Origin of the sequence: Mesorhizobium sp. 113-1-2 (assembly GCF_016756475.1) — a bacterium.
GTDB lineage: Bacteria > Pseudomonadota > Alphaproteobacteria > Rhizobiales > Rhizobiaceae > Mesorhizobium > Mesorhizobium loti_C.
Genome location: NZ_AP023242.1, coordinates 6311051 through 6367422, shown reverse-complemented (window position 1 = coordinate 6367422; position 56372 = coordinate 6311051). Strand labels below are relative to the sequence as shown.

Sequence of the window (56372 nt, the reverse complement as noted above, 5' to 3'; positions counted from 1 at the left end):
GTGTTGACCTCGTCGAAATCCCTGACGTCATCCAGCCACATCTGCACATGCAGGATGCGGGTCTTGTCCGTGCCTGCCTTGGCCAGCAGCGCATCGATCTTGCCGAGCACCTCGCGCATCTGGTCGGCGGCGGACTGGCCGGGTCTCGCGACCTGGCCGGTAAGGTAGAGCGTGCCATTGTGGATGACGCCGTGATGGATGCGGGTATCGAAGTCGAAACGCTGGATGTCGCTCACGGATTTTTCCCTCGTCACATTGCCGACGTTTGCCGGATGGGATTGCCTTGCAGGTACTGCGCATAAGGGGCCTGAACGAGCCAGCCGGCGTCGACAGGTAAGGTAACGCCGGTGATCGACGCCGCGCGGTCCGAGCAGAGGAACAGGGCCGCCTCGGCAACGTCACGCGGCTCGACGAAGCGGCGCAAGGCCGTGGTCGCCTGGATCGCCTCGGGGTTGCGCTCGCCCTTGGCGATCCTGGCCTTCAACCCGTCGGACAGCGTGTAGCCGGGCGCCACCGCATTGACGCGCACGCCGTGCGGGCCAAGCTCGGCTGCGAGGATTTGGGTGAGCGCCAGGACAGCGTGCTTTCCGGGCGTGTAGGCCGGCAGCGACAGCGGTGCGAAGGAGGCGAGCGAGCCGACATTCAGGATGGCGCCGCGCCCTGCCGCCGACATCAGCCGGCCGAACACCTGGCAGCCCAGCAGCGTGCCGCGATAGTTCACCCGCCACATCTTCTCGTCCTCGTCCAGGTCCTGGTCGAGCACATGCTTCCCGCCCTGCAGGATGCCGGCGCAGTTGACGACGATTTCAGGCGTGCCGAACGTATCGCTGACAGCTTCGGCCAGTTCCGCCACCGAGGCGGCCTCGGCGACATCGGTCTGGACAAACACAGCACGCGGCGCGCCCGCCACCTCGCAGGCGCTGGCCGCCTCCTTGCCCCGTACCACGTCCCGGCCGGCGACGACCACCTGGTAGCCGTCCTCGGCAAAGCGCAAGGCAATCGCGCGGCCTATGCCGGAGGTGCCGCCGATGACGACGGCCGTCAATGTCTCAGCCATGGCTGCGATCCCTGCGCTCGATGTCGAAGAATTCGGCCATGGCTTCAACCTGGAAGTCCATCATCGGGCGTCCGGGCTGGACGCGGCAGCCGATCGCTTTCGCTGCCTTCAGCAGAGCCGTCTCGGCCGGTTCCATGATGATGTCGACGACCGTCATGTCCGGCGTCAGCTTCTTCACATCCATGGGCAGCGGATCGCTGGCCCTCAGCCCGGAGGGCGTGGCGTTGATCGCCATGTCCATGCCGGACGGATCGGGCTGGCCGACCTCGATACGGCATTTTGGAAAAGATTTGCCGACCAGCGCGGCGAGCTTCTCGGCGCGTCCCCTGTCGAGGTCGGTCAGCCGGATTTCCGCCGCGCCTTCCTCGGCCAGGCAGTAGGTCAGCGAAGCGCCGGCGCCGCCGGCGCCGACCTGGAGAATGCGGCGGCCGGCGATCTGGTGCCCGCCCGCCTTCAGCCCGTCGATGAAGCCGACGCCGTCGAAATTGTCAGCGTACCAGCTTCCATCGGGCAGGCGCCGCACGGAATTGGCGCTCTCGACCCGCGCCGCGCGGTCATGCGCGGCGGAACACTTGTGATAGACCGCGACTTTGTACGGCACGGAGATGATGACGCCGCGAATGTTCTCGGCCGCCGTAAGGCCGGCCCAGAAGGTGTCGAAATCCTCGGGACGGCAGCTCAGCGGCACCATAAGGCTGTCGAGACCCTTCTGCTCGAAGATCTCGTTGAACATGCCGGGGCTCTTGGCATGGCCCACGGGATGGGCCAGCATGACGAAGACATCGGCCTTGCCGGTTCCGCGCATCGATTTATTCCTTTCCGTTTGACAGTTCATGATCGCTCAGCATCTCGAGCGCCTTGACGAGGGACGAGTGGTCGGCCTCCGCGCCGCCCGGTCGCGCCGCGCAGGGTGCGGTTCAGCACCGTGACGATCTCATGCCCGGCACCGGCGAGATGGCGCGCCATCGGCGCTCCCATGACGCCAAGCCCGATGAAGCCGATCTTCATGTCCAAACTCCCAAGCAGGCATCGCTGGTGAAACCGGCCTTGCGGCCAAAGTCAGCCATATGATATAGGACATCATACAAATTTCAATGCACCTTCTTTCACGGGAGACCGATCGCAGATGCAGGAGCGCCGCAACACTTTGAAGGCCGCCGTGGCGGCCGGCCGGGCTCACATCGGCATCTGGTGCTCGCTGGCTTCGGCCCTCACCACGGAGATCGTCGCGGGCTCCGGCGCCGGCTGGGTGCTGATCGATGGTGAGCATAGCCCCAACGATCTGCGCAGCATCATGGCGCAGCTCCAGGTCATGGGCGGCTTCGACAGCGAGGCGGTTGTCAGGCTGCCGTCCGACGACCCCAATCTGATCAAGCAGGCGCTCGATATCGGCGCGCGCAGCCTGATGATCCCAAATGTGCGCACGGCCGAGCAGGCCCGCGCCATTGTTGCAGCGATGACCTATGCGCCCGGCGGGTTTCGCGGCTTCTCGGTCGGTCACCGTGCAAACGCCTTCGGCCGCATCGCCGGCTATCACGCCAAGGCGCGCGAGCAGCAGCTTCTCGCCGTGCAGATCGAATGCGAGACGGGCGTGGCCAATGCCGCCGAGATCGCCGCCGTCGACGGCGTCGACGTGCTCTTCGTCGGCCCCGGTGACCTCTCGACCAATATGGGCGCGATGGGCAATCCGGGCGCCGCGCATGTGCAGGAGGCGATTGCCTCGGTGCGCAAGGCCGCCGCCGCTGCAGGCAAGGCCAGCGGCATCCTGGCGCCGGCAAAGGCCGATGCCGACCGCTATCTCGCCGGCGGCTTCACCATGGTTGCCGTTGGCTCGGACCTTGGCCTGTTGGCCCGGGGCTCGGACGCCCTGATCGCTTCATTCAACCAGTAGACCGGAGACAGACCGTGGCAATTCCTCCCTACAAGGCGCCGTCGCGCACTGCCTATGACATCGTCATCGTCGGCGGCGCTGTTGTCGGTTCGTCGACGGCCTATTGGCTGAGCCAGGCGCTGGGCAATGGCGCCTCGATCCTCGTGGTCGAGCGCGACTCGAGCTACACTTTCTCTTCCACCGCGCTCTCCACCAGCGCCATCCGCCAGCAATATTCCAATCCGATCAATGTGAAGATCAGCCAGTTCGGCATCGACATCATCCGCAATTTTCCGGAGCGGATGGCGCCGTTCTACAAGGATGAACCGGCGCCCGATCTCGGCTTCAAGGAATATGGCTATCTCTACTGTTGCTCACCCGAAGGCGTCGAAGCGGCGCGCGAGCGCGTCGACCTGCAGCGCAGCCTCGGCGCCCACACCGTCTTCCTCGAGCCAGGCCCGCTGAAGGAGCGTTTCCCCTGGCTCAATGTAGAGGATCTCGGCGGCGGCTCCTGGGGCTCGCGCGAAGAGGGCTGGTTCGATTCCATGGGGCTGCTCAACGGCTTCCGCCGCGCGGCGCGCGCCAGCGGCGTCGAATATATTGACAATGCCGTGACCGGACTGGACCTTGCCGACGGGCGCGTCGTCTCGGCCCGCCTTGCGACCGGCGAGACGATCTCCTGCGGAACCCTGGTCAATGCCGCCGGCCCACGTGCGCAACAGGTCGCCGCCATGGCTGGCCTGTCCATCCCGGTCGCGCCCTACAAGCGCTACAGCTTCGTCTTCGCCAGCGCCACTCCGATCCCCGGCCGCATGCCCAACGTCATCGACCTCTCCGGCACCTTCGTGCGTCCGGAAGGCGAGCTTTTCCTCACCGGCAACACGCCGCAGGGCGACGGCCCGGCCGACTATGACGACTTCGAAATGCACTTTGAGGAGTTCGACGATTACATCTGGCCGGCACTCTGGCACCGCATTCCGGCCTTCGATGCGCTGAAGGTCCAGACCAGTTGGACCGGCCACTACGAATACAACATGCTCGACCACAACGGCATCGTCGGTTTCCATCCGGAGGTGACCAACTTCATGTTCGCCAACGGCTTCTCCGGGCACGGGCTGCAACAGTCGCCGGCCGTGGGCCGCGCGGTCTCGGAACTCATCGTTCACGGCGCTTTCCAGACGCTCGATTTGTCGCCGTTCTGTTACGAGCGCATTGCGCGCAACGAACCGTTCTTGGAAGAAGCGGTGATCTGAGGCGAGGGCGCTGGACTTTGCCCGGCCCGGCGACGGCGGATGCGTGGGCGCCGTCGACTAGAAGCCCCGCTGCTGTTTCTGGTATCGTTTAACAAGCCGCTCCCGCTTCAGGCGGGAGAGCCGCTCGATCCAGAACTGCCCGTTGAGCTGGTCAATCTCGTGCTGGTGACAGACAGCGAGCAAGCCCTCGGCCTCCTCGACAGCTTCGTCGCCATGAAGGGTCTGGTAGCCGATACGGACACGCGCATGCCTTTCAATCTCGTCCGTGACCCCTGGCATGGATACGCTGCCTTCGATGTGCCGGATCATGTCGGTGGATGCCCAAAGAATGGTCGGGTTGACGTAGCTGCGCAGGCCCGCCGAGGGCGACAGTTCGAGGACGACCAGCCGCTTCAGGATGCCGATGTGAGGCGCGGTGATTCCGATGCCTGGAGCGGCGCGCATCGTGTCGGCGAGATCGCCGGCAAGCCGGTGCAGGTCTTCGTCAAAGACCGATATGGGCTCGGCGACGGAGCGTAGACGAAGGTCGGGAAATCTCACGATTGGCCGTATCGTCACATGTCACTCCCGCGCTCGGCAATCGCAGAGGCTAACGCCAGGCGATCGAGAGGCCAAGCCGGCTGGGCATTATGTCAGGCTTGAACGGCGAGCCGCTCTTGCTCCATCTCGGCCATGTCCTGGAAGCGGTCGGCGATGCGGGGATGGATGCGGCCGCCATCCGCCGCGCCGATGGCGACGACAATCTCGTCCGCGGCCGGACCGTCGGCGATCTGGAAGTTGGCGGTGATGAAATGCGAGCGGCGGCCGTTCTCGCTCTTGTGCATCATCGGCAGCGACAGCAGCGCGCCCGGCGCGTTGCGTGTGTTGCAGAATTCGAGATAGGTCGTGCCGCCGACGGCATCGCGGAACACGTTGCCGAAGCGCAGCGTGTGGATCAGCGCCGAAGCGTGCTCGATCTCGCCTGATGTGCCGACGGCTGCGGCCTTGCCGTAGCTTTCGATGCGCTCGGCCGGCATCATTTCGAGCAGCCGGCGCGTGAGTTCATGTCCCAACCGTGGAGCTATGGCGGTAATCTCCGGCCGCAGGTTCTCAACGAAGCCGCGCCCGGCCCATGGATTGCGCACTATGGCGGCGAGGACGATCGATGTCACCGGCCTGGCGGCTGCCTTGCCGCCTTCGAGATGCACTTCCTCGATAAAGGTGCAGATTTTTCGCAATTCCATGGTTCAGGCCCCTGTTGGTCATACCCAGCCTAGTCAGTGCCAATCGGCGGGTATTCCTCCGGTTCGTAGGAAGAATCGGCGTGCGCCCCGCTTGGAAGCGGTGTAGCGTTCGTATATCCGCGACGGCTTAAATTCGCCCTTCGCGAGTGGCGGAAAATCACCGTGGACCACGAGTCGCAAATTCTCTCCTTGCGGGACGCCGCCAGCCTCATCAATTCGGGCGGCGATCTCCAGTCCGTGCTGCGCGATCTCGTGCTGGCCGCCTGCCGTCATGCCCAATGGACGTTGGGCTCGATCATGGGCATCGACGCCCCGCACGGCCACGCCTATGTCATCGTGCGCCACGACCCGACGCTCATTCACCGTACGCTGCCGGACCGCTGGGAACTGGCCACCAGTCCTTCGATCGTTGCGCTCAACCGCAATGAGCCGGTCTATATCAGGGACGCGCGGGTGTCGGAGGAGTTTCCGGGCTATCGCCGCGAGGCCTTCGAGCGCGACTACCGCAGCGTGCTGGTCATGCCGATGAACTGCGTCGACGAGGAGGGCCGGCCGATGGTGCTGACCGTCGTCTCGCGCGAAATCACCGAAGTGACGGCGCAGGATATCGCCTTCATCGGCATGATCGTGCATCTGGGCGAGATCGCGGTCGAGAAGCAGCATCGGCTGCGCCAGGAGAAGCAGGCCGGCGAACGCCTGCAGCGCGCGCTTTCGGCGCACACCTCGCTTCTGCAGCAGGCCTTGTCGGACGGGTCGGTGGTCTCGCTCGCCGAGAAGGTCAGCGATCTCCTGCCCAATCCGGTGGTGGTGATCGATTTCCATGCCAATCTGGTCGTGGCCGGCCGTTCCCCAAGCGAGGCGCATTTCGACGCCGCCTCGTGGCAGCAGGCGGTGAGCGGAACACTCAGCCGGCAGATCTTCAAGATAGCGCGCGGCGCGTCCGACGGACGCCACACCGAGACGCTGTTCGTCGATGACGGCAAGCGCCAGCTCAAGCTTTCGGTGCGCATCGAGCCGCTTACCATCGATGCCGAAGTGGTTGGCGCGCTGATGATTTTCCCCACGCCGCAGGCATCGGGCCAGCTCGACCAGATGCTGCTCGACAGCACCAAATTCGCGCTCAGCGTGCAGATGATGCGCAGCTTCGTGCGCTTCCGCTTCGAGACGCGTTCGCTGACCGAACTGTTTCTGGAAGTGGTCGAGCGCCGTTGGCGCGACGAGGCCGACATCGTCAATCGCGCACGCCGTCTGGGGCTCGACTTGACGGCGGCCCACAAGATGATCGTCGTCGATCTCGCCGAGCAGGTGAAGGACGGTGCCATCGGCCTTGCCGATCCGCATCATGCGCTGGTGCGTCTGCTTCAGCAGGCCGGCATTGCCGGCACCGCGATCGCGGTGGAAGACGGCCTTGTCTGCCTGGTTCCGGCCGATGCCGGGCAGGACGGCGCGCGCCTCGCGAAATTGCCGCACCGGATCGCGGCCGAGCTTGGCCGCTATTTCGAAGGCGAGCCGGTGGTGGTGCTGTCCGAAGCCTGTGCCGCGCTGGCCGACTATCCCATCGCCTGGGAGCGGTGCCGCCGCATGATTCGGATCGGCCGTTCCTTCGGGCGCACCGGTGTTTTTGCCGGCCAGGATTTCGGTCCGCTGCCGATATTGGTCGCTGCCGCCGACGCCCCTGACGTGCGCGGCTTCGTCGAGGACAGTGTCGGCGCCCTGATCGCGCATGACCGCGACCACGGCACGCCCTATCTCGACACGCTGTTTGCCTATTTGCGGGAGGGCTGCCGCAGCCAGGCCTGCGCCGACGCCATCGGCCTGCACGTCACCACCTTGCGCTATCGCCTGTCGCGCATGGAGGAACTGTTCGGGATCAAGCTCGACACGCCCGAACAGCGCTTCGCGGTCGAACTTGCGATCCGTCTCAGCGGCATCATCGACAGCCGCGTGCCGGCAGCCCGCTAGAAGCCACTCCATCCCGACACCGCTGCCGCTGCCAAGCATTCGCTGCCGGGCACGGGCTCGCCGTGGCCGTGCTTGCTCGGGATGGCAGCAGCGCTCCATGACATCTTTCCTACAGACCGGAGGAAGAACGCCGGCCGGCTCCTGCCTAGCTTTCATCCGACACTATGGAGGAAAGCAATGGCGGACGCGGTGGCACAAAGGACGATCGACCCGATCGCCTTGCGTCGTGCCTTCGGCACTTTCGTCACCGGCGTCACCGTCATCACCACGCGCGACTGCGACGGCAATCCGCGCGGCATGACCGCCAACTCCTTCACCTCGGTCTCGCTTGATCCGCCATTGCTGCTGGTCTGCGTCGGCAAGGCGGCGGCGAGCTTTCCCGCCTTCAACGAAACGCGGTCCTTCGCGGTCAATTTCCTGCATGAAGGCCAGGTTGACGTCTCGTCTGTGTTCGCGTCGAAGGCGGCGGACAAGTTCCAGTCGGTCAACCATGATCGCGCCCACACCGGCGCGCCGATCCTCACCGACAGCCTGACATGGTTCGACTGCACCGTTCACAACCGCATCGAAGCCGGCGACCACATCATCCTGATCGGCCAGGTCCAGGCTTTCGGCACCAGCCCATCGGCGCCGCTCGGATTTTGCCGCGGCCGATACGCCAGCGTCAAGGATCCGCTGCCCGCCGGCTGGCTGGCCTCGCAGGACATGATCATCGGCTATCTGGTCGAAGCGGGGAACCGCATCCTCTTGCGCAGCGATGGCAAGGGAGGCTGGGTGCTGCCGACCGCGCGGCGCCGCAAGGCCGACAGCCAACTTGTGCTGGATGGTGGCGAGGCGCTGAGCCTCGTCCCGGAAAACACCTTCCTCTATTCGGTGTTCGACGTCGCCGACAGCGACCCCGGTTATCTGATCTACCGCGCCGAACTGAGCCGTGAGAGCACTGAAGCAGCACTTCCGGACGGCCACGCCTTCTTTGCCGTCGATGCGCTGCCCTATGAGCGGATCGCCACGCATGAATTGCGCGCCATGCTGCGCCGCTATGCGCGCGAGCGCCAGGACAAGCGCTTCGGCATCTACATCGACACCGGTGACGGCGGCCGCGTGGCCATGATCGACGGCCAGTCGCAATCGTGGACGCAGGCCGCGTCCGAATGATCCACGCAGGACAGACAGCATGAAAACGACCGTCGCATCGCTCGAAGGCTCGCGCCAGAACCTGTTCATCAACGGCGCGTTCGTGGCGCCCAGGAGCGGGCAGTACATCGAGAGTTTCGACCCGACCACCGGCAAGCCCTGGTATCAGTTCGCCGAGGCCGGCGCCGAGGATGTCGGCGCGGCCGTCGAGGCCGCGCGTTCCGCTTTCGCCAATCCAGCCTGGCGACGTATGACCCAGACCGACCGGGGCAAGCTTGTTCGCCGGCTGGCGGAGCTGGTGCTGGAGCACGCCGACGAACTGGCGCTGATCGAGACGCGCGACAATGGCAAGTTGCTGAAGGAAATGCGGGCGCAGATGCGCGCCATGCCCGACAGCTACACCTATTTCGCCGGCATGGCCGACAAGCTGCTCGGCGACACGATTCCTGTCAACAAGCTCGACATGCTCAACTTCAACCTGCGCGAGCCGATCGGCGTCGTCGGCATGATCACACCGTGGAACTCGCCGCTGATGCTGCTTACCGGCACGCTGGCGCCATGCCTGGCGCTCGGCAACACGGTGGTCGTCAAGCCGTCCGAGCATGCCAGTGCGTCCACGCTGGCTCTGGCCGAACTGATCATGGAGGCCGGTTTCCCGGCCGGCGTCGTCAATGTCGTGACCGGCACGGGTGCTGTGGCCGGCGACGCGCTGACGCGCCATCCTGGCATTGCAAAACTCGTCTTCACCGGCTCGACGGTGACCGGTCGGCGGATTGCCGCCAATGCGGCGCAGAATCTCATTCCCTGCTCGATGGAACTTGGTGGCAAATCCCCTCACGTCATCTTCGGTGATGTCGATATCGAGCATGCCGTGAATGGCGTGGTCTCCGGTGTCTTCGCGGCCGCGGGCCAGAGCTGCGTCGCCGGTTCGCGCTGTTTCGTCGAGGCCAGCGTCCATGACCGTTTCGTCGAGGCGCTGGTCGAGCGCACGAGGCGGGTGCGGGTCGGGCTGCCTATGCTGGAGGACACCGACATAGGCCCGCTGGCGCTGTCGGCGCAGCTTGCAAAGGTGGAAGGCTATGTCGCTTCCGGCGTGCGTCAGGGCGCCCGGATCGCGGTCGGCGGCCGGCGGCCTCAGGCGGCCGAGCTTGCCGGCGGCTGGTATTTCGAGCCGACCGTGATGACCGATGCCGACAACGGCATGGAGTTCATGCAGGAGGAATTGTTCGGTCCCGTCGTCGGCGTCATGCCGTTCTCGTCGGAAGACGAAATGATCCGGCTCGCCAACGACACACGCTATGGCCTCGCCTCCGGCATCTGGACACGGGACATCAACCGCGCGCTGCGTTTCGCCAGGAATGTCGAGGCCGGCACGGTCTGGATCAACACCTACCGCGCGTCCTCCTTCATGTCCGCCAATGGCGGCTTCAAGGAGAGCGGTTACGGGCGGCGCGGCGGCTTCGACGCCATGGAGGAGTTCTCGCGCCTGAAGAACGTCGTCATCGACTACTCGGGCGCCATGCAGGACCCGTTCGTTATCCGCCTTCGCTGACCAGAACCCGACACACTGGGGAGACCGACATGAAATTCGCCGTTTCGCTGACCATGGAACGCTTCTCGCCCGACATGCCGATGTCGAAGGTGAAGAGCAATCTGCTCGAGCTGGCGCGCCTGGCCGACGAGGGCGGCTTCGAGACGCTGTGGACGGCGGAGCATCATACGATCGAATGCACGATCTCGCCCAACCCACTGATGACGCTGACCTGGCTTGCCCAGCATACCGAGCAGATCCGGCTTGGCACCTCGACGCTGGTCGCGCCCTATTGGAGCCCGATCAGGCTGGCGGGGGAGGCCGCGCTCTGCGATCACCTGACGGGCGGGCGGCTGGAGTTCGGCATCGCGCGCGGCTCCTATCAGTATGAATTCGACCGCATGGCCGGCGGCATGCCGCAGCAGGAAGGCGTGGCCTATCTGAAGGAACTCGTGCCGGCGGTGAAGAAACTGTGGGCGCAGGATTATGCCCATGACGGTCACTACTGGAAGTTCCCGCTCGCCGCCGGCGTGCCAAAGCCCCTGCAGAAGCCGCATCCGCCGATCTGGGTGGCGGCGCGAGACCCGGGCACATTCGACTGGGCCGTCGGCATCGGCGCCTCGATCCTGTCGACGCCCTTGTCGGCGCCGGCGGCGGAAATCGCCGTGCTCGGCGAGAAATTCCGCAAGGCCGTTGCCGATCATCCGGAGGTGCCGCGCCCGCGGCTGATGATGCAGCGGCGCACCTGCGTCTACGAACGGGCGCAGGACTGGGAGATCGCCGTCGGGCATGCCATCGACTACGGCCGCGCCTTCGAGAACCTGTTCCAGAACATCGGCACCGTGCAAAACGGCTTCCCCGAAGCCGTCCCCTACGAGAGCGTCAAGGGCAAGGACAATTACAATCCCGAGAACATCCGCCGCAACCTGATGTTCGGCACGCCGGACGAGGTGATCGAGAAGCTGCTCGACTATGAAGCGGCGGGTGTCGACCAATACTGCCTCGGCCTGACGTTCAACCTGCCGTTCGAGCTGCAGAAGAAGACGATCAAGCTGTGGGTCGACGAGGTGATGCCGGTCTTTGCCGCGCGCGAGCGCGACAAGGTGCGTCAGGCGGCGAGGGCGTGATCATGGCGCGCTCCGGCCAGCTCGATGTCGAAGGCGTGCTGCTCAACTGGCGCCTGGACGGCGAGGGCGGCGTGCCGCTGGTCTGCATCCATGGCGTCGGCTCCTACCTCGAAGCCTGGAATGGCGTGGCCGGGCGGCTGAAGGATCGCTTCGCGGTCCTCACCTTCGACCTGCGTGGCCATGGCCGCTCCAGCCGGGTCAAAGGCCGCTACGAGATCGACGATTTCGTCGGCGAGACATTGGCGCTGGCCGACCATGTCGGGTTCGCCACCTTTCATCTGGCCGGGTTTTCGCTGGGTGGCCTGATCGCACAGCGCCTGGCGCTGACGCATGCCGAACGCCTGCAGAAACTGGTGTTGCTGTCGACGGTCGCCGGCCGCACGCCTGAGGAGCGGCACGCGGTGCGCGGCCGGCTGGCGGCGCTGATGGCGAGCGATGCCTCGGCGCATCACGCCGCCTCGCTGTCGCGTTGGTTGACGGAGGATTTTCAGGACAGCAACCCGGAGGTCATCGCCGAGCTGCGCCGGCGGGACGCCGAGAACGATCGTGACTGTTACGCGGCGGCCTATCGCGTTCTCGCCGAGACCGATTTTGGCGGCATTCTCGACCGCATCACCTGCCCGACACTGATCGTAACCGGTGAGGACGACCAGGGTTCCAGCCCGCGCATGGCGCGGCTGATGCACGAGCAGGTGCAGGGCTCCGAGCTCGCCATCCTGCCTGGGCTTCGCCATTCGATCCTTATCGAGGCGCCGGCTCTCGTCGCTGGCACGATGGCCGACTTCCTGCTGGGCGTCGGTCGCACGAGAGGGGCCGTCGCGCATGGGTAGCAGTCTTCGCGGAGCAGGTGAGGGCATCTCGCCGGCAACAGGCCAAAGCTTTCCCCGTGAGCGAGGGAATGACCGCTGCAAACATCCTCCGCGGCAGCGGAAGACCAGACCGGCTCGGGCATCGCTAAATCCGCCAGCCGTCCGGAGGATGCCGACCTCGTCGGCGAGGGATTGCGAGATCATGGCCGGCCGAACGGCCATGAACGTGAGTGAATGAACAACAACAGGGGAATACGCACATGACAATCTGGAACAGACGACAGCTGACGATGGCAGCACTGGCGCTTGCGCTTGGCGCATATCCTGCTCACGCCGGCGCGGTGCTCGATCGCGTGATGGCGGCGGGCACGCTCAAGGTGGCGACCGATGCCAACTGGGCGCCGCAGTCCTTCGTGAATGCCAGCAATGAGCTGGACGGCTTCGATGTCGACGTCGCCAAGGCGATCGGCGAGCACCTCGGCGTCAAGGTCGAATTCATCACGCCCGGCTGGGACATCATCACCGCCGGCAACTGGGCAGGGCGCTGGGACATGCATGCCGGCTCGATGACCCCGACCAAGAAGCGCGCCGAGATCTTCGATTTTCCGGCGGTCTACTATTACACTCCGGCGGCCGTTGCCGTGCACAAGGACAGCAAGGCCAAGACGCTGGCCGATCTCGACGGCAAAGTGGTCGGCGCCACCAGCACCTCCACTTTCGAGGCCTATGCCAAGAAGGATCTGACGCTCGACGCCGCCGGCGCGCCGCCCTTCGAGTACAAGCTCAACCCGAAGGAGGTCCACTCCTACGAGAATTCGACGACCGCCTTTGACGACCTTCGCCTCGGCGACGGCGTGCGTCTCGACGCGGTGGTCTCTTCGCTGCCGTCGATCCTCGATGCTGAGAAGGCAGGCTACCCGATCAAGCAGGTGGGCGATCCGGTCTTCTACGAACCGCTGGCAATCGCCATCGAGCGCGGCGATCCGGAACTGTCCGCCAAGATCGCCGACGCCGTGAAGGCGATGAAGGCGGACGGCACGCTGAGCAAGCTATCGGAAAAGTGGTACGGCCAGGATTATTCGAAGACGAACTAGCTCCCTTCAAAGGCGGCCTGCCTCGGGGCAGGCCGCCGAACAGCCGGTGCTCAAAGATGCTCTATCCCGATACCGTCGAAGCCGAAATCCTCGTCCACAAACCCTGGTTCGTGGCGACTATGTTCGGCGTCGTTCTGGTTCTCTTCATGGCTTTCAACATGGCGGGCACCAGCTTCGCCGAACTGATGCGTCCGGTGATCGGCGAACCGTCGGTGAGTGGCCTCTACGGCCGCTTTGCCATTGCTTTCGCCATAGCGGTGATCTTCACCTTGAACGTCGTGCTGATCGGTTTCGCGCCGATCAAGTTCCAGATCGGCATCGTCTGGCTCGAACTGTTGCTGCTGTTCATCGCCTTCTTCGAGACCTTCCATCTCAGCCTGCCCTTCATCAGGGAGAAGCTGCCGTTCCTGATCGGCCAGGGCGTCGTCACCACGCTCTACGTCTCGGCGATCTCGATCGTCATCGCCTCCGTCATCGCCGTCGCCGGCGCGGTCGCCAAGCTCTCCAGCAATGGCTTCGCCTACGCCATCGCCAGCTTCTACACCTCCTTCTTCCGTGGCCTTCCGCTGCTCATGCAGGTCTACCTGATCTATCTCGGCCTGCCGCAGCTCGGCTTTGTCATCAATGCGGTGCCTGCGGGCATCCTGGCGCTTTCGCTCTGCTATGGCGCCTACATGACCGAGATCTTCCGCTCCGGCATACAGAGCATCGATCGCGGCCAGTGGGAGGCGTCGCGTTCCATGGGCTTCGGCTTCGCGCTGACCATGCGCCGTATCATCCTGCCGCAGGCGCTGCCGGTCATCATTCCGCCGACCGGCAACCAGTTCATCTCGATGCTGAAGGATTCCTCGCTGGTCTCGGTTATCGGCGTGTGGGAGCTCATGTTCCTGGCGCGCACCCTCGGCCAGAAGACTTTCCAGCACATGGAGATGCTGATTTCGGCCGCGATGATCTACTGGATGCTGTCCATCTGCCTCGAACTGATCCAGGCGCGGATCGAGCGGCACTACCGCAGGAGCAAGGTCAGATGAACGCTCATGTCATCATCGAAGCGCGCAACGTATCGAAGTGGTACGGCGCCTTTCATGTCTTGAAGGACATCAACCTGACCGTCCACAAGGGCGAGCGTATCGTCATCTGCGGGCCTTCGGGTTCCGGCAAATCGACGCTCATCCGCTGCTTCAATCGCCTGGAGGCGCATCAGGAGGGCGATATCACCGTCAACGGCGTCGCCCTGCATGGCAAGATGGGCAACGTCGCCGACGTGCGCTCCAACGTCGGCATGGTGTTCCAGCATTTCAACCTGTTTCCGCACATGACGGTGCTGATGAACTGCATGGCCGGCCCGATGTGGGTGAAGGGCGTGCCGGAAAAGGAGGCGCGCAAGACCGCGCTGAAGTTCCTCGAGCGGGTCCGCATTCCCGAGCAGGCGAACAAGTTCCCCATCCAGCTGTCCGGCGGCCAGCAGCAGCGTGTGGCGATTGCCCGCAGCCTGTGCATGCAACCGGCGGTCATGCTGTTCGACGAACCGACCTCCGCCCTCGACCCGGAAATGGTCTCGGAGGTGCTCGACACCATGACGGAACTTGCCCGCGACGGCATGACCATGGTGTGCGTGACGCATGAAATGGGCTTTGCCCGCGCGGTGGCCGACCGGGTCATCTTCATGGACGCCGGCCAGATCGTCGAGGCCGGCACGCCGGACGAATTCTTCGGCCAGCCACGCCACGATCGAACCAGATTGTTCCTCAGCCAGATCTTGAAACACTGACCGCGCGTTCCGCCGCTTCGGCGGAAATGCTCTGCCGGCACGGCCTCCAGGGGTCGCTGCGAACGCCCGTTTTCTTCGCACGGCCGCCTCGACAGTGAGGCCGTCATGCATGCGCCTGAGGCCCGAGCGCGGCCAGCGCCGGCCTGGTTAGGCCCAGCCTAAGCAGAATTATCGAAAATCATTATTTGTGCATCGCACACAGCGTGCTTTGCTCCATCCGCCGGCTGAAAGAGAACAAAAAGAACGTCAGGCGGCAGCCTTCGGCGATGCGTCCGAAGCGGGTTGTTTTGGCGCCGAAAGCGCCTGACCTCAGAAAAAGACAGGGGAACGTGATGACGACAATAATCTCGAAGTTTCGCCGTGCCGCGCTGGCGGCCGGCATTGCCCTGAGCGCGCTTTCGGTGAGCCTCCACGCCGAAGCCGGCAGCTTGAAGCTGGGCATGACGACCTGGGTCGGATACGGCCCGCTCTTCCTTGCGCGCGACATGGGCTACTTCAAGGAGGGCGGCCTCGATGTCTCGCTCGAAATCATCGAGGAAGCGTCGATGTACATGGCGGCCGTCGCCGCCGGCGAACTCGACGGCAGCGCCTCGACCATCGACGAAATCATGAAATACCGCTCGAAGGATGTCTGCTTCAAATCGGTCTATGCCCTCGACGACAGCCATGGCGGCGATGGCGTGCTGGCGCCGAGCGGAGTCAAGAGCGTCGCCGACCTCAAGGGCATGGAAGTCGGGCTGAACGAAGGCTCGGTGTCGCAGTTCTGGTTCAACATCCTGCTCAAGCAGGCCGGTCTCAGCCAGACCGACGTGAAGATCACCAATATGACGGCCGATGACGCCGCTGCCGCCTTCATGGCCGATCGTATTCCCGTTGCCGTCACCTGGGAACCGCATCTGACGCTGGCCAAGAAGGAAAACAAGGGCCAGGTCCTGATCGACTCCTCGAAGACGCCCGGCCTGATCGTCGATGTGGTGGCGCTGAACTGCGACTACATCACCAAGAACCCCGGGGATGTCGAGGCGCTGGTGAAGGGCCTCTACAAGGCCAACGAGTTCATCAAGGAGAATCCCGCGAAGGCCTATGAGGTGATGGCCAAGGGCGTCGGCGGCTGGCTCAAGGATCCGAAGGACTTCGCCTCCTCCGCCGCGGGCGTGAACTTCTACGGCAAGGACCGCAATGCCCAGTTCTTCGCCGGTGGCGAGGGTGGCGAAGCCGGCAAGCTGATCAAGCTCGGCGGCGATATCTGGGGCGGCTTCGGCAAGCTCAAGATGGACATCAAATACGACGACCTCGTCGATACGTCCTTCCTCGCGAAGTGATCTGACCTCGTGAAGTGAGCTCGCTGGACCGCGGGCCGAGCCTCGCGCCTGCGGTCCATCCAGCCCAAAGGGTTTCCCTGTGACACTGGCACCGAATGCAACGTCTCCCATCAGCCATATCGTGACCACGAGCGTGGATAAAAATCAGCCCGGTCGATCCGCCTGGAAAGCTGTCACCACGCCTTTTCAGGCCGTGTCGCGGCCTCTCTCCATAACGCTCAGCGTCCTGGTCTGGGGCGCGGTCATCGGCGGCTGGTTCGCCTTGACCTATTCCGGCGCGGTGAAGGAAATGTTCCTGCCGCGCCCGGAATCCGTCTTGGTCACCACCATCAACATGGCGCTTGACGGCTCCTTGTGGGAGCACGTGCTGGCCAGCGTCCAGGTGGTGCTGATCGGTTTCGTCATTTCGAGCGTCGTGGCGGTGCCGCTTGGATTGACGATGGGCACCTACCGCATCGTCCAGGCGGCGCTCGACCCGCTCGTCAATTTCATCCGTTATCTGCCGGTGACGTCCTTCGTACCGCTGTTCATCCTGTGGATCGGCATCGGCATCGAACAGCGCGTGGCCGTCATCATCTTCGGCATCTTCTTCCAGCAACTGGTGATGATCGCCGACAGCGCCCGCGGCGTTCAGCGCGACCTCGTCAATGCGGCCTATACGCTCGGCACGAAACGCGGCGACACGGTCTTCCACATCGTCTTTCCGGCCACGCTTCCCAACGTGCTCGACGTGCTGCGCGTCACCATGGGCTGGGCCTGGACCTATCTCGTCGTTGCCGAACTGGTCGCCGCGCGCAGCGGACTTGGCTACATTTCGCTCAAGGCGATGCGCGGCTTCCAGGTCGACGTCATCTTCATGGCCATCGCCCTGATCGGCATCCTTGGCCTTTGCACCGACCAGTTGTTCCGGGGCATCCGCCGCCTCGTCGCTCCCTGGGCCAATTGAGGAGTTTGCCGACATGGACGCCCTGACCCTCGCGACGAAGCCGAAGAGCGCCGACATCGGCATCGACAATGTGGTCCTGCGCTACGGCAAGGGCGACAATGCGGTGCTGGCGCTGGACGGCATCTCGTTTCATGTCGTGCCCAACGAATTCTGTGTGATCGTCGGCCCATCCGGCTGCGGCAAGTCGAGCCTGCTCTATCTCATCGCCGGGCTGGAGGAGCGCACCGGCGGCATGATCTCGGTCGGCGGCAAGCCGGTTACCGAGCCGGGCCCCGATCGCGGCATGGTGTTTCAGGCCTATACGCTGTTTCCCTGGCTGACCGTGGCGCAGAACGTCGAATACGGCCCGAAGCGGAAAAGCATGCCGGCGGCCGAACGCAAGGCCATCGTCGAGCATTTCCTGCATGAGGTCGGCCTGGCGAAATTCGCCAACCACTATCCCTCGCAGCTGTCGGGCGGCATGAAGCAGCGCGTGGCGATCGCGCGTGCGCTCGCCAACGATCCGCAGGTGCTGCTGATGGATGAACCCTTCGGAGCGCTCGACAGCCAGACCCGCCACTCCATGCAGAAGCTTTTGCTGAGGATCTGGGACCACTCCAAGAAGACGGTGCTGTTCGTCACGCATGACATCGACGAGGCGATCCTGCTGGCGGACCGGGTGCTCGTCATGTCCGGCCGGCCCGGCCAGATCAAGAAGGAAATCCGTGTCGGCCTCCCGCGTCCGCGCAGCATGGACCTGGTCATGGAGCCGAGCTTCATCGCCATGAAGCGGGAAATCCTCGAGCTGTTGAAGAACGACGAAGACGACGAGCACTAGGCGACGTCTCGTCGGGGTGGATCACGAAACAGGCACGGCATGAGCATCGAAGCCGCGGAATTCGACTATATTGTCATCGGCGCGGGCTCGGCCGGTTGTGTCCTGGCCAACAGGCTTAGCGCCAACCCAGCCAATCGCGTCTGCCTCATCGAGGCCGGCGGCAGCGACGACCGCACAAGGGTGCGCGTGCCGGCCGGCATCCTCTCGCTCTACGGCAATCCGGCTTTTGACTACGGCTACAAGGGCGTGCCGCAGCCGCTGCTCAACAACCGCCGCATACCGGTCAACCGCGGCAAGCTTCTCGGCGGGTCGAGTTCGATCAATTCGATGGTCTATATCCGCGGCGCAGCACAAGACTACGATGAGTGGGCGGCACTCGGCTGCGCCGGCTGGTCCTATGCCGATGTGCTGCCGGTGTTCAAGACGCTGGAGCGGAATCTCCTGTCGCAGAGCCCGGCCTATCACGGCTTCGACGGCGAATTGCTGGTCGACAATCCGCGTGATCCCAACGCCGTATCCAGCCTCTGGGTAGAGGCGGGGCGCAGCATAGGCCTGCCCGAAAACCGTGACTTCAACGGAGACGGCCAATTCGGCCTCGGCATCTACAATGTAACCCAGGACAAGGGCCAGCGCTTCTCGGCCTACACCGCTTTCGTCCGCCCGGTTCTGAGCCGCCCGAACCTCCAGGTACTGTCAGGCGTCGAGGTGCTTGATCTGGCAGTCGAAAGCGGACGCGTCACCGGCGTCAATGTGATCAGGGACGGCGCGGTCCAAAGGCTGACCTGCCGCGCCGAAGTCGTGCTGAGCGCCGGCGCGATCGGGTCGCCGCGCATCCTGCTTGCGTCCGGCATCGGCCCGGCCGAGGAACTGAAGGCGGCCGGGATAGAGCCGGTGATGAATGTACCCGGGGTCGGCAAGAATTTGCGCGACCATGTCGACGGCATGATCACCGTGCGATCGAACAGCACCAGGACGCTCGGCCTGTCGCTCGCCAACCTGCCGGCGATGCTGGCCGCGCCCTTTCAGTATTTCGTCCGGCGCAAGGGCATGCTGACGACCAACTATGTCGAGGCCGGCGGCTTCGCCAGGACGAAATATGCCGGCGATATTCCCGATGTCCAATTCCACTTTGTTCCCGGTTACCGCAGCCATCGCGGCCGGCTCGTCGAATATGGCCACGGCTATGCCGTGCACACCTGTGTGTTGAGACCCGGGAGCGTCGGCGAAATCACGCTTGAGCGTGACGGCACCCGCCGCAACGTGCTGATCGATCACCGCTTCTTCAGCGACGGCCAGGATGCCCTGACCCTGGTCGAGGGTATCAAGGTCGCGCGTTCCATTCTGGCTGCGCCGGTCTTTGCCGATATTCGCGGACCGGAAATCCTGCCCGGACCCGATGTCGTCACCGACGACGAAATCCTCGCCTATCTGCGCGCCGAGGCGCTCACCGTCTATCACCCGGTCGGCACGGCCAAGATGGGCAACGATGCCATGGCGGTGGTCGATCCCGCCGGCCTCAAGGTGCGCGGCTTCGACAATCTGCGCGTGGCGGACGCCTCGATCATGCCGACGCTGATCGGCGGCAACACCAATGCGCCGTCGATGATGATCGGCGAAAAAGCAGCCAGGGCGATGCTGTCATAAGTCTCGCATTGGCCCGTCTCCGGGCATTTAGGGACAAGCTAACCACTGCCACGCGAAATCGTAATTTTCGCTAATCAGTCCCTCCAGTAAACCAACGAACTGAGCTCCTCGCATCCGCGGAAACTCTTGGGGGGAAAGGACGCAGAAATGCCAGTGGAAAAAATAGACACGCTTGTCGTCGGCGGTGGCCAGGCGGGAGTGGCTATGTCTGAGCATCTGAGTAAATGCGGCGTGCCGCATCTTGTCCTCGAGCGCGGCCGGATTGCCGAGCGCTGGCGCTCGCAGCGATGGGACTCGCTCGTTGCCAATGGCCCGGCCTGGCATGATCGTTTCCCGGGCATGGAATTTCCCGTGACGGGTCCCGACGGCTTTCCTTCCAAGGAGGAGGTTGCCGACTATTTCGCCGCCTATGCAAGGCAGATCAATGCGCCGATCCGCTGCGGCGTCGAGGTCAGGCTCGCGCAAAGAAATGTCGGCCGGCCCGGATTCCGCGTCGAGACGTCGGATGGGGTGATCGAAGCCAACAGCATCGTCGCCGCGACCGGACCTTTCCAGGTCCCCGTCATCCCCGCTCTTGTCCCTGCAAATGCAGATCTCCTGCAGATCCATTCCAGCGCATACCGCAACCCCGGGCAGTTGCCGAAGGGCGCGGTGCTGGTGGTCGGGGCGGGATCGTCGGGTGTGCAGATAGCCGATGAGCTTCAGCGCTCTGGGCGGCGCGTCTACCTCTCGGTCGGTCCGCACGACCGCCCGCCGCGCGCCTATCGCGGGCGCGATTTCTGCTGGTGGCTTGGCGTTCTCGGCAAATGGGACCTCGAAACTCCAGGGCCCGGCACGGAGCACGTCACGATCGCGGTGAGCGGCGCGCGTGGCGGCGAGACGATCGATTTCCGTCGGCTGGCCGCGCAGGGGCTTACCCTGGTCGGCATGACCAAGACATATCAGGACGGCGTGCTGACCTTCGCGCCCGACCTGGCGAAGAACATTGCCCGCGGTGACGCCAGCCTGATGTCGTTGCTCGACGAGGCCGACGCCTATGTCGCGCGCAACGGCCTCGACCTTCCGGAGGAGCCCACGGCCCGTCGCATCGACCCGGATCCGGAATGCCTGACCAACCCGCTTCGTGAGCTCGATCTGGCCGAGGCCGGGGTAACGGCGATCATCTGGGCCACCGGCTTTGCCGTCGATTACAGCTGGCTGAAGGTCGATGCCTTTGACGAGAAGGGCCGGCCAAGGCATCAGCGCGGCGTCTCGACCGAGCCCGGCATCTATTTTCTCGGCCTGCCCTGGCAGTCGCGAAGGGGATCGAGTTTCATCTGGGGCGTCTGGCACGATGCCAAGCATGTCGCGGACCGCATTTCGACGCAGCGCAAATATCTGGCCTATCACGCTGCGGCACGGCGCGAGACCGTGGATGCCTGACCAACGCTGACGACTGCCAGAGCAATTCCAGGAAAAGTGTGAGCGGTTTTCCGTCCGGAATTGCGTAAAAACAAAAAGATAGAGCGGTTTGCCGTTTCCGTGAAACGGCGAAACGCTCTAGCCCGATCTGATGGAGACCAGGATGGCGCATACGAGAATCCGCAAGTTCAACACCAAGGACACCTATCCCGAGCAGAAGCTCGACAATGATCTGTGCCAGGCGGTCGTCACGCGGGGCGGCCGCACGGTCTATCTGCGCGGCCAGTGCCCGCAGGATCTCGACACCGCCAAGAATATCGACAGCCACGATCCGGCCGAGCAGACGCACAAGGTGATGCAGAACATCAGGCAACTCATCGAGGAGTGCGGCGGCACCATGGAGCATCTGGTCAAGGTGGTCGTCTACATCACCGACGTGCGCCATCGCGAGGCGGTCTACCGCACCATGGGCGAGTACATCAAAGGCGTGCATCCCGTTTCGACCGGCCTCGTCGTGTCGGCCTTGGCACGGCCGGACTGGCTGGTCGAGATCGATGGCACCGCCGTAATCCCGGATTGACGCCATGACCTTCTCCATCGTCGCGCGATGCAGCCGCACCGGTATGTTCGGCGTCGCGGTCTCGTCCTCCTCTCCGGCGGTGGCGGCGCGTTGCGCCTACGCGCAGGCGGGCGTGGGGGCGGTCGCCAGCCAGAACGTCACCGATCCAACGCTTGGCACAAGGGGGCTCGAACTGCTGGCGCGCGGCGCCTCGGCCGCCGAGGCGGTCGCCATCCTGAAGCGCACCGGCGCCTACAGCGAATACCGGCAGGTGCTGGCTGTCGATGCCGCCGGGACGACGGCGATCCATTCCGGACCCAAGGCGCTCGGCATCTGGGCGGAAGCGCGCTCGGACAATGTCGCCTGCGGTGGCAACATGCTGGCCCATGACGGCGTGCCGCAAGCCATGGTCGAGGCCTTTCGGGCTTCGGAAGGGCATCTCGGCGACCGCCTGATCGCGACCATGCGCGCCGCGCTGAAGGCGGGTGGCGAGGCGGGTCCGGTCCATTCCGCCGGCATGAAGCTGGTGCGCGAGGTCGCCTGGCCGGTCGCGGACCTGCGCTGCGACTGGAGCGAGGCCTGCCCGATCGAGGAACTGGCGGCCTTGTGGGATCGCTACAAGCCGCAACTCGATGCCTATGTGACCCGCGCGATCAATCCGTCCGATGCGCCGAGCTACGGCGTGCCGGGCGACGAGTAGCCAGTACGCGAGTAGCCAGCACATAGGGGAAGCGTCCGCATGAGCGAACTCAGTCACAAGGACTGGATCGGCAAGGCATCGGCGATCCGTTTTCGCGACAAGGCGTTCATCGACGGCAAGACGGTTCCCGCGCGTTCGGGCCGAACCTTCGCCAGCATCAATCCGGCCACCGGCGAAACGCTGGCCGAGGTGGCGTCATGCGGCGAGGAAGACATCGATCTGGCTGTTGCCGCGGCGCGCCGCAGTTTCGAGGCCGGTGTCTGGTCGCGCACGAGCCCGGCGCACCGCAAGGAGGTGCTGCTGCGGCTGGCAAAACTGCTGCGCGAAAACCTGCAGGAGCTTGCCCTGCTGGAGTCGCTCGACATGGGCAAGCTGGTCACGGATGCCGCGACCGTCGACGTCCCTGGCTCGGCGGCGATCTTCCAGTGGTATGGCGAGGCCATCGACAAGATCTACGACGAAGTGGCGCCGACCGGCGCAAGCGATCTGGTGCTGGTACGCCGCGAGCCGCTCGGCGTGGTCGGTGCCGTGGTGCCATGGAATTTCCCGCTCGACATGGCGACCTGGAAATGCGCGCCCGCGCTTGCCGCGGGCAATTCGGTGGTGCTGAAGCCGGCGGAGCAGTCGCCTTTCTCGGCGCTCAGGCTGGCGGAACTCGCCATGGAGGCGGGCCTGCCCGCCGGCGTGCTCAATGTCGTGCCTGGCCTTGGCGAGACGGCCGGACAGGCGCTCGGCCGCCATATGGATGTCGATTGCCTTGCCTTCACCGGATCGACTTCGGTCGGCAAGATGTTCCTGCAATATTCGGGTCAGTCGAACATGAAGCAGGTCTGGCTCGAAACGGGCGGCAAGAGCCCGAACCTCGTCTTCGCCGATTGCGGCGATCTCGATGCGGCCGCCGACATGGCGGCGTTCGGCATCTTCTTCAACCAGGGCGAGGTTTGCTCGGCCAATTCGCGCCTGCTGGTGCAGCGCTCCATCAAGGATGCCTTCGTGGAGAAATTGGCTGAGCGGGCGGCGGCCGCCCAGCCTGGCGATCCGCTCGACCCGGCCTCGAAAATGGGCGCCATGGTCGATGCCCGCCACGCCGCCAACGTCATGCGCTTCGTCGAGGCCGGCAAGAAGACCGCGCGCCTGGTCGCCGGCGGCGATCGCGTCACGGTCAACGGCCGCGGCAGCTTCATACAGCCCACCATCTTCGACAATGTCGCCCATGACGATCCGATTGCCAGGGACGAGATATTCGGACCAGTGCTTTCGGTCATTGCCTTCGACGATGAGGAGGAGGCCATCCGCATCGCCAATGACAGCCCCTACGGGCTGGCGGCATCGCTGTGGACCGACAGTCTTTCGCGCGCACACCGCGTCGCCGGACGGCTGCGCGCCGGCACGGTTTCCGTCAACACGGTCGATGCGTTGAGCCCGATGACGCCGTTCGGCGGCGTCAAGCAATCGGGCTTCGGCCGCGATCTGTCGCTGCATGCGCTGGACAAGTACACCGCGCTGAAAACGACATGGATCAAGTACTGAAGCCGCGCGGGCGCTTGATCGCGGCGCCCAAACCGGCAACATAGAAGCCCATGCCGCTACGCTTCACCCTGAGACAACTGGAATATTTCGTCGCTGTCGGCGAAGCCGGCTCCATTACCAAGGCGGCCGAGCAGGTCAATGTTTCGCCGCCTTCGATCTCGGCGTCGATCGCGCAACTGGAGGCCGAATTCGGCGTCCAGCTTTTTGTCCGCAAGCATTCGCATGGCCTGTCGCTCACGGCTGGCGGGCGTGTTTTCCTGAAGGAGGCCGCCAGGCTGCTGGCCGACGCCGACGCCCTGCACGATATCGCCGGCGACATCGCCGAGAAGGTGCGCGGACCGCTGGCGGTCGGATGCCTGCTGACCTTCGCGCAGATCGTCATGCCGACGCTGCGCATGAAGTTCGAGCGCGCCTATCCCGAGGTGCGGTTCCGGCAGTTCGAACGCAACCAGGGTCAACTACTCGAAATGCTGCAGCGCGGCGAAATCGACGCGGCGCTGACCTACGATCTCGAACTGTCGCAGGACACGACGTTCGAACCGCTGATGCTGGTGCCGGCCTACGTCATGCTGCCACAAGGGCACCGCTTCGCCGGTAAGGCTTCGATCACGACGGAAGAGCTGGCCGACGAGCCTATGGTGCTGCTCGACCTGCCATACAGCCGCGAATATTTTCTCTCGGCCTTCCAGATGCGCGGCATCCGGCCCAACATCGCCGAGCGCACCGGCGACATCGCGGTGATGCGGTCGATGGTCGCGAACGGCTTCGGCTACGGCATTGCCAACATGCGGCCGCTCAACACGCTGGCGCCGGACGGCAAGCCGCTGGTGTTCGTGCCGCTGGCGGGGGATTTGCGGCCTCTGACCATGGGGGTCGCCTTGCCCAACGCCGAGCACCGCACCCAGACGGTGCAGGCCTTCATCGATCACTGCCGCCGTTTCGTCGTCGAACAGGGCGTGTTCGGCAGCGGCCGGGTCGTGGAATAGCGGCAGCCCCGGTCAGGCGACCTGCAACTGTTGTCCGGCAAGCCGCCGCAGCAAATTGTCCAGCATGTCGTCGCAGCGGCGCAGCTGTTCGACGCTGACGAATTCGTCCGGCCTGTGCCCTTGCGCCATCGAGCCCGGTCCGCACACGATGGTCGGCGTGCCGAGGTCGCGGCTGAACAATCCGCCTTCGGTGCCGTAGGCGACTTTCATGGTGTCGTTGGCGCCGGTCAGCGACTTGACGAAGGCGACGGCCTGCGAATTCGCCGGCGTGTCCAGCCCCGGATAGGTGTTGGTGATGTCGATGTCGATGGCCGCCTCCCGCGCGATCGCCGAAGCGGCAGCGGCAATACGCTGCGCCTCGGCGCGTAAGCTATCGAGGATTTGGTCGGGATTGTCGGCCGCGACATTGCGGATCTCGAAATCGAGCTGGCAGAGGTTCGGCACGATGTTGAGCGCCACGCCGGCATTGATCTTGCCGACATGGACGGTGGTGTAGGGAATGTCATAATCGCCGTCGCGTGCGCCATCGCTGGCCAACCGGTCCTGTTCCCGGCGCAGTGCGGTGACGAAGTCGCAGCCGAGATGGATGGCATTGAGCGCCAGGGGAGCCAGCGCCGAATGGCCCTCCCGTCCCCTGCAGATGGCGCGTGCCGCAAGCTTGCCCTTGTGGCCGGTTGCCACCTGCATATTGGTCGGCTCGCCGACGATGCACAGCAATGGCCGGTGCGGCGCGGATCGCAGCATGTCGATAAGGCTGTGCACGCCGATGCAGCCGATCTCCTCGTCGTAGGAAAGCGCCAGATGCAAGGGCGTTTGCAGGCTCATTTTCGCGGCCTTGAGGCAGGCGGCAAGCGCGCAGGCGACGAAACCCTTCATGTCGGCAGCACCACGGCCATAGAGCCTGCCGTCGCGCGCGGTCATCTCGAAAGGCGGCAGCGTCCAGTCCTGGCCTTCGATGGGGACGACATCGGTATGGCCGGACAGCATGACGCCAGGAGCGTCGGCCGGTCCGATGGTGGCGAACAGGTTCGCCTTATGGCCGTCCGCGCTGCGGATGATCTGGCAGGCAATGCCCTGTGCCGAAAGCAACTCCGTGACGTAGCCGACAAGGTCGAGGTTCGAGTCGCGGCTCACCGTCGGAAAGCCGATCAGCTTTTCAAGGATCTGGATGCTGTCCATGCGTCTCACGTCTCATTGGCCATGCGCGCTATCTAGCATCGCGCGACCACGGCCTTGAAGTCGCATTTGGCTCAGCCGGGATTCACCGGATGCTAATCCAGGCGGCAAGGGCGGATTAGGCGCGTCCTAATCCGCACAGAAGAAATCTGTAGTTTTCCGGCACGCGCTGCAACTTATGAGTAGGTTCACCGCATCTACCCACCGGGCGGACCGGCTTGCGCCAAGGCTGAAAAACCATCGCCGCGCATGCCGTGATGCGACGCTGGCAGGAAGGAAACACCATGCGTGATCCACGCTACGACATTCTGTTCGAGCCCGTGAAGATCGGTCCGGTGACCGCCAAGAACCGTTTCTACCAGGTGCCGCATTGCAATGGCGGCGGCTATCGCGACCCTTCCGCCGCGGCCGAGATGCGGCGCATCAAGTCGGAAGGCGGCTGGGGTGTCATCTTCACCGAGCAGACCGAGATGCACCACACTTCGGAGATCACACCCTTCATCGAGCTCAGGCTGTGGGACGACGCCGATATACCGGCGCTGGCGAAGATGGCCAAGGCGATGCACCAACATGGCGCGCTGGCCGGCATCCAACTGGCCTATTCCGGCATCAACGGCCCCAACCTCTACACCAAGGAAGTGCCGCGCGGACCGTCGGCCTTGCCCATCCGCACCTTCACCAACGATCCGGTCCAGGCGCGCGCCATGGACAAGCAAGATATACGCGACCTCAGGCGCTGGCATCGCAATGCCTTCAAACGCGCCAAGCTGGCGGGCTTCGACCTGGTCTGTCTCTATGGCGCGCATGGCTTCGGCATCATCCAGCACTTCCTGTCCACCGCCACCAACCAACGCAGCGACGAATATGGCGGCTCGCTGGAAAACCGCTCGCGGCTGATGCGCGAGCTGATCGAGGAAGGCCGCGATGCCATCGGCGTCACGTGTGGCCTGACGCTGCGGTTGTCGCTGGACGAGATGATCGGCGAGTTGGGCTTTGCCAATTCCGAGGTCCGCGACATGATCGAAATGCACGCCGATCTGCCTGATCTCTGGGACCTGGCCCATGGCGCCTGGGAGGATTGTTCGGGGCCGTCGCGGTTCAAGGAGGAGGCAGCGCAGGAGAGCCTGGTGTCCGGCATCAAGACGCTGACCTCAAAGCCGGTCGTCGGCGTCGGCCGCTTCACCTCGCCTGACGTGATGGTCCGGATGATCAAGTCCGGCACGCTCGATTTCATCGGCTGCGCGCGCCCGTCGATCGCCGACCCCTTTCTGCCGAAGAAGGTGGAGGAGGGGCGTATCGAGGACATCCGCGAATGCATCGGCTGCAACATCTGCATCACCGGCGACATGACCATGTCGATCTCGCGCTGCACGCAGAACCCGACCTTCATGGAGGAGTGGCGCAAGGGCTGGCATCCCGAGCGCATGCAGGCCAAGGGCGACAGCGACAGCGTGCTGATCGTCGGCGCCGGTCCCGCAGGACTGGAGGCCGCCCGCGCGCTCGGCCTGCGCGGCTATCAGGTGGCCATTGCCGAGGCCGGCACCGAACTCGGCGGCCGCGTCGCGCGCGAGTGTCGCCTGCCTGGGCTCTCGGCCTGGGGTCGCGTGCGCGACTATCGCCAGTACCAGCTCAGCCAGATGTCCAATGTCGACATCTATTTCGAAAGCCGGTTGTCGGCGCAGGACATACTGGCCTTCGGTTTTCAGAACATCGCGCTGGCCACCGGCTCGACATGGCGCCGCGACGGCGTGGCGCGCGCCCATGTCGTGCCGATGCCGATCGACCCGGCCATGCCGGTCTACACGCCGGACGATCTGATGGCTGGAAACGTGCCGACCGGCAATGTCGTGCTGTTCGACGACGACCACTACTATATGGGTGGCGTTCTGGCTGAGCTGATGGCGCGCAACGGTAGCAAGGTGACGCTGGTGACGCCGTCCGCCTATGTCTCCGACTGGACCCGCAACACGCTGGAGCAGGGCGCCATCCACCGCCGTCTGGCGGGGCTCGGCGTCGAGATCGTGCTGAACCGGACCGTGACACGCATCGTGCAAGGAGGCGTTGCCACCGCCTGCGCCTACACTGGGGCCGAACGCGATATTGCCGCCGACGCCGTGGTGCTGGTGACGTCGCGCCAGCAGGACGACCAGGTCTGGCGTGAGCTGAGGGCGCGGCGCGACGAATGGGCCGACAATGGTATCAGTTCGATCAAGGTCATAGGCGATGCCGAGGCGCCGGGGCCGATCGCCTGGGCGACCTATGCCGGCCACCGCTTCGCGCGTGAGCTGGACGAAGACGATATCGGCGATGCGCTGCCGTTCCGGCGGGAGGTGACGGCCCTGGCGGCGGAATAGGCGGGACTTGCGCCTGGCACCCGTGGTCCTTAGACAGGCGGCCGTGACGTTTGCCGATGGCGGAGAAGAAGAACATGTCGGACCGGATGAAGACCATCTCCTCGGCCAAGTCGCATGGCGGCGTGCAGGGCGTCTATTCCCATGCTTCGGATGCCTGTGCCTGCGACATGACATTCGCCGTATTCGTGCCGCCGCAGGCCGGTGAAAAGCCTTGCCCTGTCGTATGGTACCTCTCCGGCCTGACCTGCACCCATGCCAATGTCATGGACAAGGGCGGGTACAGGCGCATGGCCGCCGAGCTTGGCCTGATCGTCGTCTGTCCCGACACCAGCCCCCGCGGCGCCGACATTCCCGACGAGAAGGACAATTGGCAGTTCGGTTGCGGCGCCGGCTTCTATGTCGACGCGACGCAAGCACCCTACGCCACGAACTACCGCATGTATTCCTATGTCACCGAGGAATTGCCGGCATTGATCGCCCAGGAATTTCCGGCCGATATGACGCGCCAGGCGATCTTCGGCCACTCGATGGGCGGGCATGGTGCGCTGACGATCGCGCTGAAAAATCCCGAGCGCTTCAAAAGCTGCTCGGCCTTCGCGCCGATCGTGCAACCGAGCACCGCCGGCTGGTCGCGGCCCGCCCTCGAAAAATATCTCGGCGCCGACGAGGCGTCATGGCGGGGCTACGATGCCACCTTGCTCATCGAGGATGGCCATCGCTTCTCCGAGCTTTTCGTCGATCAGGGAACGTCGGACGGCTTTCTCAAGGACGGGCTGAGGCCTTGGCTGCTGGAAGCGGCCTGCGCCAAGGCCGGCATCCCTCTGACCCTGCGCATGCAGGATGGCTACGACCACTCGTATTTCTTCATTTCGACATTCATGGATGACCATCTGCGATGGCATGCCGAAAGATTGTCTGACCCGGTTCTCGGCACCGGGTCACGCTGAACCATTGGGATAGCCCCCAGCAGGTTTAATCCCGCAGCAGGTCGAACATCAGCTTGAAGAAACGGTCCGCATCGACCTCATGGGCGATACGGGCATTGTCCTTCTCGCCGCGCTCGCTCCAGAAATCGGCGACCGTCGCGCCGAACGCATAGGTGCCGGACAAATCGACGCCGATATGGGCCGGACGCGTGCGCACCAGCGTCGGGTCGATGGCCAGCGCCAGTGCCAGCGGATCGTGCATGGCGCCGCCGACGCCCATCGAGTTGCGGTGCAGCTTCTCGTAGAACAGCAGCCAGTCGTTGACCAGTTTGCCGAGCGGCGTGTCGATCGTCGCCAGCTCGGCATATTGCGGCGCCTCGATCAGCACCTGCATGGTGACATCGAGGCCGACCATCAGGATCGGCACGCCGCTGTCCAGCACGATCTTCAGCGCCTCCGGGTCGCAGAAGGCGTTGAACTCCGTCGGCGTGATGATCTCGCTCTTGCGGTAGAACACGCCGCCCATCCAGATCAATTCCTTGATCTTGGGCAGCACGTCGCGATGCTTGAGGATCATCAGGCCGATATTGGACAGCGGGCCGGTGGCGACGACCAGGATCGGTTCCGGCGAGGCGCGCAGCTTGTCGGCCAGGAAATCGACGGCGTGCTGGTCGACCGGCTTGATCGTCGCCTGCGGCAGATAGGGCGAGCCTTCGAGGCCGCTCGGACCGTCGGCGGTGCCAAGCACCAGCGGCCGCGCCAGCGGGCGGTGACAGCCTTGCGCGACCGGCACGTCGCCGGCGCCGATATACTCCAGGATGCGCAGCGCATTGGCCGTCGTCTTCTCGACCTCGGCATTGCCGCAAGTGGTGGTGACGCCGAGCAATTCGATAGCCGGCGAGCGATGCGCCATGACCAGCGCGATGGCGTCGTCATGGCCGGGGTCGCAGTCGAACAGGATGGGAGTTGCAATGGTCATTTTGGCGGTCCTCACGCGGCTTGTTCGTAGCGCGCGATGGTTTGCTTGAAGATGTTCAGGAAGCGGCGGCCGTCGAGATCGGTGCAGATGCGCGTGGTCTTAGGCCCGCCGCCGGGCAGCAATTGCCGGCCGCGATGGGCAACCGTCTGTCCGCGCGCGAGACGCCCGTCCAGCACGACATCGACGAAGAGCGGTTCGGTCATCGTGGCGAGGCTGGGGTCGAAGGCCAAAGCCACGGTGATGACGTCGTCCATCGGGAAGCCGACGAGGTCGAAGAACTCGCGCCAGATATCGATGTAGATCGGGAAGCTGTCGGCGATCATGTCGAAGACGGCGTTCTTGCGGGCAACGGCATGCATGTCGGCGATGTCATCGCGCGTCAGCATCGAGGCGGCGACGCGGTTGTCCTCGCAGATGTCGAGCGGTACCAGGATCTTCTCGACATCGGCGTTGAGCACGATGCGTGAAGCTTCGGGGTCGGCCCAGATGTTGTATTCCGACAGCGGCGTGATGTTGCCGGGTGTCTGGAAATTGCCGCCAAGCACCAAGAGCCGCTTCAACGCGCCCGTCAGGCGCGGCTCCTGAAGCAGCGCCATCGCCGCATTGGTCAGCGGCCCCGTCGTCACCAGCGTGATCTCGCCGGGATTGGCCATGACTGTCTCGATGATGAAATCGACCGCGTGCCCCGGCGTTGCCGGGCGGACGGGCGGCGGCGCCGGCGGGTTGAATTTCTTCAGCCGGTCGCCGAAGCGGGCAACCAGCCGCTTCTCGAAATGCACCGGCGCTTCCATGTCGGCCTTGGCGTTGCCGACGATCGGCCGCCAGGCGCCGGCATGGACCGGAACGTCGTCGCGCCCGGCCAGCGTCAGCGTGTTGAGCACGACATTGGTGACCTGTTCGATCGGGCCTGCCGCACCGGTCACGGTGGTGACGCCTTCGAGCCGGATATTCGGGTTCGCCGCGGCAAACAGCACGGCGAGAATGTCGTCGCCGGCAGAATCCACGTCGAGGATTATGCGTTCCATGAGAGTTCCTTCACTAGGGATTTTTGTCGACCGGGGCGCTGTTCCTGTCCACCGACAGAAGTTTCTGCATCGAGGCCAGCGTCTCCTTGATGATTTTCGGCCGTGCCCGGTAGGACAGTGCGAACAGCGCCGTCAGCGCGACGACATAGGGCACGGTGAGAACCAGATAGGACGGGAAACCGAAGGTCTGCAGGCGCAGCGAGAAGGCATCGGCGAAGCCGAACAAAAGGCAACCGGCCAGCACCTTCAGCGGATCGCCATTGGAGAAGATCAGGATGGCCACCGCCATGAAACCGCGGCCCGAGGACATGTTCTCGGTGAACATGGTGATGTAGCCGAGCGACAGATGCGCGCCGGCCAGCCCCGCCAGCAATCCGCTCAGCAGCGAGGCGATGTAGCGGACGCGGGTGATCGAAATGCCGAGTGCTTCCGCGGCTTCGGGCTTTTCGCCGACGACGCGGATATAGAGCCCAAGCCGGGTGCGGTTGTAGAACAGCACCAGCAGCGGCACGGCGATGAAGGCGACGTAGACAATCGGCGTGAAGCCCGAGATCAGCGGCGCCCATGACCCGAGCAGCGCCTGGGCGCCGGGTATCTGCACCTTGGGCAGGCCGACAATGCCGTGACCGACGATCGATCCGCGTGTGCCGAAAATCGCTTTCATCAACGAGATCGTCATGCCGCCGGCAAGGATGTTGAGCGCCAGCCCGACGACAACTTCGTTGGCCCGGAACGTCACCACCAGCACGGCAAAGGCAAGCGCGAAGGCAAGGGCCGCGGCGACGCCGCAGGCGACCCCCGCGAATGCCGAACCTGTCCAGATCGAGCCGATGACAGCGAAGAAGGCGCCGGCCAGCATCTGTCCTTCGAGGCCGATGTTGAAGATGCCAGCCTTGGTGGTGAACGACCCGCCGAGCGCCACCAGCAGGATCGGCGCGGTGGTGCGAAGCGTCGCGGCGATCAGCGCGACGTTGATGAGCTTGTCTAGAATTTCCATCGCCGCTCCCCCGCCTGGCTGTCGCCGCGGCGTTTGATCAGGACCTGCGCCGAGACGCTAAGGATGATCAGCGCCTGGATGACGGTGATGATTTCGCGCGAGGCGCTGGTGTCGACCTCGAGCAGCAGCGACCCGCTGCGAAGCGCGCCGAAGAACAGCGCCGTGACGATGGTGGCAACCGGCGAGCCATTGGCGAGCAGGGCGGCGATCAGCCCGTCGAAGCCGAAGCCGGGAGCAAAGCCCTCCATGAAACGGTGATGCACGCCGAGCGTCTCGACGCCGCCGGCGAGGCCGCCGACGGCACCTGAAAGCAGCAGCACGACAAAGCCCTGCCGTTTCACGTTGACGCCGCCATATTCGGCGAATTTCGGCGCCGAGCCGACCATGGTCACGCCATAGCCCCAGCTGGTGTAGCGGAAGATCAGCGCGACGCCGACCGCCAGCGCCAGGCCGATGAACAGCCCCCAGTTCAGCCGCGAGAAGGAAAAAATCTCGGGCAGATAGGCCGTCGCCAGGATCGGCGGCGTCTCCGACCAGCCGCCGGGCCGTTTGAACAGGAAGATGGTGAAGTAGGAGGTGAGCAGCACCGCGATGTAGTTCGACAGGATCGTCGAGACGACCTCGTTGGTGTTGTATCGGGCGCGGAAAAAGGCGGGGATGGCAACCCAGGCAGCACCCGCGACGACCGCGAGCGCCAGCGCCGCCAGCATATGGATGCCAGCGGGCAGGGAAAAGCTGAAGCCGACCCAGGCGGCGGCAAAACCGCCGAGGAACAGCTGACCCTCGATGCCGACATTGAACATGCCGCCGCGCAGGCCGATGCAGGCGGCGACGCCGCAGATCAGGATCGGCGTCGTCTGCAGCAGCGTGCCGGCAATCTTTTCCTGGTCGCCAAAGGCGCCGCGCAGCAGCGTCATCAAGACATGGATCGGACTTTCGCCGACCAGGAGGATGATGATCGCCCCCAAGAGCAAGGCTACGCCGACGGCGATGATCTGGCCGGAAAAGGCGCGCAAACGGTCGCTCATCATGCGGGCTCCAGCTGCGGCGAAACACCCGCCATCATCATGCCGATCCTGTCTTCGTCGGCATCGTCGCCGGCGACTTCGCCCATGATCCGCCCGTTGAACATCACCAGGATGCGGTCGGCGAGCGCCGCCAGTTCGTCGAGCTGCACGGAAATCAAGAGGATGGCCCGGCCGGCCGCGCGCTGGCGCATGATCTCGTCATGGATGGCCTCCTGGGCGCCGATATCAACGCCGCGCGTCGGCTGGTCGATCAGCAGGAAGTCGGCGCCATTGGTGAATTCGCGCGCCAGCACGACCTTCTGGATATTGCCGCCGGAAAGCCGCTTGACGGCATCGCCCGCTCCTTGCGCACGAATGTCGAAGCTCTTGATCAGCGCTCCGGCATTTCCGCCGATCGCCTTCCAGTCGAGCACACCGTTGCGGCTCCACGGCGCGCGGTGCTGGCGGCCCATCAGCGTGTTTGCCGCGATCGACGCATTGCGATCGACCCCGCGCACCATGCGATCGCCAGGGACATGGGCAAGGCCGGCTTCGCGGATCGCGGCGGGCGAGAGGGTGGTGAGGTCCTGGCCTTTCAGCCAGGCTTCGCCATGGCTTGCCGGCCTCAGGCCCGAAAGCACTTCCGCCAGTTCCGTCTGCCCATTGCCAGCGACGCCCGCAATTCCCACCACTTCGCCGGAGCGGACAGTGAAACTGACGTTGCGAAGAGCCGGCAGACGGCGATCATCCCGCGCCCACAGATCCTTGACCTGAAGGACCACGTCACCCTGCAGCGCCACGCGTGGCCGCCGGTCGAAACTGACTTCGCGGCCAACCATCATGCGCACCAACTCGTCCTTGTTGAGTTCCGACGTCGGGCGGGTCGCCACCTTCTTGCCGTTGCGCAGCACCGTCACCGTGTCGGACACCTCCATCACCTCTTCCAGATGATGCGAGATGAAGATCACGGTCATGCCCTCGGCCACGAAGCTGCGCAGTGTCTGGAACAGTTCGCGGCTTTCCTGCGGCGTCAGCACGGCGGTCGGCTCGTCGAGGATGATGGTGCGGGCGCCGCGCACCAGAACTTTCAGGATTTCGATGCGCTGCTCGATGCCGACCGAGAGCAGGCCGACGCGCTCGGTCGGATCGACATGCAGCCCGAAACGCTTCGACAATTCCTCAGTGCGCGCGATCTGCGCGGCATGGTCGATCAGCCCGTGACGACGGATCTCCATGCCGAGAAAGACATTGTCGGCGACCGATAGCGAAGGCACCAGCTTGAAGTGCTGGTGCACCATGCCGAGCCCTGCCTTGATGGCGGCGGCCGGGTCGGCGACCACTATCGCTTCGCCATTCAGCCGGATCGAGCCTTCGTCCGGCTGGAGGAGGCCGAACAGGATGTTCATCAGCGTCGTCTTGCCGGCGCCGTTCTCGCCGATAATGGCGTGGATTTCGCCCCGGCGCACGGCAAGGTCGATGCCGTCATTGGCAACAAAGGCGCCAAAACGCTTGGTGATGCCTGTCAACTCGACGGCCATCGCTACTGTGCTGTGAAGGGTCGGGGACCCCGGCGCGTTCGACACGATGCTCTCGCAGATTGGCAGACTGGACACTGATCCGCCGCGGCAAGCCGCGGCGGATCAGTGTAGCGCGTTCTTGGGAGGGATGCGCTGTTGCTGGCTTACTTCGCCTTGGCGATCACGATCTTGCCGTCGAGGATGCCCTTCTTGATCTCGTCCAGCTTGGTGGTCACGTCGGCCGGGATCTTCGGCGCGATGTCGTCGCAGACTTTGAACTCGACGCCGCCCGACGCCAGGTCGAAGGTGCGGGTGCCGGCGGTGACCTTGTTGCCCCCGACCTCGTCCTTGATCAGCGTGTAGACGGCGATGTCGCCGCGCTTCAGCATGCTGCCGAGCACATTTCCGGGAGCCGTGCCGCACATGTCGATATCGACGCCGATCGAATATTTGTCGGCGGCGGCACTTGCCTGCATCACGCCTTCGCCGGTCGGGCCGGCGACGTTGTAGACGATGTCGGAGCCCTGGCCGTAGAGCGCCTGGGCAAGCTCGCTGCCCTTGGCCGGATCATCGAAGGTGCCGGCGAAGACGGAGTTCACCTTCACATCGGGCGCGGCGTATTTGGCGCCCTGCTCGTAGCCGCCGAGGAAGTTGCGGATGACCGGGATGTCGCGGCCGCCGACGAAGCCGATTGCCTTGCCGTCGCCGATCTTGGGAAATTCGCTGCCCTTGGCCTCGATCATGCTGGCCAGCGCGCCGGCGACGAAGGAGCCCTGTTCCTCGGCGAAATTGGCATAGATCATCTTGGGATTGTCGAGCACGCCATCGATGAAGACGAAGCGCTGGTCGGGGTATTCCTTGCTGACCTTCTGCAGCGAATCCACCAGTTCCCAACCCATTACGAAGATGAGGTCGTACTGCTTGCCCTTGGCGAGGTTCTCGAACTGCTCCTGATAGTCCAAAGCGCGATTGCCGGTGTCGACCAGCTTGAGATCGATGCCGAAATCAGCCTTGGCCTTGTTGAGGCCGTTGACGATCGAAACGCCAAAGCCCTGTGCGAAATATCCAGAGATGGCGGCCACCGAAACCTTGGTCTGTGCGGCGGCCGATCCCAACGAAACAGCCAGCATCGTGCCGGCCATAAACAAACTCTTGAGCGCCCTTGTCATGTTATTCCACTTCAGCTTTTTTCAGCTTTTGAAGCCACGCCTTGACCATCCCCCACATATCGCCGGAATGCCGGCGAGTTCGTTGATGGTCATATGAGTTTAGGAGCGGCTAAACAGGCTGTCAATCGTCATCCGATGCGGTTTTCTTAGGCCCGTCATCCGCGTCCTTCACCTCCGTGCTTGACAAATATCGCGATGCATAATTGTTGATGCTCTAACGAATTTTCGTGAGTGACGGGACGAAGGATACGCGCAATGCCAGCTGTGGTGGTCAGGAAATTTCTGGTCCAGGTCGAAGAGATCTTCCATGAGGGCGGGCCGCCCGCAGCGCGTCCGCCCAAGCGCGGCGCGATCGTCGCCGTCATCGCCAACCCTTTTGCCGGACGCTACGTCGAGGAGATCACCGGCTTCATGGAGGATCTTAAACCGCTTGGCCTCGAAATGGCGCGGCGCCTGATAGACGCCATGGGCGATGGCGTCGCCGCCGTCGAAGGCTATGGCAAGGGCGCCATCGTCGGTGCCGCCGGCGAGCTTGAACACGGCGCGCTGTGGCACAATCCCGGCGGCTACGCGATGCGCGAACTTCTTGGCGACGCCAAGGCGATCGTGCCCTCGACCAAGAAGGTCGGCGGCCCCGGAACGCGCATCGACATTCCGATCACCCACATCAACGCCTCCTATGTGCGGAGCCATTTCGACGCGATCGAGATCGGCGTTGGCGATGCGCCGCGCAGCGACGAGATGGCGGTCATCCTGGCGATGACGACAGGTGCGCGCGTTCATGCGCGGGTCGGCGGCCTGGCTGCGGCCGACATCAAGGGCGAGGACGGATTGCGATGAGCCTGGAAATCCGCCGCATCATCACTATTGTCGAGGAAACCCGGATCGAAGGCGGCCGCCCCGTCGATCCGCCGACGCGGCGTGCCGCGGCGATCGCGGTGATCCGCAACCCCTATGCCGGCACCTTTGTCGAGGACCTGTCGGGGCTAAGCGATATCGGCGAAGCGCTGGGCGATATCTTGCCCAGGCGCGCGGTGGCAGCCCTTGGCATTGCCGGCAGTGAGGTCGAGAGCTTCGGCAAGGCTGCTGCCGTCGGCGCCGACGGCGAGCTCGAACATGCCGCCGCCATCCTCCACCCAACGCTCGGTGCTCCGTTCCGCGATGTGCTGGGCAAGGGCGCCGCGCTCATTCCCTCATCGAAGAAGCGCGGCGGCCTCGGCGTGCCGCTCGACATTCCGCTCGGCCACAAGGATGCGGCGAAGGTGCGCAGCCATTTCGACGGCATGGAGGTCCGCGTCCCCGATGCGCCGCGCGCCGACGAGATCGTCGTCGCCATCGCCGTCACCGATTCCGGCCGGCCGCACCCGCGCGTCGGCGGGCTGACCAAGGATAAGATCGTCGGCAAGGACGGCGTGAGTTGATGCCTGCGAAGGCCGCTACGCGGCCCTGACCTCTGGCACTCGCAGAGCCGGCGGGGTGTTGCGGCTGCGGCCGGTGCGCACCTCGCCGTCGATGACGACCATACCGATGCCCGGCAGATTGCCGAGCGCCACGCTGTCGAGCAATCCGTCGCCGGCACCGCCCATCGCCTGGTCGATGAAGATCAGATCGGCTGCACGGCCGACCTCGATGATGCCGCGATCAGCCAGTCCGCGCACACGCGCCGTGTTGCCGCTGGCAAGGCAGAACGCCACTTCCGGCGCGATGCCGCCCAGCGAAGCCAGCATGGTCAGCGTCCTCAAAATGCCGAGCGGCTGGACCCCGGATCCGGCCGGGCTGTCGGTGCCGAGGACGACGCGCGAAAGCTCGCCGCGCTGCCTCGCCAGATCGAGCACGAACAGTCCGGTGCGCAGATTGCCGTTGTGGACGATTTCCAGCGCGCGCGAGCCGTTCTCGCAGATCTGCCGGATTTCGGCTTCGGGAAGTGCCGTCGGTCCGCCATTGACGTGGGCAACGATATCGGCGTCGACCTCCAGCACGACATCGGCACCGATGCGGCCGGAGCCGGGCAGGGACGGACCGCCCGTATGAGTCATCGAGGTCATGCCGTATTTGCGCGCCCAGGCGATCATCTGCCGGCCGGTCGGACCATCCTTGACGCCGCCAAGCCCGACCTCGCCGATGAGTGTCACGCCGGCTTCGGCGAGATAGCGGAAATCATCCTCGACCAGGCCGTGCTCCAGGATGGGCGCGCCGGCCAGGATCTTCATGCCGTTGGGACGGAAGTTGGAGAAGGTCCGCTGCGCCGCGATCGCCAGCGCCTTCAGCCCGACCAGGTCGCGCGGGCGTCCCGGCGTGTGGACCTCGCCCGCCGAGATGATGGTGGTAACGCCGCCATGCACGGTGGAATCCATCCAGCCGATCTGGTTCTGCCGCGGCGTCCAGTCGCCGGCCACCGGATGAGCATGGTTGTCGATAAGCCCTGGCGCGACCGCGCAGCCCATCGCATCGATGATCGTTGCCGTGTTGCCACCGTCGACATCGCCGGCCTTGCCTATGGCTGATATGCGCCCGTCGGCCACGACGATGGTGTCGGCATCGAGGATCGGCTGGCCGAGGTCACCGCTCAGAAGGAGGCCGATGTTGCGGACGATGAGCGTGTTGGCAGACGACTTGGGGTCGGACGGCATCGGATCTCATTTCTGCTGGTATGGAAAGGTCCAGGCGCGGCCTATTTGCCGCCGTCGCCATTCGATGGATCGTCGTCATTGATGCGCTTGAGCAGGCGAAGCAGCGTCGCCTGCTCGGCGGGTGAAAGCGGTGACAGGAAGCGGCGCCCGACCTCGACGCTGCGTGCGAGCCGCTCGAGCGTGTATTCGGTCCCTTTCTCGGTCAGCGCGATCATCGACAGGCGCTGGTCGGTGTCGGAAGCGCTGCGCGTGATCAGGTCGTGTTTCAGCAGCTTGCGCATGACGATGCTGATGGTCGACGGATCCATCGCCGTCAGCCGGCCGAGATGGTTCTGCGAGACCTCGCCATGTTTGAGGATCGTGGCAAGGGCCGCGAATTGGGTCGGCGACAGATCTTCGCCGGCCATGACCTGCTGGAAACGCAGCGTCGCGCGCTGATGCGCCTTGCGGATGACGTGTGCCGGGTGCTGGTCCAACGCGTAGCCGGTCTCGGCGTATCGCTCCAGAACCTGCTCGCGGGTCAGGGGTTCCGCGTTGCCGCGTTGCTGCTTCGATGTCGCGCTTTTCTCGGTTTTCTTTTCGGTCGTCAAACCGGACTCCTGTTGCCTGTCTCGGATGCCGCTGGCTTTGGTAGCTCAAGCCGCGACTTCGATCGGTTGCAGCGATGTCCCGTCGCGAAGCGCCGCGACGACATCAGCCGAATCGCTGACCACGCCGAAATGCGTCGCTATGTCGTAGAGCGAGCTTTCCTGCTCGCGGGGTCCCGTCGCCGCGCAGCAATCGCTCGGCACCACCACTTCATAGCCCTGGAAAAATGCGTCGTGGACGGTTGATCGCACGCAGATGTTGGTGACCACGCCGAAGATGACCAATTGGTCGATCTGCATGTCCTTCAGTGTCAGGTCGAGGTCGGTCTGGAAGAAGGCCGAGTAGCGCCGCTTGATGACGTGGATCTCGTCATCGCGGGCGCCAAGATCTTCGATGATCTCCGGTCCCCAGCTGCCTTCCAGGCAATGTGGCGTGCGCTTCACCCATTCGCGCTCGCGGCGCATGCCCGGCCGGTGCGCATCGTGAACCCAGATCACCGGCACGCCGCTCGCGCGGGCCGCCTCTATGACGGCCAGTTGCGGCCCGACCAGCGTCTCGTATCCAGGCAGGACCATGGCCCCGCCCGGTTTGCAGAACTCGTTGACCATGTCGATGACGATAATGGCCGCGCGCTGCGGATCAAGGCGCATCGCGTCGTCGTGCCGATGTGAGGAAAAAACGTCCACGGCCATGGCGGACTCCTTTGGTCGATCGTTGATGCTCATACAAAAAACCTTGGCGGGTGCCAAGTCAATCCCGTTCGACGCAAAGCAGTAGTCACCGGCCTTGCGCATGCCGCGCTGACAAGCGTATGCGCTATTTGTCCAGCCGGATATGGCCTTGACAAGGGGCGGCAATCATGGACTCAATTTGTATGACCATCAATGATATCCAAGCCTCTGTGCTTGCGAGCCGAGGGCCGTGATATGAGGGCGATCGTCACCGGTGCCAGTGGCCTGCTTGGCCGCCACGTTGCCGAGGCCCTGCTTGCCGCCGGCCATGACGTGCTGGGCATCGATACTGTGGCGCCGGTCGGGGGCGCATGGCGTCAGGTCACCGCCGACCTGACGGATCTGGGATCGACCCTGCAGCTGGTGCGCGATTGCGATGCCGTCGTGCATGTCGCGGCCATTCCGCGGCCGACCGGCCGGGCCGGCGGCGAGGTCTTCAAGACCAATGTCGCCACCGCCTACAATGTCGTCGAGGCCGCCGCCACGGCTGGCATCAGCCGCTTCATCTATGCCTCGTCCTTCAGCGTCTTCGGTTATCCCTTCTTCGAGAAGGCTGTCACCCCGCCCTATCTGCCGGTCGACATGAACCACCCGGTCGGCGCGCAGGACCCATACGGCCTGTCCAAATGGCTGGGCGAGGAAATCGTCGACGCGGCGGTGCGCCGCGGCGCCTTTTCGGCGGTCAGTATCCGCATGCCATGGATCCAGACCGCGCAATCCTTCTTCGCCGGCGTCGGTCCGCGCCGCGCCACCGCCGATAGCGCCCGCGACCTGTGGGCCTATCTCGATGCGCGCGATGCCGGGCAGGGTTTTCTACGGGCGCTCGAATGGCAAGGCGACGGCCATCTGCGCGTCCTGCTCAGCGCCGCCGACACCTTCATGGAGGAAGAGACCGAAGCGCTCGTTCGCCGGGTGTATCCAGGCGTCGCCCGGTCGCGGCCGATCGCCGGTTTCGGCTCCGTGCTCGATACGGTCCATGCGCGCGAGACGCTCGGCTTCGCGCCGGAGCATTCATGGCGTTCCTATCGAAAGCCGGAGACCAAGGGATGAAGCGGTTCGACCAGAAGAAAATCCTTGTCACCGGCGGCGCCGGCGCCATCGGCAGCGCCGCGGTCCGACGTTTCCTCGACGAAGGCGCGCGCGTCGCCATCGTCGACCGCAACGGCGCGGCGGCCCGCGAGCTGGCTCGTTCTCTCGGCGACAGCACCATAGCCATCGAAGCCGACGTCACCGACGAGACAAATGTGCGCAACGCCGTCACAACGACCGTCGAGACATTCGGCGGGCTGGATGTCGTGTTCAACAATGCCGGCATTTCGGGTGTCGTCGCTCCCGTGCATGAATTGCCCGTCGAGGATTGGGACACCATCATCCGCATCAATCTGCGCGGCATCTTCCTCGTCCTGCAGGCGTCGCTCCAGGCGATGATCAAGGCCGGGGCCGGCGGCTCGATCGTCAATATGGGATCCTCCATGGCCGGCTGGGACGTGCTTTCGGGCGGCGCCGGCTATGTCGCCTCGAAGCATGGCGTGGTCGGGCTGACGCGGGTCGCAGCGCTCGATGCCGCGCCCTATGGCATTCGCGTCAATGCCATCTGTCCCGGCGTGATCGAGACGACGCTCGGCGTGCCGGCTTCCGGCGACGGCGATTTCAAGAGCAGCGTCCAGCATTTCGCCGACCGTATCCCGTTGCGCCGCATCGGCCAGCCGGACGATGTCGCGACCGCGGTGGCGTTCCTTGCCTCGGACGAGGCAAGGCATGTCACCGGCGTCGACTGGCTGATCGACGGCGGCCAGACCTTGCAGAGCTGGGCCAACGCGCCCGCCGGCAACGCGTTTCCGAAGTATCGCTAGGAAACAGCCACGGCTCGCGTAGGCGGATTCACCGTCAGAGCCTTTTGGGCGGCATCGCCTGGATGATCCGGACCGCAAGATCGAGATCGGCCAGCCCGCCCGAAAGCGGCGTGCGCGGTTTTGCTCCGGCCAGGATACAGTCGGCGAAATGCTGCCATTCACGGCGAAACGAGGTGTCGGGGATACCCGGTAGGACGCGCTCGGACGCGGTTTCGCCTGTTGCCTCGCGCAGGCGCACCGTTGCCGAGGCGTTGCGGAAATAGGGGTTCTGGAATTCGATCCGCACCTCGTCGCGCTCGCCATGCACATGGATCCACTCATCCCACCATTCATACTGGGCGAGCGCCATGTCGAACAGGCAAGGAACGCCGCCATAGTCAAGCACGGCCAGCAACTGGTTGGGCCCGGTCTGCTGCGCATGGACGACGCGGTCCGGCGTGCCGAAGGCGCCGCGCATGACAGCAAGGTCGTGGCTGCTCAGCCCGAGCAGCAACAGATAGAGGTCGCGATAGCCGGCATGATCGGCACCGAGTGCCGCCTCGACGCGCCGCGCGACGGCATCGCGTCCCACCGCCAACATTTCGGCCGGCACGTCGGCGATCCGGGTCTGCGTGTAGAGCTTGCCATAGCGGTCGAAGCGGCCGGCGAAATCATGGACGTGGATCGACTTCGGCCGGCCGATCGCGGCGATGCGCTCCAATCCGGTTTCGTAGCCGGGATCGTAGAATTTCATGTAGCCGACAAGGGCGACGAGGCCGCTCCGCTCGGCCTGCTCGACCAGCGGGCGCGCTTCCTGCGGCGTGAAGGCGAGCGGCTTCTCGACGATCAGGTGCTTGCCGGCACGGATTGCGTCGGCGACCATCTCGCCATGGTCGTAGGTGCAGATCACCACCGCATCGACATTCGGATCGGCGAGCAAAGCGCGATGATCCGTATAGCGTGCCGCGACACCGTAATGCTCTGCGACCGCGTCGACCGTGCCGGGCGAGATGTCGCACAGGGCGGCGATGCGAAACGCCGGCAATTCCATGAGATAGGGCAAATGCATCAGCTGGGCGATCTCGCCGCAACCGATGACGCCAACGCCAATAACGCGATCCTGCATGTCAGCCCTTCACGGCGCCGGCGGTCAGGCCGGCGATGAACTGCCGTTGCATGGCGAGGAAGACGACGATCACCGGCAGTGTCGTGATCGTCAACGCGGCGAAATAGAGGGTCCAGAGCGAATCGTACTGCTGGAAGAAGCTGACCAAGCCGAGCGGGATGGTCTGCACCGATGGGTCGCGCAGCAAGAGGAAGGCGAGGAAGAAATCGTTCCAGATCTCGATGAAGCCGAAGATCAGGATCAGCGCGACGCCCGGCCGCACCAGCGGCAGCATGATGTGGATCAGGATTTCGAGCCGGCTCGCGCCGTCGACGCGCGCGGCGTCCTCGAGATCGGCGGGCAGCGTGACGAAGAAGCTACGCAGGATGAAGACCGACAGCGGCAGCGACGTCGCCGCATAGACGAAGGCGATGCCGAGCCGGTTGTTGATCAGGCCGAGGTCGCGCGCCACCATGAACAGCGGAATGGCCATCACCTGCGGCGGCACCAGCATGGCGGCAACTGCCACGGCCAGCACGACGCCGCGTCCGGGAAACCGCAGGCGCGCCAACGCATAGGCGCAGGGCGTCGCCACGACGACCAGGATGATCAAGGCCGAACCGGTGACCAGCACGGAGCTGACGATGCGCGACCCCATGCCGGCGATGCGCCAGGCATCGGCATAGTTCTGCAGCACCAGGCTCGACGGCGGGCCCCAGATGTTGCTCAGCATCTCCTCCTTGGTCTTGAGCGAGCCGAACAGCACCCAGAGCAGGGGATAGAGCGTCTCGATGAGCACGAGGGCGAGCGCGGCGTAGATGCCCGCGACTTCCAGCAGGCTGCGCGTGCCAAGGCGCCGGGGACGGCGGGCCGCGCCGTCATCAGGGGTGAGCGAAGGCTTGGCCGCGCTGCTCATCAGACGTCCAGCCTCTGCCGCCGCATCAGCGCGAGCAGGCCGACGCTGGCCAGCCCGACGATCAGGAACAGCACATAGCCGATTGCCGCGGCATAGCTCATGGCGCCGTCCTGGAAGGCCTTGCTCATCATGTAGGTGAGCACGACTTCGGTGGCGTGATTCGGGCCGCCCTTGGTCAGCACATAGACGATGTCGAAGTTGCGCACGAAGGCGCCGGACAGGCCGAGGATGGTGTTGATGAAGACGATCGGCATCATCATCGGCACGGTGACGTGCCGGAAGCGCTGCAGCGGGCCGGCACCGTCCATCTTGGCCGATTCATAGAGTTCCGACGGGATCGTCTGCAGCCCCGCCAGATAGATGACGGCGTGGAAGCCGAGCCATTTCCAGACGTCGACGACGATGATCGAGTAGAGCGCGATGTCGGCATCGCCAAGCCAGGACTGTTTCAGCCCGCCGAGGCCGAACAGGTCGAGCGCGCCGTTGAGCAGGCCGAAGACCGGATTGTAGATCCACGACCAGAGCAGCCCGACCGCGACGAAGGACATCGTCACCGGGATGAAGGCGGCGGCGCGAAAGAAGGCGCGGCCGACCAGCGCCCGGTTGAGCAGCAGCGCCAGGCCGAGGCCGAGCACGTTCTTCAGGATGACGACGGCAACGACGAAGATCAGATTGTTGCGCAGCGCGCCGAGGAAGATGCGGTCGTGCAAGAGGCGCTGATAGTTGGAGAGGCCTGCCCAGGTCGGATCGGAAAACCCGTCCCAATTGTGCAGGCTGAGCCAGAAACCGTTGACGAAGGGCCAGAGGTAGAAAAGGCAAAACAGGATCGCGGCGGGCAGGATCATCAAGAAGGCCACCGCACCATCCCCGGCAAGAAAGCGCCAGGGATCGGAACGGCCAGAAGCAGCAGCCTCTTGTGATCGCGCGGTCATGCAGCCTTCGCGCTTTGTGGTGTCAGCACCAGCCCGAGCGTGTCCCTGACATAGGTGATGCTTTCCAGCGTGCTTTGCTCCGCCGTCTTCTTCGACGCATCGAGCTCGATGATGGCGAGACCATCGTACTTTGCCTCCAGCAGCACGTCGACGATGCCGGCAAGATCGACCACGCCGGCGCCGAGTTCGCAAAAGGCGCCATAGCGATCATAGCCCTTTAGCGCCGGATCCACCCTGGTGTCCTTGAAATGCATGTAGCGCACGGCCGAGATGTAGGTTCGAACCGCGTCGACCGGATCGGAATTGGTGTGGGCAAGATGCGCCGGATCGATGCAGAGGCCGGCAAGATCGGTATCGAGCTCATCCATCATGCGGTCGAGCTGGTCGCGGCGCTCGATGAAGGTGTCGAGATGCGGGTGATAGACGGTCTCGATGCCGAGGTCTTTTGTCCGCCTGCCGATATCTTCGAGCGCGCGGCAAAAGGCGCGATAGTCGTCGGCGGTGTGTGGGCCGGCGATCGCTTCCGAGGGGCCGCCACCGAGAACCAGCACGGGTGAGCCGAAACCCTTCAACATCCGGGTCAGCGCCACCAGCACGTCGCGTTCGTACGGCCAGGCGACGGGGTTGGTGAAGATCGCATTGACGTAGAAGGAGGAGAGCTTGATGCCATGCTCGCTCTGGCCTTCCGAGAGCAGCGCGTAACGCCGCAGAATGTCGGTGTCGGTGGTGACCCCCATTGGCGGCTGGTTGCCGAGCTGCATGTATTTGCGGGCGTACTGGTCCGACAGGCTGGTGAAGGCGAGAATCTCGAACCAGCCGAAGCCCTGTTCGGCCAGGAACTTGATGGCTGGCCGTAGCGGCAGGCCGGTCAGGTCCCAGCTGTTCAGGTGATAGCCGATCGAGAAGCGCTGCCGTTCGGCACGGGTTTGTGTCATGTGGTTTCTCCGATTGACGAGGCTGCCCAAAACGGGCGGCCTCTGTTTGTCGTGCCGCGCGGATCGGCCTGGCTGGATGCGCGCCGGGAAGCGCTTACTTCGGCGGCCAGCTGCCCTGCGCCTTGAGGTCGTCGAAGGTGGTCTGGATCGAGGCGGCGGCGTCCTCGGGCGTCGTCGTGCCGCCGACGATGCCGGCGATGGCCGAGGCCGTGGCTGACGCGACTTCCGATGGCCAGATCCAGTCGAGGAACTTGATGGTGCTCGGGAAGGCTTGCTTGCGCAACTCGACGGCGTAGGCATCCTCGACCTGCGGCACGCCCTTGATCGAGGCGGCGATCGGCTGCTCGGGGGCAAGATAGAGCGTCGCCACTTCCGGCCGTGTCAGATATTCGATGAACTTGACCGCGGCATCGAGTTTTTCGGGCGGGATCGACGAGGCGACGCAGATGCCGTTGTCGGCGCCGCCGCCATGGCCCGGCGCACCCGGCGTGCCGTCCATTTTCGGGAAGGCGAAGACGCCCCATTTGAACGCCTTGACGCTGGTCTGCAGCGACGGGATTTCCCAGGTGCCACCATAGTACATGGCGCTCTTGCCGGCGGCGAAGGCTGCACGCATGCCGTCCTGGTCGACCGAAAGCGAATCCTTGGACAGGATGCCGTCGTCGACCCATTGCTTGATCAGCTTGAAGCCTTCGACATCGGGCGCGTCGGTGAATTTCGCCGTGCCTTCGAGATTCTTCTGCGTCTTGCCGATGGCATCGCCCGAGGCCTGCGAGAAGGTTTCGAAGTACCACATCGGCCACATCACGGTGTTCGAGCCCTGATGCAGCAGCGGGATCACCCCTGCGGTCTTGAACTTCGGCACCGCTGCCTTGAGGTCGTCATAGGTCGGCGGAACGGGGATGCCGAGCTTCTGGAAGAGGTCGACATTGTAGAAGATCGTCGATGTCGAGAGTGTCGAGATCGGCACGCCATAGACCTGGCCGCTGATGGTGAAGGCGCCCAGCGCTGCGGCGTCGATCCGGTCCTGGAAAGGCTTGATCTTGTCGGTGATCGGCATCACCAGCTTGCGCCGGACATAGGCGCCATTGGTGTAGAACGCCGGGCAAGCGATCAGGTCCATTTCCTGGTTTGCCAGCTTGGCGGTCATCAGGCGCTGGATCGAATCGGTCTGCGGCCCCTGTGCGTCCCACTCGACAGCGGTGACGTCGGGGTTGGCCTTGAGGAACCCATCGATAACCTGCTGCTGGATTTTCTTCTGCTCGTCCGGCGCTTGGCGCGGTGCGAGTTCGTCAAGGGCAGAGCCACCGAAAACCTTGAGCGTGATCCCGTCGGCATGGCCGACTCCGGGCATTGTGATCAGGCCGAGGCTTAGCAGTGCGGTGGCAAGGATGGGGCTGGCGGGGCTTTGTTTCGAACGATGGGTCACTCTCTGCTGAACGGGCATCTGGCTCTCCTTTTCGCCAATGCCGAGGGGCAACCTCGGGACCAAATATCGTTGATGGTCATATGATCTTGGTCGCCTGTTATGATTTTTGTCAATCGGCAAGTGTGCCTATAATTTGATCGCCATGATGAGAGCGCCCCGGGAGCGAAAATGGCTCGGCCTCGCGTTCGGATATGAGAAGGCGCCGGCGCAAAACCGCTGGCCGAAAGGCCAGGCTTGCGACCTCACACGTTGTCAGGCTGGCGAGCTCTTCGCGTTAGACGCCGAACCGGTCCTTCAACCGTCCGGAAAGGATCGCTGCCTTCACCCCGAGCGGCCAGAAGCGATGAAACCGGATTGGCTTGAGCGGTGATATCGGCATGGGAAACGGCGACGTCTCGTCGCCTCGCAGGCGTTGCGCCAAAGCGGCGCCCATCGCCGAGGCCATGGCGACGCCGCGGCCGTTATAGCCAAGGCAGATCAGCACGCCGTCTTCCGGCTCGTGAATGTGCAGAAGATGGTCCTTGGTGATCGCGACACGGCCGTTCCAGCCATGTGTCCAGCGTATTCCCTCGAGTGCTGGCCACAGTCGCAGCGCATAGTCGGTGAGGTAGCGGATGGCGGAAGCATCTCCGATCGGTTTCATCGGTCCCCGGCCGCCCATAAGCAGACGGTTCTGGGCGTCGATGCGGTAGTACACGGTGATGTTGCCGGCCTCGTAGAGAACAGGCCTTTCAGGGAGGATGGCAGCTGCGGCCGACGGCGACAGCGGTTCGGTTGCCGCGATCGCGCTGAACACCGGAACCAGCGACTGCTCCAGGCCCGGCCACAGGGTTCCGGTATAGCCGTTGGTCGCGACAAGCACTTTCTCGGCGCTGACGGAGCCATTCGCGGTTTTGAGGATCCAACGTCCGGCCTCCCTCTTCAGCGAAAGCACTTCGCTGCCGCCGAATATCCGTGCACCCGCGTTTTGCGCGGCGGCTGCCAGGCCGATTGTATATTTCAAGGGGTGGAGGTCGCCTCCGCGGGCGTCGAACATGCCGGATATGTATCTGTTCGTCCCGGTTCGCGCCGCCATCGCTTGCGCGTCCAACATGCTGACCGGCATGCCGCGCCGTTCGCATTGCGCGGCGGTGGTCCGCACCGCGGCTTCCGGCTTCGGCCGGATGGCCGCGCGTATGGTGCCGTTCTGCCGGGCATCGCAGGCGATCGACAGGCGCTTGATGAGGCCGAAGGTGAAATCCGGCGCGCCATAGGAGAAATCGATCATCCGCGGCCCAAGCTCGGGGCCGAACATCGCCTCGATCGTGTCGGGATCGTATTTGAGGCCGGGATTGACCTGGCCGCCATTCCTGCCCGACGCGCCCCAGCCGGGCTGCTGGGCCTCGAGCACGGCGACGTCATCGCCGGCTTCCGCCAGATGCAGGGCGGTCGAAAGACCCGTGAAGCCGCCGCCAACAATGGCGATCCTCGCCCGCTGCGCACTGGCAAGGGCGGGGTAGTTGGCGGTACCGCCGGCCGTTTCGCGGTAGAGGCTCCGGGGCGGGCTGATCTCAAGCATATTGGGCATTGTCAAGAGAACCGGAAGAGACGCAGGTCAGAGAGGCTGGCGAATGCCGTCGGCGAAAAGGGATGCGCCACCTGCGAGAAACTCCATAACGGCAGACTCTCGAATATCGTGCCGGGCGCGCCAGTCAATTCAGCATGGCTTTCGGGAAATCACAACTGCTGCGACAGCGCCGCCATGAAGTGGTCGTTCTCCGCTGGCGAGCCGATGCTGACGCGCACGTAGCTGTCAAAACCGTCCTGCTTCCAGGGTTTGACGATTACGCCTTCGCGCAGCAGGCCCTCGGCGAAGTCGGAGGCGTTTTGCCGGCAGTTGAAGAACAGGAAATTGCCTCGTGAAGGGGCGACGTCGAGGCCCTTGTTCCTGAGGAAATTCTCGACACGCGTTCTTTCCGCCTTGGCCAGGGCCACGACCCTTGCAAGGTGTTCCTCGTCCACCAGCGCCGCCAGCGCGGCGGCCTGCGCCATGCCGTTGGCGTTGAAGGGCGTGCGTACCCGATCAAGAAGCGCGCGCAATTCCGGGTCGCCGACGATGCCGAAGCCGATCCGCAATCCGGCAAGCCCGAACGCCTTGGAAAATGTCCGCAGCACGATCCATGGCTGGTCACGTTTGCCGAGGTCAGGCAACGCCGAGGCATAGTCGTCGCCCTCGGCATATTCGGCATAGGCTTCGTCGACGACAACAAGCGTTTCGTCGCTGGCGGCATTCAGAACCTTCGACAGATCGCTGGCAGAGAGCCAACTGCCGACGGGGTTCATCGGGTTGGAGAACAGCAGCATGCGCGGCCGCTCGCGCACCGCCTCGATCAGGGCGTCGACGTTGATTGTGAGGTCGTTGTTGACGGCCACACGCTTGACGCGCGCGCCCATCAGCGTCGCATAGTCCTCGTGCAGCGGGAACGACGGATAAAGCGTGACGACGGTATCGCCGGGCCGCAGCACGGCGCGGCTGATGACGGAGAGCAGGTCCTCCGACCCATTGCCGAGGATGATTTGGTCCTCGCTGAAGTCGTATCTGGCGGCGATGGCCTGGCGCAGTTCGCGTCCGGCCGGATCCGGATAGAGCCGGAACATCTCGGCGCCGGCCTGCATCATCGTGGCCAGGGTCGGGCTCGGGCCAAGCGGGTTTTCATTAGAGCCCAGCTTGGCGATCCGGACTGGAGCGTATCGCTGCATGACCTCGGCGATGGTCAGTCCGGAATTGTAAGGCGACAGGCGCGTGACTTCGGTTCGAACCATGTCTGAAGCTTTCGACACGAGCGGGCTCCTCTGTGGTTGGCCAAGCGACTTCCGCCTTCGGCCGGGTTCTCAAACACCGGGTTTCGCGGCATCGTCCCTGGGGCAAGCCAGGTCACCGACGGGCGCGCTGGTGCGGCGATTTTTGTCAGGAGTAGCGTAGCCGAAACTGTTTGTATATGCTTGTATATGTAACCTGATCTGATAGTGTCGCCCTGCAAGCGGAAGGCGACACCGGCAAGGAGGATCACATGCGCAATGCTTCTCTGTTCGATCTTGCCGGCAGGAAGGCGCTTGTCACCGGCGCCAGCCGCGGCATAGGCCGCAGCATTGCCGAGGCGCTGAGTGCGGCCGGCGCCGACGTCGCGGTCACCGCGCGCAGCCTGGCCTCTCTCGAGGAGACGGCCTCGGCGATCCGCGCGGCCGGCGGGGTTGCGCATGCGGTTGCCCTCGACGTCACCGATGTCGGCCGCTGCCGGACAGCCACCGCCGAGGCAGCCGGCCTGCTCGGCGGTCTCGACATCCTCGTCAACAATGCCGGGATGGAAGAGGTCCGGCCTTCGCTCGATGTCGACGAGGCGCTGTGGGACCGGATCGTCGATACCAATCTCAAGGGCGCGTTCTTCTGCGCCCAGGCTGCGGCACGGCAGATGCGCGACGCCGGGCGTGGCGGCGCCATCATCAATCTCTGCTCGCTGACTTCAGAAGTCGGTATTCCGACCGCCGTGCCCTACGGCTCGTCGAAGTCGGGCCTGCTCGGCATGACAAGGGCGCTGGCGGCGGAGTGGGCCGATCTCGGCATCAGGGTCAACGCCATCGCCCCGGGCTATTTCAGGACGGCGATGACGGATGTGTTCTACAGCAACGAGGCATGGCAGCAGTCGATGCTGGCCAAGATTCCGCAGCACCGTTTCGGCGATCTCAGCGATCTGCACGGCGTTGCCGTGTTCCTTGCCTCGGATGCGGCCGCCTACATAACCGGCCAGTCCATTCCGGTGGATGGCGGGTTTCTCGCATCGATTTGAGGCAGCTCGCAGTAGGTTCGAAACCAAAAGCTTCCGCACTGTGACCGGCCGGCACATTGCGTTCCAACAAAGAGGAATACCCATGTCCGACATCAGCTTCCATGATCTGTCATCCCTCGATGCCACCCAGCGGGCCAGCCTGCTGAAACGCGCCGAGAGCGATCTGTCGGTCTTCGTCGAAAAGGTCCGCCCGATCATCCAGGCCGTCAAGGACGAGGGCGACGCTGCGCTGATCCGCTTTGCCAGGGAACTTGACAAGGCCAATGTCGCCGAAGGCGGGCTGAAGGTCTCGGAAGCGGAGTTCGACGCGGCCTTCGACAAGGTCGAGAAGGATGTCGTGGAAAGCATCAGCTTCGGCATCGACAACATCAGGCGTTTCCATGAGGAGCAGAAGCCGGAAACGATGTGGCTCAAGGAGGTCCGCCCGGGCGCCTATGCCGGCGACCGGTATACGCCGATCGCTTCGGTCGCGCTTTATGTGCCGCGCGGCAAGGGCGCGTTCCCGTCGGTGACGATGATGACGTCGGTTCCGGCAGTCATTGCCGGGGTGCCGCAGATCGCCATCGTGACGCCGCCGACATCGGACGGTTCGGTGGATGCGGCGACCCTGGTCGCCGCGCGCCTCGCCGGCGTGCACACCGTCTACAAATGCGGCGGCGCCCAGGCCGTCGCCGCCGTCGCCTATGGCACCGAAACGGTGAAGCCCGCGCTCAAGATCGTTGGCCCCGGCAGCCCATGGGTGGTGGCGGCCAAAAGTGTGCTGTCGTCGATCATCAACACGGGTCTTCCGGCCGGTCCGTCGGAAGCCATCATCTTTGCCGATGACAGCGTTGACGGCGGCCTTGCCGCGCTCGACCTTTTGATCGAGGCCGAGCACGGGCCGGATTCCTCGGCCTATCTGGTGACGCACAGCCGCAAGGTCGCCGAGGCAGCTCTCGCGGCACTTCCTGAGCACTGGTCGCGGATGACCGAACAGCGCGTGGAATTCTCGCGCGCGGTGCTGACGGGAAAGCGCGGCGGCATTGTGCTGACCGCATCGCTGGAAGACAGCTACCGCTTCATCAACGACTATGCGCCCGAACATCTGGAGATCCTGTCGAAGGAGCCGTTCGCGCATCTCGGACACATCACCGAGGCGGCCGAAATCCTGATGGGGCCGCATACGCCGGTGACGCTTGCCAACTTCGTTCTCGGACCGAATGCGGTGCTGCCGACCAGCCGCTGGGCACGCACCTATGGACCGCTTTCGGTGACGGATTTCGTCAAGCGCTCGTCGGTCGGCTATGTCACCTCGGCCGCCTATCCGGAACTGGCGAAACATGCTCGCAGGCTCGCCCGCTACGAGGGCTTCAGCTCGCATGAGAACGCGGTCTCGGAGATCCGCGACGGCTATCTCGCCGGCTGAACGGAGACGATGATGATGAAGGCGGCACGGCTCTATGGACCCGGCGATCTGCGCGTGGAGGACATCGCCGAACCCGGCATTCTGGAAGCCGGCTGGGTGAAGCTCAGGGTCGACGCCGCCGGCATTTGCGGTTCGGACTTGCACAATTTCCGCACCGGCCAGTGGATAAGCCGCTCGCCTTCGACGGCCGGCCATGAACTGACGGGCACGGTGATCGCGCTTGGTGAGGACGTCGACACCGTCGCCGTCGGCGACAGGGTGGTTGCCGATTCCCGTTTCTGGTGCGGGGCGTGCGCGCAATGCCGTGCGGGCAGGCGCCATCTCTGCGCTTCGCTGGGCTTCGTCGGCGAAGTCTGCGACGGCGGCTTCGCCGAACAGGCGGTGTTGCCCGCGCGCCTGCTGCATGTCGTCGATGCCACGCTTGATGAGCGGGTCGCCGCCATGGCCGAGCCGCTCAGCGTGGCGCTGCATGCGGTGCGGCGTCTGCCGAAGACGGCAGGCTCGGTGCTTGTCGTCGGCTGCGGGCCGATCGGTGGTCTCGCCGCGCTGCTGCTCTCTCGGACTTTCCCTGGCACCGTGCTTGTTGCCGACCGCAACCCGGCGCGCTCTGCCCGCGTGGCAGGGGTGACCGGCGCAACAATCGTCGACCTGGATCGCGATGCCATTGCCGCTGCGACCGCCAATGCCCCGCTGCTGGCCGCCGTCGAGGCGACCGGCAGCATCGCGGCATTCACTCAATTGCTCGGCGTTCTCGATTCCGGCAGCGCGGTGGCGATGGTCGGCATCTTCCATGGCCGTCTCGACATCGACCCCAACCTTCTGGTCGAACGCGAGATCGCGCTGCTGGGGTGCCATGCCTTCGCCGACGAACTACCTGACGCGGTGCGGATGCTAGGTGAATTGAGCGACCCGCTGCTCGCCCTGATCGATCGCGAGATCAGCCTGGACGAGATACCGGCAGCCTATGAGCGGTTGTTGGCGGGCGAGAGCGACGGCTTGAAAACAATCATCCGCATGCGGCAACCTGTTGAGCCGGCGTGATTTCCGATAAATTGCCGGAAAGGATTTTGAAATGATCGATTTGCCCGATACGGCGAGCCCCCTTTACGAGAAGGTGAAGGACTACATCCTGGCCAACATCGGAACGGGCCGGTGGGGCAAGGATCGCAAGCTGCCGTCCGAGAACGAGCTGGTGGTTTCGCTGGGTGTCTCGCGCATGACGGTCCACCGGGCCTTGCGGGAGCTGACCGCGGCGGGGTTCCTGATCCGGTTGCAAGGTGTCGGCACCTTCATCGCGCCGCCCCGGCCGCAATCGACGCTGATCGAGATCAACAACATCGCGGCCGAGATCGTCGAGCGTGGCAACCGGCATCGCTCCGAAGTCCTCGTGCTGGAAACCATCACGCCGACGAAGGAGCTTGCACTGTCGTTCGAGTTCCCAAAGCGTGTCTCGATCTATCATTCCGTCGTCGTCAATTTCGAGAACGATTTGCCGGTGCAGCTGGAAGAGCGCTTCGTCAATCCGAGCCTGATCCCCGACTACGACAAGCAGGATTTTTCGAAGACGGCGACCTATGACTACCTCATGCAGAAGACCCCGGTGACCGAGGTCGAGCACATCATCTCCGCGATCCCGGCCGATGCCGAGACGGCGCGGCATCTGAACATCGATGTCGGCAGCTGCTGCCTGTTTCTGCACCGTCGCACATGGACGGGCGCGATCGTCGCCACCATCAGCAAGCTGACCTATGTCGGCAGCCGCTATTCGCTCGGCAGCCGCTATTCCCCTTCCAGGACCAACTGACGGCAACACAGATGGAGGCAGGCTGATGCACCGGACCAGCGGGAAAATTGAGTCACTCTAACTTGTATATGCATGTATGTATTTTAGCCTTGACATCCGCTTCTGCTGACGCTGAAATATCCCTGCACTTCACCATGAAGTGGTGGGCAAGACGCCGGGGCACAGTGCCGCGAGAGCAGAAACCCGCAGTCTCACCAGACCGGATGCCTGGGTAAAAAAAGCGGTCTGATCATCAAGGGGAACGAGATGATGCGTAACCTAGCAGGACAATTTCGCGCGCTCATGATGGCCGCCGCCATCGGGCTCGCCGCCGCGCCAGCGGCCCACGCGGCCGATGCGGCCATTCCCACGACGCCCGAGGCAGGATCGTTCAAGATCGGCATCGAGCCCTGGCTTGGCTATGGCCAGTGGCATGTCGCCGACGCCAAGGGCCTGTTCAAGGCAAATGGCCTGTCGGATGTCCAGATCGTCAATTTCGCCGAGGACAAGGACATCAACGCCGCTTTGGCCAGCGGCCAGCTCGACGCCGCCAACATCGCCACCCACACGGCGATGGGCATGGTCGCCGCCGGCCTGCCGGTGAAGATCGTGCTGCTGCTCGATGTCTCGATGACGGCCGATGCCATCATCGCCGGCAAGGACGTCACCTCCATCGCCGACCTCAAGGGCAAACAGGTCGCCTTCGAGGAAGGCACGACGAGCGACATCCTGCTCAAATACGCGCTCGCCAAGAACGGCATGTCGATCGACGATGTGAAAGCCGTTCCGATGCCGGCGTCCGACGCCGGCGGCGCGCTGATCGCGGGTCAGGTGCCGGTCGCGGTCACTTACGAACCGTACCTCACCGTCGCCATGGCGCAGAACAAGGACGTCAAGCTGCTATTCACCGCCGGCGAGGATCCCGGCCTGATCAGCGACGTGCTGGTGGTGCGCGACGAGGTGATCAAGTCGCGGCCGGGCCAGGTGCTGGCGATGATCAAGAGCTGGGATGCCGCACTGAAAGATTATACTGCCGACACGCCCGGCGGCCGCGCCATCATCGCCAAGGCCGTCGGTTCCGACGTCAAGGACCTGAACACTGCCTTCGACGGCGTGCGCTACTATTCGCTCGCTGAAAACAAGACGGCGCTGACCGGCGATTTCACCACCAAGACATTCGCCGATGTCGAAGCGGCCGCCAAGAACGCCAAGCTGCTGCAGGCTGATGTGACACCGGAACAGATGATCGACCCGTCTTTCGTCAAGGCAGCGGAATGACAAAGCCTGGATCGCGGTGGTAACGCAGATGTCCGCGGAGCCCCCCGCGAAAACCGGCGCTGTGCGCCCCGCGCCAGCGGCGGCCACGAGACAGGCCAGGCGCCGCCGATCCTCGGGGATCGGCGTGCCCATCGCCAGGTCGCGTTTCCTGATGATCGCGGTGACCGTCTTTGTCGGGCTTGGCCTTGCCTGGTGGGCGGCGACCGGGCTGGAATGGGTAAAACCCATCTTCCTGCCGTCGCCAGGCAGCGTCGCCACCCAGATCGCCAAGCTCGCCACCGACGGCACGTTGTGGGTGGATCTCAGCGCCTCGGCGTATCGCATTTCCATCGGCTTCCTCATCGCCTCGGCCCTGTCCATCCCGATCGGCGTGCTGATCGGCAGTTTCCGCTCCTGGGAAGCGGCCATCGAGCCGCTGGTGGATTTCATCCGCTACATGCCGGTTGTCGCTTTCGTGCCGCTCTCCATCCTGTGGGCCGGCACCGGCGATACCCAGAAATTCCTGATCATCTTCATCGGCACCTTCTTCCAGCAGGTGCTGATGATCATGGACAATGTGAAACGGGTTCCCGCCGATTTCATCGGCCTTGGCCGCACGCTCGGCCTGCCGGACCGCAAGATCCTGACGCGCATCGTCGTGCCCAGCGCCCTGCCGGGCATCTGGGACACGCTGCGCATCAGCCTCGGCTGGGCATGGACCTGGCTGGTGCTGGCCGAGCTCGTCGCGGCAACGTCCGGCTTGGGCTATCGCATCACCGTGTCGCAGCGCTATTTCCAGACCAACACCATCATCGGCTACATCCTGCTGCTGGGCGTGCTCGGCCTCATCACCGACCAGGTCATGAAGGCCCTGGAAAAGGTCCTGTTCCGGCAGGATGGCCATTCGCAATGAGGAACCGCCGATGACTGTTCCCAAATTGCGCATTGCCGGTCTCGACAAGAGCTTCGGCACCGGCGACCGGCGCACGGAGGTGCTGCGCGACATCAATCTCGATCTTGCCGACAATGAGTTCGTCTCGCTCGTCGGCACGTCGGGCTGCGGCAAGAGCACGCTCTTGTCGATCGTTGCCGGACTGCAGGATTTCGACGCCGGCGATC

At 64.2% G+C, this 56372-nt stretch carries 55 protein-coding genes (2 of these 55 running past the window's edge); 32 read left to right on the top strand and 23 right to left on the bottom strand.

Annotated elements, in window-relative coordinates; genetic code table 11:
• The 4 genes in view from JN279_RS30980 to JN279_RS38960 are tightly spaced (at most 26 nt apart) and all read right to left on the bottom strand, a layout consistent with a single transcriptional unit that may run on beyond the window.
• Nucleotides 1–236: the 5' portion of a RidA family protein gene (locus JN279_RS30980; RefSeq protein ID WP_140696701.1), read on the bottom strand. 112 nt of this gene lie to the left of the window's left edge; only the first 236 of its 348 coding nucleotides appear in the window; it begins with the start codon at nt 234–236; its stop codon lies off the left edge, out of view.
• A gap of 14 nt (nt 237–250) precedes the next feature.
• Nucleotides 251–1057 (bottom strand): SDR family NAD(P)-dependent oxidoreductase, encoded by an 807-nt coding sequence (locus JN279_RS30975; protein ID WP_202351072.1) that lies wholly within the window; start codon nt 1055–1057, stop codon nt 251–253.
• Entirely contained in the window at nt 1050–1862 is an 813-nt protein-coding gene (locus tag JN279_RS30970) for a shikimate dehydrogenase family protein (RefSeq protein ID WP_202351071.1), read from the bottom strand. Before JN279_RS30970 ends, JN279_RS30975 begins: the two co-directional genes overlap by 8 nt.
• Before the next feature lie 26 nt (nt 1863–1888).
• Complete coding sequence (locus tag JN279_RS38960; RefSeq protein WP_446720374.1) at nt 1889–2065, bottom strand: NAD(P)-binding domain-containing protein; 177 nt, start codon at nt 2063–2065, stop codon at nt 1889–1891.
• Nucleotides 2066–2183: 118 nt separating this feature from the next.
• Between JN279_RS38960 and JN279_RS30960 the strand changes: the two genes are divergently transcribed.
• Together JN279_RS30960 and JN279_RS30955 are read left to right on the top strand one after the other, a co-directional pair.
• Nucleotides 2184–2948, top strand: coding sequence for an HpcH/HpaI aldolase family protein (locus tag JN279_RS30960; protein WP_202351070.1), 765 nt, complete (start codon nt 2184–2186; stop codon nt 2946–2948).
• A 14-nt stretch (nt 2949–2962) separates the two neighbouring features.
• The gene (locus JN279_RS30955) at nt 2963–4180 is read left to right on the top strand and encodes an NAD(P)/FAD-dependent oxidoreductase (protein ID WP_202351069.1); all 1218 of its coding nucleotides are present in this window, start codon (nt 2963–2965) and stop codon (nt 4178–4180) included.
• 57 nt (nt 4181–4237) lie between these two features.
• On the opposite strand, the gene JN279_RS30950 is transcribed toward JN279_RS30955, so the two are convergent.
• Nucleotides 4238–4738: a peptide deformylase gene (locus JN279_RS30950; protein WP_202351068.1), complete on the bottom strand. Its 501-nt coding sequence runs from the start codon at nt 4736–4738 to the stop codon at nt 4238–4240.
• Nucleotides 4739–4812: 74 nt separating this feature from the next.
• Nucleotides 4813–5403: an amino acid synthesis family protein gene (locus JN279_RS30945; RefSeq protein ID WP_202351067.1), complete on the bottom strand. Its 591-nt coding sequence runs from the start codon at nt 5401–5403 to the stop codon at nt 4813–4815.
• Between the two features lie 162 nt (nt 5404–5565).
• Here JN279_RS30945 and JN279_RS30940 point away from each other — a divergent pair, with 162 nt between their 5' ends.
• The 17 genes from JN279_RS30940 to JN279_RS30860 all read left to right on the top strand — a co-directional run bounded on the left by JN279_RS30940 (nt 5566) and on the right by JN279_RS30860 (nt 24736).
• The gene (locus JN279_RS30940; protein WP_202351066.1) at nt 5566–7365 is read left to right on the top strand and encodes a helix-turn-helix domain-containing protein; all 1800 of its coding nucleotides are present in this window, start codon (nt 5566–5568) and stop codon (nt 7363–7365) included.
• A 177-nt stretch (nt 7366–7542) separates the two neighbouring features.
• Nucleotides 7543–8520, top strand: coding sequence for a flavin reductase family protein (locus JN279_RS30935; protein ID WP_202351065.1), 978 nt, complete (start codon nt 7543–7545; stop codon nt 8518–8520).
• 19 nt (nt 8521–8539) lie between these two features.
• Complete coding sequence (locus JN279_RS30930; RefSeq protein ID WP_202351064.1) at nt 8540–10051, top strand: aldehyde dehydrogenase; 1512 nt, start codon at nt 8540–8542, stop codon at nt 10049–10051.
• 29 nt (nt 10052–10080) lie between these two features.
• Nucleotides 10081–11157, top strand: coding sequence for an LLM class flavin-dependent oxidoreductase (locus tag JN279_RS30925; RefSeq protein ID WP_202351063.1), 1077 nt, complete (start codon nt 10081–10083; stop codon nt 11155–11157).
• 2 nt (nt 11158–11159) lie between these two features.
• Nucleotides 11160–11987: an alpha/beta fold hydrolase gene (locus tag JN279_RS30920; RefSeq protein ID WP_202351062.1), complete on the top strand. Its 828-nt coding sequence runs from the start codon at nt 11160–11162 to the stop codon at nt 11985–11987.
• A gap of 239 nt (nt 11988–12226) precedes the next feature.
• Nucleotides 12227–13060, top strand: coding sequence for a transporter substrate-binding domain-containing protein (locus JN279_RS30915; protein WP_202351061.1), 834 nt, complete (start codon nt 12227–12229; stop codon nt 13058–13060).
• A 56-nt stretch (nt 13061–13116) separates the two neighbouring features.
• A complete protein-coding gene (locus tag JN279_RS30910; protein ID WP_096455323.1) occupies nt 13117–14091 on the top strand; it encodes an amino acid ABC transporter permease in 975 nt (324 codons plus the stop codon).
• Complete coding sequence (locus tag JN279_RS30905; protein WP_202351060.1) at nt 14088–14831, top strand: amino acid ABC transporter ATP-binding protein; 744 nt, start codon at nt 14088–14090, stop codon at nt 14829–14831. Before JN279_RS30910 ends, JN279_RS30905 begins: the two co-directional genes overlap by 4 nt.
• Nucleotides 14832–15163: 332 nt before the next feature.
• Entirely contained in the window at nt 15164–16153 is a 990-nt protein-coding gene (locus tag JN279_RS30900) for an ABC transporter substrate-binding protein (RefSeq protein WP_202351059.1), read from the top strand.
• 133 nt (nt 16154–16286) lie between these two features.
• Nucleotides 16287–17099, top strand: coding sequence for an ABC transporter permease (locus JN279_RS30895; protein WP_244734198.1), 813 nt, complete (start codon nt 16287–16289; stop codon nt 17097–17099).
• A 13-nt stretch (nt 17100–17112) separates the two neighbouring features.
• A complete protein-coding gene (locus JN279_RS30890) occupies nt 17113–17916 on the top strand; it encodes an ABC transporter ATP-binding protein (RefSeq protein ID WP_202351057.1) in 804 nt (267 codons plus the stop codon).
• Nucleotides 17917–17955: 39 nt separating this feature from the next.
• Nucleotides 17956–19560: a GMC family oxidoreductase gene (locus tag JN279_RS30885; RefSeq protein WP_202351056.1), complete on the top strand. Its 1605-nt coding sequence runs from the start codon at nt 17956–17958 to the stop codon at nt 19558–19560.
• Between the two features lie 147 nt (nt 19561–19707).
• Nucleotides 19708–20982: a flavin-containing monooxygenase gene (locus JN279_RS30880; RefSeq protein WP_202351055.1), complete on the top strand. Its 1275-nt coding sequence runs from the start codon at nt 19708–19710 to the stop codon at nt 20980–20982.
• A 142-nt stretch (nt 20983–21124) separates the two neighbouring features.
• Nucleotides 21125–21541: a RidA family protein gene (locus tag JN279_RS30875; RefSeq protein WP_183456870.1), complete on the top strand. Its 417-nt coding sequence runs from the start codon at nt 21125–21127 to the stop codon at nt 21539–21541.
• 4 nt (nt 21542–21545) lie between these two features.
• On the top strand, nt 21546–22220 hold the full coding sequence (locus JN279_RS30870) for a DUF1028 domain-containing protein (RefSeq protein ID WP_202351054.1): 675 nt from the start codon (nt 21546–21548) through the stop codon (nt 22218–22220).
• 39 nt (nt 22221–22259) lie between these two features.
• Nucleotides 22260–23750 carry an aldehyde dehydrogenase gene (locus tag JN279_RS30865; protein ID WP_202351053.1) on the top strand — a complete coding sequence of 497 codons (1491 nt, stop codon included), beginning with the start codon at nt 22260–22262 and terminating at the stop codon, nt 23748–23750.
• Between the two features lie 50 nt (nt 23751–23800).
• On the top strand, nt 23801–24736 hold the full coding sequence (locus JN279_RS30860) for a LysR family transcriptional regulator (RefSeq protein ID WP_027045706.1): 936 nt from the start codon (nt 23801–23803) through the stop codon (nt 24734–24736).
• Nucleotides 24737–24748: 12 nt separating this feature from the next.
• On the opposite strand, the gene argE is transcribed toward JN279_RS30860, so the two are convergent.
• On the bottom strand, nt 24749–25915 hold the full coding sequence (argE, locus tag JN279_RS30855; protein ID WP_096455339.1) for an acetylornithine deacetylase: 1167 nt from the start codon (nt 25913–25915) through the stop codon (nt 24749–24751).
• A 281-nt stretch (nt 25916–26196) separates the two neighbouring features.
• Between argE and JN279_RS30850 the strand changes: the two genes are divergently transcribed.
• Entirely contained in the window at nt 26197–28266 is a 2070-nt protein-coding gene (locus tag JN279_RS30850) for an oxidoreductase (protein WP_096458841.1), read from the top strand.
• A gap of 74 nt (nt 28267–28340) precedes the next feature.
• A complete protein-coding gene (gene fghA, locus JN279_RS30845) occupies nt 28341–29213 on the top strand; it encodes an S-formylglutathione hydrolase (RefSeq protein WP_096458844.1) in 873 nt (290 codons plus the stop codon).
• A gap of 25 nt (nt 29214–29238) precedes the next feature.
• Here fghA and JN279_RS30840 read toward each other — a convergent pair whose 3' ends face one another.
• From JN279_RS30840 to JN279_RS30815, 6 genes are all read right to left on the bottom strand, one after another.
• A complete protein-coding gene (locus tag JN279_RS30840) occupies nt 29239–30171 on the bottom strand; it encodes a nucleoside hydrolase (protein ID WP_096458847.1) in 933 nt (310 codons plus the stop codon).
• Nucleotides 30172–30182: 11 nt separating this feature from the next.
• Entirely contained in the window at nt 30183–31196 is a 1014-nt protein-coding gene (locus tag JN279_RS30835) for a nucleoside hydrolase (protein WP_096455341.1), read from the bottom strand.
• 13 nt (nt 31197–31209) lie between these two features.
• Nucleotides 31210–32193: an ABC transporter permease gene (locus JN279_RS30830; protein WP_096455343.1), complete on the bottom strand. Its 984-nt coding sequence runs from the start codon at nt 32191–32193 to the stop codon at nt 31210–31212.
• A complete protein-coding gene (locus tag JN279_RS30825) occupies nt 32181–33221 on the bottom strand; it encodes an ABC transporter permease (RefSeq protein WP_096455345.1) in 1041 nt (346 codons plus the stop codon). The genes JN279_RS30830 and JN279_RS30825 overlap by 13 nt, the downstream gene beginning before the upstream one ends.
• Nucleotides 33221–34738, bottom strand: a complete 1518-nt coding sequence (locus JN279_RS30820) for an ABC transporter ATP-binding protein (RefSeq protein WP_244734196.1) — start codon at nt 34736–34738, stop codon at nt 33221–33223. Before JN279_RS30820 ends, JN279_RS30825 begins: the two co-directional genes overlap by 1 nt.
• Nucleotides 34739–34881: 143 nt before the next feature.
• Complete coding sequence (locus JN279_RS30815; protein ID WP_244734194.1) at nt 34882–35859, bottom strand: BMP family lipoprotein; 978 nt, start codon at nt 35857–35859, stop codon at nt 34882–34884.
• A 282-nt stretch (nt 35860–36141) separates the two neighbouring features.
• On the opposite strand from JN279_RS30815, the gene JN279_RS30810 reads away from it, so the two are divergent.
• Both JN279_RS30810 and JN279_RS30805 read left to right on the top strand, forming a co-directional pair.
• On the top strand, nt 36142–36726 hold the full coding sequence (locus tag JN279_RS30810) for an amino acid synthesis family protein (protein ID WP_027033912.1): 585 nt from the start codon (nt 36142–36144) through the stop codon (nt 36724–36726).
• Nucleotides 36723–37307, top strand: a complete 585-nt coding sequence (locus JN279_RS30805; RefSeq protein ID WP_096455349.1) for an amino acid synthesis family protein — start codon at nt 36723–36725, stop codon at nt 37305–37307. Before JN279_RS30810 ends, JN279_RS30805 begins: the two co-directional genes overlap by 4 nt.
• A 15-nt stretch (nt 37308–37322) precedes the next feature.
• Here the strand turns inward: JN279_RS30805 and JN279_RS30800 are convergent, their stop codons facing one another.
• The 3 genes from JN279_RS30800 to JN279_RS30790 are packed head-to-tail and all read right to left on the bottom strand — an operon-like array spanning nt 37323 to nt 39796.
• Nucleotides 37323–38516 (bottom strand): amidohydrolase family protein, encoded by a 1194-nt coding sequence (locus tag JN279_RS30800; protein ID WP_096455351.1) that lies wholly within the window; start codon nt 38514–38516, stop codon nt 37323–37325.
• A 41-nt stretch (nt 38517–38557) separates the two neighbouring features.
• Nucleotides 38558–39106 (bottom strand): MarR family winged helix-turn-helix transcriptional regulator, encoded by a 549-nt coding sequence (locus tag JN279_RS30795; RefSeq protein ID WP_096455353.1) that lies wholly within the window; start codon nt 39104–39106, stop codon nt 38558–38560.
• Nucleotides 39107–39151: 45 nt separating this feature from the next.
• The gene (locus JN279_RS30790) at nt 39152–39796 is read right to left on the bottom strand and encodes a cysteine hydrolase family protein (protein WP_096455355.1); all 645 of its coding nucleotides are present in this window, start codon (nt 39794–39796) and stop codon (nt 39152–39154) included.
• Between the two features lie 234 nt (nt 39797–40030).
• Here JN279_RS30790 and JN279_RS30785 point away from each other — a divergent pair, with 234 nt between their 5' ends.
• Complete coding sequence (locus tag JN279_RS30785; RefSeq protein WP_096455357.1) at nt 40031–40885, top strand: NAD-dependent epimerase/dehydratase family protein; 855 nt, start codon at nt 40031–40033, stop codon at nt 40883–40885.
• The gene (locus JN279_RS30780; RefSeq protein WP_096455359.1) at nt 40882–41688 is read left to right on the top strand and encodes an SDR family NAD(P)-dependent oxidoreductase; all 807 of its coding nucleotides are present in this window, start codon (nt 40882–40884) and stop codon (nt 41686–41688) included. The genes JN279_RS30785 and JN279_RS30780 overlap by 4 nt, the downstream gene beginning before the upstream one ends.
• 34 nt (nt 41689–41722) lie before the next feature.
• Here the strand turns inward: JN279_RS30780 and JN279_RS30775 are convergent, their stop codons facing one another.
• The 7 genes from JN279_RS30775 to JN279_RS30745 all read right to left on the bottom strand — a co-directional run bounded on the left by JN279_RS30775 (nt 41723) and on the right by JN279_RS30745 (nt 49804).
• Entirely contained in the window at nt 41723–42793 is a 1071-nt protein-coding gene (locus tag JN279_RS30775; protein ID WP_202351052.1) for a Gfo/Idh/MocA family protein, read from the bottom strand.
• A gap of 1 nt (nt 42794) precedes the next feature.
• Nucleotides 42795–43688, bottom strand: coding sequence for a carbohydrate ABC transporter permease (locus tag JN279_RS30770; protein ID WP_202351051.1), 894 nt, complete (start codon nt 43686–43688; stop codon nt 42795–42797).
• Nucleotides 43688–44620 (bottom strand): carbohydrate ABC transporter permease, encoded by a 933-nt coding sequence (locus JN279_RS30765; protein ID WP_202351050.1) that lies wholly within the window; start codon nt 44618–44620, stop codon nt 43688–43690. The genes JN279_RS30770 and JN279_RS30765 overlap by 1 nt, the downstream gene beginning before the upstream one ends.
• Nucleotides 44617–45555: a sugar phosphate isomerase/epimerase family protein gene (locus tag JN279_RS30760; protein ID WP_202351049.1), complete on the bottom strand. Its 939-nt coding sequence runs from the start codon at nt 45553–45555 to the stop codon at nt 44617–44619. The genes JN279_RS30765 and JN279_RS30760 overlap by 4 nt, the downstream gene beginning before the upstream one ends.
• A gap of 94 nt (nt 45556–45649) precedes the next feature.
• Complete coding sequence (locus JN279_RS30755; protein ID WP_202351048.1) at nt 45650–47002, bottom strand: ABC transporter substrate-binding protein; 1353 nt, start codon at nt 47000–47002, stop codon at nt 45650–45652.
• Nucleotides 47003–47258: 256 nt separating this feature from the next.
• A complete protein-coding gene (locus JN279_RS30750; RefSeq protein WP_202353831.1) occupies nt 47259–48542 on the bottom strand; it encodes an NAD(P)/FAD-dependent oxidoreductase in 1284 nt (427 codons plus the stop codon).
• A 158-nt stretch (nt 48543–48700) separates the two neighbouring features.
• Nucleotides 48701–49804: a histidinol-phosphate transaminase gene (locus JN279_RS30745; RefSeq protein WP_274608600.1), complete on the bottom strand. Its 1104-nt coding sequence runs from the start codon at nt 49802–49804 to the stop codon at nt 48701–48703.
• 230 nt (nt 49805–50034) lie between these two features.
• Here JN279_RS30745 and JN279_RS30740 point away from each other — a divergent pair, with 230 nt between their 5' ends.
• From JN279_RS30740 to JN279_RS30710, 7 genes are all read left to right on the top strand, one after another.
• Nucleotides 50035–50808: an SDR family NAD(P)-dependent oxidoreductase gene (locus JN279_RS30740; RefSeq protein WP_202351047.1), complete on the top strand. Its 774-nt coding sequence runs from the start codon at nt 50035–50037 to the stop codon at nt 50806–50808.
• 82 nt (nt 50809–50890) lie between these two features.
• Entirely contained in the window at nt 50891–52213 is a 1323-nt protein-coding gene (gene hisD, locus JN279_RS30735; RefSeq protein ID WP_202351046.1) for a histidinol dehydrogenase, read from the top strand.
• Between the two features lie 15 nt (nt 52214–52228).
• On the top strand, nt 52229–53254 hold the full coding sequence (locus tag JN279_RS30730) for a zinc-dependent alcohol dehydrogenase (RefSeq protein ID WP_202353829.1): 1026 nt from the start codon (nt 52229–52231) through the stop codon (nt 53252–53254).
• 31 nt (nt 53255–53285) lie between these two features.
• Nucleotides 53286–54017, top strand: a complete 732-nt coding sequence (hutC, locus tag JN279_RS30725) for a histidine utilization repressor (RefSeq protein ID WP_202351045.1) — start codon at nt 53286–53288, stop codon at nt 54015–54017.
• 249 nt (nt 54018–54266) lie between these two features.
• Nucleotides 54267–55274 carry an ABC transporter substrate-binding protein gene (locus JN279_RS30720; protein ID WP_202353828.1) on the top strand — a complete coding sequence of 336 codons (1008 nt, stop codon included), beginning with the start codon at nt 54267–54269 and terminating at the stop codon, nt 55272–55274.
• A 28-nt stretch (nt 55275–55302) separates the two neighbouring features.
• The gene (locus tag JN279_RS30715) at nt 55303–56166 is read left to right on the top strand and encodes an ABC transporter permease (protein WP_446720373.1); all 864 of its coding nucleotides are present in this window, start codon (nt 55303–55305) and stop codon (nt 56164–56166) included.
• Between the two features lie 10 nt (nt 56167–56176).
• Nucleotides 56177–56372, top strand: partial view of an ABC transporter ATP-binding protein gene (locus JN279_RS30710; protein WP_096458859.1) — the beginning only. The gene runs 587 nt beyond the window's last position; only the first 196 of its 783 coding nucleotides appear in the window; the start codon lies at nt 56177–56179; its stop codon lies beyond the right edge, outside the window.

Excerpts from the sequence above, each read along its gene's own strand:
- JN279_RS30880 (WP_202351055.1), top strand. The coding sequence starts at position 19,708 with ATGCCAGTGGAAAAAATAGACACGCTTGTCGTCGGCGGTGGCCAGGCG.
- JN279_RS30805 (WP_096455349.1), top strand. The coding sequence starts at position 36,723 with ATGAGCCTGGAAATCCGCCGCATCATCACTATTGTCGAGGAAACCCGG.
- JN279_RS30800 (WP_096455351.1), bottom strand. The coding sequence starts at position 38,516 with ATGCCGTCCGACCCCAAGTCGTCTGCCAACACGCTCATCGTCCGCAAC.
- JN279_RS30820 (WP_244734196.1), bottom strand. The coding sequence starts at position 34,738 with ATGGCCGTCGAGTTGACAGGCATCACCAAGCGTTTTGGCGCCTTTGTT.
- JN279_RS30835 (WP_096455341.1), bottom strand. The coding sequence starts at position 31,196 with ATGGAACGCATAATCCTCGACGTGGATTCTGCCGGCGACGACATTCTC.
- JN279_RS30765 (WP_202351050.1), bottom strand. The coding sequence starts at position 44,620 with ATGACCGCGCGATCACAAGAGGCTGCTGCTTCTGGCCGTTCCGATCCC.
- JN279_RS30885 (WP_202351056.1), top strand. The coding sequence starts at position 17,956 with ATGAGCATCGAAGCCGCGGAATTCGACTATATTGTCATCGGCGCGGGC.
- JN279_RS30760 (WP_202351049.1), bottom strand. The coding sequence starts at position 45,555 with ATGACACAAACCCGTGCCGAACGGCAGCGCTTCTCGATCGGCTATCAC.
- JN279_RS38960 (WP_446720374.1), bottom strand. The coding sequence starts at position 2,065 with ATGAAGATCGGCTTCATCGGGCTTGGCGTCATGGGAGCGCCGATGGCG.
- JN279_RS30720 (WP_202353828.1), top strand. The coding sequence starts at position 54,267 with ATGCGTAACCTAGCAGGACAATTTCGCGCGCTCATGATGGCCGCCGCC.
- JN279_RS30755 (WP_202351048.1), bottom strand. The coding sequence starts at position 47,002 with ATGCCCGTTCAGCAGAGAGTGACCCATCGTTCGAAACAAAGCCCCGCC.
- JN279_RS30905 (WP_202351060.1), top strand. The coding sequence starts at position 14,088 with ATGAACGCTCATGTCATCATCGAAGCGCGCAACGTATCGAAGTGGTAC.
- JN279_RS30945 (WP_202351067.1), bottom strand. The coding sequence starts at position 5,403 with ATGGAATTGCGAAAAATCTGCACCTTTATCGAGGAAGTGCATCTCGAA.
- JN279_RS30850 (WP_096458841.1), top strand. The coding sequence starts at position 26,197 with ATGCGTGATCCACGCTACGACATTCTGTTCGAGCCCGTGAAGATCGGT.
- JN279_RS30865 (WP_202351053.1), top strand. The coding sequence starts at position 22,260 with ATGAGCGAACTCAGTCACAAGGACTGGATCGGCAAGGCATCGGCGATC.
- JN279_RS30785 (WP_096455357.1), top strand. The coding sequence starts at position 40,031 with ATGAGGGCGATCGTCACCGGTGCCAGTGGCCTGCTTGGCCGCCACGTT.
- argE (WP_096455339.1), bottom strand. The coding sequence starts at position 25,915 with ATGGACAGCATCCAGATCCTTGAAAAGCTGATCGGCTTTCCGACGGTG.
- JN279_RS30935 (WP_202351065.1), top strand. The coding sequence starts at position 7,543 with ATGGCGGACGCGGTGGCACAAAGGACGATCGACCCGATCGCCTTGCGT.
- JN279_RS30840 (WP_096458847.1), bottom strand. The coding sequence starts at position 30,171 with ATGACCATTGCAACTCCCATCCTGTTCGACTGCGACCCCGGCCATGAC.
- JN279_RS30790 (WP_096455355.1), bottom strand. The coding sequence starts at position 39,796 with ATGGCCGTGGACGTTTTTTCCTCACATCGGCACGACGACGCGATGCGC.
- JN279_RS30960 (WP_202351070.1), top strand. The coding sequence starts at position 2,184 with ATGCAGGAGCGCCGCAACACTTTGAAGGCCGCCGTGGCGGCCGGCCGG.
- fghA (WP_096458844.1), top strand. The coding sequence starts at position 28,341 with ATGTCGGACCGGATGAAGACCATCTCCTCGGCCAAGTCGCATGGCGGC.
- JN279_RS30870 (WP_202351054.1), top strand. The coding sequence starts at position 21,546 with ATGACCTTCTCCATCGTCGCGCGATGCAGCCGCACCGGTATGTTCGGC.
- JN279_RS30770 (WP_202351051.1), bottom strand. The coding sequence starts at position 43,688 with ATGAGCAGCGCGGCCAAGCCTTCGCTCACCCCTGATGACGGCGCGGCC.
- JN279_RS30730 (WP_202353829.1), top strand. The coding sequence starts at position 52,229 with ATGAAGGCGGCACGGCTCTATGGACCCGGCGATCTGCGCGTGGAGGAC.
- JN279_RS30875 (WP_183456870.1), top strand. The coding sequence starts at position 21,125 with ATGGCGCATACGAGAATCCGCAAGTTCAACACCAAGGACACCTATCCC.
- JN279_RS30830 (WP_096455343.1), bottom strand. The coding sequence starts at position 32,193 with ATGGAAATTCTAGACAAGCTCATCAACGTCGCGCTGATCGCCGCGACG.
- JN279_RS30715 (WP_446720373.1), top strand. The coding sequence starts at position 55,303 with ATGTCCGCGGAGCCCCCCGCGAAAACCGGCGCTGTGCGCCCCGCGCCA.
- JN279_RS30890 (WP_202351057.1), top strand. The coding sequence starts at position 17,113 with ATGGACGCCCTGACCCTCGCGACGAAGCCGAAGAGCGCCGACATCGGC.
- JN279_RS30810 (WP_027033912.1), top strand. The coding sequence starts at position 36,142 with ATGCCAGCTGTGGTGGTCAGGAAATTTCTGGTCCAGGTCGAAGAGATC.
- JN279_RS30930 (WP_202351064.1), top strand. The coding sequence starts at position 8,540 with ATGAAAACGACCGTCGCATCGCTCGAAGGCTCGCGCCAGAACCTGTTC.
- JN279_RS30815 (WP_244734194.1), bottom strand. The coding sequence starts at position 35,859 with ATGGCCGGCACGATGCTGGCTGTTTCGTTGGGATCGGCCGCCGCACAG.
- JN279_RS30915 (WP_202351061.1), top strand. The coding sequence starts at position 12,227 with ATGACAATCTGGAACAGACGACAGCTGACGATGGCAGCACTGGCGCTT.
- JN279_RS30975 (WP_202351072.1), bottom strand. The coding sequence starts at position 1,057 with ATGGCTGAGACATTGACGGCCGTCGTCATCGGCGGCACCTCCGGCATA.
- JN279_RS30970 (WP_202351071.1), bottom strand. The coding sequence starts at position 1,862 with ATGCGCGGAACCGGCAAGGCCGATGTCTTCGTCATGCTGGCCCATCCC.
- JN279_RS30910 (WP_096455323.1), top strand. The coding sequence starts at position 13,117 with ATGCTCTATCCCGATACCGTCGAAGCCGAAATCCTCGTCCACAAACCC.
- JN279_RS30900 (WP_202351059.1), top strand. The coding sequence starts at position 15,164 with ATGACGACAATAATCTCGAAGTTTCGCCGTGCCGCGCTGGCGGCCGGC.
- JN279_RS30920 (WP_202351062.1), top strand. The coding sequence starts at position 11,160 with ATGGCGCGCTCCGGCCAGCTCGATGTCGAAGGCGTGCTGCTCAACTGG.
- hisD (WP_202351046.1), top strand. The coding sequence starts at position 50,891 with ATGTCCGACATCAGCTTCCATGATCTGTCATCCCTCGATGCCACCCAG.
- JN279_RS30750 (WP_202353831.1), bottom strand. The coding sequence starts at position 48,542 with ATGCTTGAGATCAGCCCGCCCCGGAGCCTCTACCGCGAAACGGCCGGC.
- JN279_RS30780 (WP_096455359.1), top strand. The coding sequence starts at position 40,882 with ATGAAGCGGTTCGACCAGAAGAAAATCCTTGTCACCGGCGGCGCCGGC.
- hutC (WP_202351045.1), top strand. The coding sequence starts at position 53,286 with ATGATCGATTTGCCCGATACGGCGAGCCCCCTTTACGAGAAGGTGAAG.
- JN279_RS30775 (WP_202351052.1), bottom strand. The coding sequence starts at position 42,793 with ATGCAGGATCGCGTTATTGGCGTTGGCGTCATCGGTTGCGGCGAGATC.
- JN279_RS30925 (WP_202351063.1), top strand. The coding sequence starts at position 10,081 with ATGAAATTCGCCGTTTCGCTGACCATGGAACGCTTCTCGCCCGACATG.
- JN279_RS30860 (WP_027045706.1), top strand. The coding sequence starts at position 23,801 with ATGCCGCTACGCTTCACCCTGAGACAACTGGAATATTTCGTCGCTGTC.
- JN279_RS30825 (WP_096455345.1), bottom strand. The coding sequence starts at position 33,221 with ATGAGCGACCGTTTGCGCGCCTTTTCCGGCCAGATCATCGCCGTCGGC.
- JN279_RS30740 (WP_202351047.1), top strand. The coding sequence starts at position 50,035 with ATGCGCAATGCTTCTCTGTTCGATCTTGCCGGCAGGAAGGCGCTTGTC.